The 57,025-nt window shown below is 72.3% G+C and carries 53 protein-coding genes (1 of these 53 running past the window's edge); 31 read left to right on the top strand and 22 right to left on the bottom strand.

From position 1 onward, the window contains the following. Positions 1 to 84: 84 nt before the first annotated feature. Positions 85 to 1,710, bottom strand: a complete 1,626-nt coding sequence (locus tag O7625_RS23880) for a glycoside hydrolase family 43 protein (protein WP_282341702.1) — start codon at positions 1,708 to 1,710, stop codon at positions 85 to 87. Positions 1,711 to 1,955: 245 nt separating this feature from the next. Between O7625_RS23880 and O7625_RS23875 the strand changes: the two genes are divergently transcribed. From O7625_RS23875 to O7625_RS23855, 5 genes are all read left to right on the top strand, one after another. After that, positions 1,956 to 3,248, top strand: a complete 1,293-nt coding sequence (locus tag O7625_RS23875; protein WP_282341700.1) for an extracellular solute-binding protein — start codon at positions 1,956 to 1,958, stop codon at positions 3,246 to 3,248. A 55-nt stretch (positions 3,249 to 3,303) separates the two neighbouring features. Beyond that, on the top strand, positions 3,304 to 4,302 hold the full coding sequence (locus O7625_RS23870; protein ID WP_282341698.1) for a sugar ABC transporter permease: 999 nt from the start codon (positions 3,304 to 3,306) through the stop codon (positions 4,300 to 4,302). Continuing rightward, positions 4,299 to 5,138 carry a carbohydrate ABC transporter permease gene (locus O7625_RS23865; protein ID WP_282341696.1) on the top strand — a complete coding sequence of 280 codons (840 nt, stop codon included), beginning with the start codon at positions 4,299 to 4,301 and terminating at the stop codon, positions 5,136 to 5,138. The genes O7625_RS23870 and O7625_RS23865 overlap by 4 nt, the downstream gene beginning before the upstream one ends. A gap of 59 nt (positions 5,139 to 5,197) precedes the next feature. Then, the gene (locus O7625_RS23860) at positions 5,198 to 6,220 is read left to right on the top strand and encodes a LacI family DNA-binding transcriptional regulator (protein ID WP_282347070.1); all 1,023 of its coding nucleotides are present in this window, start codon (positions 5,198 to 5,200) and stop codon (positions 6,218 to 6,220) included. A 440-nt stretch (positions 6,221 to 6,660) separates the two neighbouring features. Further along, positions 6,661 to 7,407 (top strand): cellulose binding domain-containing protein, encoded by a 747-nt coding sequence (locus O7625_RS23855; RefSeq protein WP_067306839.1) that lies wholly within the window; start codon positions 6,661 to 6,663, stop codon positions 7,405 to 7,407. Positions 7,408 to 7,536: 129 nt separating this feature from the next. Here O7625_RS23855 and O7625_RS23850 read toward each other — a convergent pair whose 3' ends face one another. From O7625_RS23850 to O7625_RS23835, 4 genes are all read right to left on the bottom strand, one after another. Then, on the bottom strand, positions 7,537 to 8,001 hold the full coding sequence (locus tag O7625_RS23850; protein ID WP_282341694.1) for a hypothetical protein: 465 nt from the start codon (positions 7,999 to 8,001) through the stop codon (positions 7,537 to 7,539). A gap of 148 nt (positions 8,002 to 8,149) precedes the next feature. Beyond that, positions 8,150 to 9,277, bottom strand: a complete 1,128-nt coding sequence (locus O7625_RS23845; protein WP_282265455.1) for a glycosyl hydrolase 53 family protein — start codon at positions 9,275 to 9,277, stop codon at positions 8,150 to 8,152. A gap of 164 nt (positions 9,278 to 9,441) precedes the next feature. Next, positions 9,442 to 11,685 carry a M4 family metallopeptidase gene (locus O7625_RS23840; protein ID WP_282341692.1) on the bottom strand — a complete coding sequence of 748 codons (2,244 nt, stop codon included), beginning with the start codon at positions 11,683 to 11,685 and terminating at the stop codon, positions 9,442 to 9,444. Between the two features lie 196 nt (positions 11,686 to 11,881). Further along, a complete protein-coding gene (locus tag O7625_RS23835; protein WP_282341690.1) occupies positions 11,882 to 12,712 on the bottom strand; it encodes a PIG-L family deacetylase in 831 nt (276 codons plus the stop codon). 71 nt (positions 12,713 to 12,783) lie between these two features. Here O7625_RS23835 and O7625_RS23830 point away from each other — a divergent pair, with 71 nt between their 5' ends. From O7625_RS23830 to O7625_RS23800, 7 genes are all read left to right on the top strand, one after another. After that, positions 12,784 to 13,410: a DUF1349 domain-containing protein gene (locus O7625_RS23830; RefSeq protein ID WP_282341688.1), complete on the top strand. Its 627-nt coding sequence runs from the start codon at positions 12,784 to 12,786 to the stop codon at positions 13,408 to 13,410. 132 nt (positions 13,411 to 13,542) lie between these two features. Continuing rightward, positions 13,543 to 14,508, top strand: coding sequence for a helix-turn-helix domain-containing protein (locus O7625_RS23825; RefSeq protein ID WP_282341687.1), 966 nt, complete (start codon positions 13,543 to 13,545; stop codon positions 14,506 to 14,508). A gap of 96 nt (positions 14,509 to 14,604) precedes the next feature. Beyond that, positions 14,605 to 15,618 carry a helix-turn-helix domain-containing protein gene (locus tag O7625_RS23820; RefSeq protein WP_282341684.1) on the top strand — a complete coding sequence of 338 codons (1,014 nt, stop codon included), beginning with the start codon at positions 14,605 to 14,607 and terminating at the stop codon, positions 15,616 to 15,618. 108 nt (positions 15,619 to 15,726) lie between these two features. After that, positions 15,727 to 16,533 (top strand): alpha/beta hydrolase, encoded by an 807-nt coding sequence (locus O7625_RS23815; RefSeq protein ID WP_282341683.1) that lies wholly within the window; start codon positions 15,727 to 15,729, stop codon positions 16,531 to 16,533. After that, positions 16,533 to 17,366, top strand: coding sequence for an alpha/beta hydrolase (locus tag O7625_RS23810; protein WP_282341682.1), 834 nt, complete (start codon positions 16,533 to 16,535; stop codon positions 17,364 to 17,366). The genes O7625_RS23815 and O7625_RS23810 overlap by 1 nt, the downstream gene beginning before the upstream one ends. Before the next feature lies 1 nt (position 17,367). Further along, positions 17,368 to 18,162, top strand: a complete 795-nt coding sequence (locus O7625_RS23805) for an alpha/beta hydrolase (protein WP_282341680.1) — start codon at positions 17,368 to 17,370, stop codon at positions 18,160 to 18,162. Beyond that, positions 18,159 to 18,950 (top strand): MBL fold metallo-hydrolase, encoded by a 792-nt coding sequence (locus O7625_RS23800; protein WP_282341678.1) that lies wholly within the window; start codon positions 18,159 to 18,161, stop codon positions 18,948 to 18,950. The genes O7625_RS23805 and O7625_RS23800 overlap by 4 nt, the downstream gene beginning before the upstream one ends. Positions 18,951 to 19,004: 54 nt before the next feature. Here the strand turns inward: O7625_RS23800 and O7625_RS23795 are convergent, their stop codons facing one another. Together O7625_RS23795 and sthA are read right to left on the bottom strand one after the other, a co-directional pair. After that, on the bottom strand, positions 19,005 to 20,216 hold the full coding sequence (locus O7625_RS23795; protein ID WP_282341677.1) for an ROK family protein: 1,212 nt from the start codon (positions 20,214 to 20,216) through the stop codon (positions 19,005 to 19,007). 133 nt (positions 20,217 to 20,349) lie between these two features. Then, positions 20,350 to 21,753: a Si-specific NAD(P)(+) transhydrogenase gene (gene sthA / locus O7625_RS23790; protein ID WP_282265434.1), complete on the bottom strand. Its 1,404-nt coding sequence runs from the start codon at positions 21,751 to 21,753 to the stop codon at positions 20,350 to 20,352. A gap of 198 nt (positions 21,754 to 21,951) precedes the next feature. Here sthA and O7625_RS23785 point away from each other — a divergent pair, with 198 nt between their 5' ends. Both O7625_RS23785 and O7625_RS23780 read left to right on the top strand, forming a co-directional pair. Then, positions 21,952 to 23,613, top strand: coding sequence for an LLM class flavin-dependent oxidoreductase (locus O7625_RS23785; protein WP_282341674.1), 1,662 nt, complete (start codon positions 21,952 to 21,954; stop codon positions 23,611 to 23,613). A 185-nt stretch (positions 23,614 to 23,798) separates the two neighbouring features. Continuing rightward, positions 23,799 to 23,924: a hypothetical protein gene (locus O7625_RS23780; protein WP_269458971.1), complete on the top strand. Its 126-nt coding sequence runs from the start codon at positions 23,799 to 23,801 to the stop codon at positions 23,922 to 23,924. A gap of 92 nt (positions 23,925 to 24,016) precedes the next feature. Here O7625_RS23780 and O7625_RS23775 read toward each other — a convergent pair whose 3' ends face one another. Then, positions 24,017 to 25,039, bottom strand: coding sequence for a glycoside hydrolase family 43 protein (locus O7625_RS23775; RefSeq protein ID WP_282341672.1), 1,023 nt, complete (start codon positions 25,037 to 25,039; stop codon positions 24,017 to 24,019). Between the two features lie 218 nt (positions 25,040 to 25,257). On the opposite strand from O7625_RS23775, the gene O7625_RS23770 reads away from it, so the two are divergent. After that, on the top strand, positions 25,258 to 26,130 hold the full coding sequence (locus O7625_RS23770; RefSeq protein WP_282341671.1) for an endonuclease/exonuclease/phosphatase family protein: 873 nt from the start codon (positions 25,258 to 25,260) through the stop codon (positions 26,128 to 26,130). 113 nt (positions 26,131 to 26,243) lie between these two features. Continuing rightward, complete coding sequence (locus tag O7625_RS23765; protein WP_282341670.1) at positions 26,244 to 27,776, top strand: NAD(P)-binding domain-containing protein; 1,533 nt, start codon at positions 26,244 to 26,246, stop codon at positions 27,774 to 27,776. 34 nt (positions 27,777 to 27,810) lie between these two features. On the opposite strand, the gene O7625_RS23760 is transcribed toward O7625_RS23765, so the two are convergent. Then, positions 27,811 to 29,085: a DUF6596 domain-containing protein gene (locus O7625_RS23760; RefSeq protein ID WP_282341669.1), complete on the bottom strand. Its 1,275-nt coding sequence runs from the start codon at positions 29,083 to 29,085 to the stop codon at positions 27,811 to 27,813. Between the two features lie 9 nt (positions 29,086 to 29,094). Further along, a complete protein-coding gene (locus O7625_RS23755) occupies positions 29,095 to 29,496 on the bottom strand; it encodes a YciI family protein (protein WP_067305695.1) in 402 nt (133 codons plus the stop codon). Positions 29,497 to 29,637: 141 nt separating this feature from the next. On the opposite strand from O7625_RS23755, the gene O7625_RS23750 reads away from it, so the two are divergent. The 3 genes from O7625_RS23750 (at position 29,638) to O7625_RS23740 (ending at position 31,493) form a co-directional block, all read left to right on the top strand. Beyond that, a complete protein-coding gene (locus tag O7625_RS23750) occupies positions 29,638 to 29,844 on the top strand; it encodes a hypothetical protein (protein WP_282341666.1) in 207 nt (68 codons plus the stop codon). Positions 29,845 to 29,959: 115 nt separating this feature from the next. Then, positions 29,960 to 30,727, top strand: a complete 768-nt coding sequence (locus O7625_RS23745; protein ID WP_282341664.1) for a neutral zinc metallopeptidase — start codon at positions 29,960 to 29,962, stop codon at positions 30,725 to 30,727. Positions 30,728 to 30,845: 118 nt separating this feature from the next. Further along, entirely contained in the window at positions 30,846 to 31,493 is a 648-nt protein-coding gene (locus O7625_RS23740) for an HAD family phosphatase (protein ID WP_282341663.1), read from the top strand. A 160-nt stretch (positions 31,494 to 31,653) separates the two neighbouring features. Here O7625_RS23740 and O7625_RS23735 read toward each other — a convergent pair whose 3' ends face one another. The 5 genes from O7625_RS23735 to O7625_RS23715 form a co-directional block, all read right to left on the bottom strand. Then, entirely contained in the window at positions 31,654 to 34,206 is a 2,553-nt protein-coding gene (locus O7625_RS23735) for an ABC transporter permease (protein ID WP_282341661.1), read from the bottom strand. Next, complete coding sequence (locus O7625_RS23730; protein ID WP_282341659.1) at positions 34,206 to 34,973, bottom strand: ABC transporter ATP-binding protein; 768 nt, start codon at positions 34,971 to 34,973, stop codon at positions 34,206 to 34,208. Before O7625_RS23730 ends, O7625_RS23735 begins: the two co-directional genes overlap by 1 nt. 355 nt (positions 34,974 to 35,328) lie before the next feature. Continuing rightward, complete coding sequence (locus O7625_RS23725; RefSeq protein ID WP_269749287.1) at positions 35,329 to 36,078, bottom strand: response regulator transcription factor; 750 nt, start codon at positions 36,076 to 36,078, stop codon at positions 35,329 to 35,331. After that, positions 36,075 to 37,268: a sensor histidine kinase gene (locus O7625_RS23720; RefSeq protein ID WP_282341656.1), complete on the bottom strand. Its 1,194-nt coding sequence runs from the start codon at positions 37,266 to 37,268 to the stop codon at positions 36,075 to 36,077. Before O7625_RS23720 ends, O7625_RS23725 begins: the two co-directional genes overlap by 4 nt. Before the next feature lie 183 nt (positions 37,269 to 37,451). After that, a complete protein-coding gene (locus O7625_RS23715; RefSeq protein ID WP_282341655.1) occupies positions 37,452 to 38,363 on the bottom strand; it encodes a PD-(D/E)XK nuclease family protein in 912 nt (303 codons plus the stop codon). 81 nt (positions 38,364 to 38,444) lie between these two features. Between O7625_RS23715 and O7625_RS23710 the strand changes: the two genes are divergently transcribed. The 3 genes from O7625_RS23710 (at position 38,445) to O7625_RS23700 (ending at position 41,314) form a co-directional block, all read left to right on the top strand. Beyond that, entirely contained in the window at positions 38,445 to 39,590 is a 1,146-nt protein-coding gene (locus O7625_RS23710) for a site-2 protease family protein (RefSeq protein WP_282341654.1), read from the top strand. A gap of 65 nt (positions 39,591 to 39,655) precedes the next feature. Continuing rightward, a complete protein-coding gene (locus tag O7625_RS23705; protein ID WP_282347069.1) occupies positions 39,656 to 40,660 on the top strand; it encodes a tRNA (adenine-N1)-methyltransferase in 1,005 nt (334 codons plus the stop codon). An 81-nt stretch (positions 40,661 to 40,741) separates the two neighbouring features. Further along, positions 40,742 to 41,314: a hypothetical protein gene (locus O7625_RS23700; RefSeq protein WP_067305666.1), complete on the top strand. Its 573-nt coding sequence runs from the start codon at positions 40,742 to 40,744 to the stop codon at positions 41,312 to 41,314. Positions 41,315 to 41,460: 146 nt separating this feature from the next. On the opposite strand, the gene O7625_RS23695 is transcribed toward O7625_RS23700, so the two are convergent. Next, positions 41,461 to 41,757, bottom strand: a complete 297-nt coding sequence (locus tag O7625_RS23695; protein WP_282341651.1) for a ferredoxin — start codon at positions 41,755 to 41,757, stop codon at positions 41,461 to 41,463. Between the two features lie 177 nt (positions 41,758 to 41,934). Here O7625_RS23695 and arc point away from each other — a divergent pair, with 177 nt between their 5' ends. The 7 genes from arc to prcA all read left to right on the top strand — a co-directional run bounded on the left by arc (position 41,935) and on the right by prcA (position 50,198). Further along, complete coding sequence (gene arc / locus O7625_RS23690; protein WP_067305659.1) at positions 41,935 to 43,716, top strand: proteasome ATPase; 1,782 nt, start codon at positions 41,935 to 41,937, stop codon at positions 43,714 to 43,716. Positions 43,717 to 43,867: 151 nt separating this feature from the next. Continuing rightward, on the top strand, positions 43,868 to 45,937 hold the full coding sequence (locus O7625_RS23685; protein WP_282341649.1) for a hypothetical protein: 2,070 nt from the start codon (positions 43,868 to 43,870) through the stop codon (positions 45,935 to 45,937). 58 nt (positions 45,938 to 45,995) lie between these two features. Continuing rightward, on the top strand, positions 45,996 to 47,513 hold the full coding sequence (dop, locus tag O7625_RS23680; RefSeq protein WP_348773965.1) for a depupylase/deamidase Dop: 1,518 nt from the start codon (positions 45,996 to 45,998) through the stop codon (positions 47,511 to 47,513). Between the two features lie 110 nt (positions 47,514 to 47,623). Further along, positions 47,624 to 47,836 (top strand): ubiquitin-like protein Pup, encoded by a 213-nt coding sequence (locus tag O7625_RS23675; RefSeq protein ID WP_067305652.1) that lies wholly within the window; start codon positions 47,624 to 47,626, stop codon positions 47,834 to 47,836. A 210-nt stretch (positions 47,837 to 48,046) separates the two neighbouring features. Further along, entirely contained in the window at positions 48,047 to 48,544 is a 498-nt protein-coding gene (locus O7625_RS23670; protein ID WP_282341647.1) for an endonuclease VII domain-containing protein, read from the top strand. Continuing rightward, positions 48,463 to 49,302, top strand: a complete 840-nt coding sequence (prcB, locus tag O7625_RS23665; protein ID WP_172898361.1) for a proteasome subunit beta — start codon at positions 48,463 to 48,465, stop codon at positions 49,300 to 49,302. Before O7625_RS23670 ends, prcB begins: the two co-directional genes overlap by 82 nt. Before the next feature lie 59 nt (positions 49,303 to 49,361). Further along, positions 49,362 to 50,198 carry a proteasome subunit alpha gene (prcA, locus tag O7625_RS23660; protein ID WP_282341644.1) on the top strand — a complete coding sequence of 279 codons (837 nt, stop codon included), beginning with the start codon at positions 49,362 to 49,364 and terminating at the stop codon, positions 50,196 to 50,198. Between the two features lie 112 nt (positions 50,199 to 50,310). Here prcA and O7625_RS23655 read toward each other — a convergent pair whose 3' ends face one another. Genes O7625_RS23655 through rfbB form a run of 6 tightly spaced genes read right to left on the bottom strand, consistent with a single transcriptional unit; the run spans position 50,311 to position 55,632 of the window. Next, complete coding sequence (locus O7625_RS23655) at positions 50,311 to 51,339, bottom strand: glycosyltransferase family 2 protein (protein WP_282341642.1); 1,029 nt, start codon at positions 51,337 to 51,339, stop codon at positions 50,311 to 50,313. Continuing rightward, positions 51,336 to 52,649 (bottom strand): polysaccharide biosynthesis protein, encoded by a 1,314-nt coding sequence (locus tag O7625_RS23650; RefSeq protein ID WP_231932628.1) that lies wholly within the window; start codon positions 52,647 to 52,649, stop codon positions 51,336 to 51,338. Before O7625_RS23650 ends, O7625_RS23655 begins: the two co-directional genes overlap by 4 nt. Next, on the bottom strand, positions 52,649 to 53,350 hold the full coding sequence (locus O7625_RS23645; RefSeq protein WP_204960151.1) for a glycosyltransferase family 2 protein: 702 nt from the start codon (positions 53,348 to 53,350) through the stop codon (positions 52,649 to 52,651). Before O7625_RS23645 ends, O7625_RS23650 begins: the two co-directional genes overlap by 1 nt. Next, positions 53,343 to 53,750, bottom strand: coding sequence for a DUF2304 family protein (locus tag O7625_RS23640; protein WP_282341639.1), 408 nt, complete (start codon positions 53,748 to 53,750; stop codon positions 53,343 to 53,345). The genes O7625_RS23645 and O7625_RS23640 overlap by 8 nt, the downstream gene beginning before the upstream one ends. After that, positions 53,747 to 54,634, bottom strand: coding sequence for a dTDP-4-dehydrorhamnose reductase (gene rfbD, locus O7625_RS23635; RefSeq protein WP_282341637.1), 888 nt, complete (start codon positions 54,632 to 54,634; stop codon positions 53,747 to 53,749). The genes O7625_RS23640 and rfbD overlap by 4 nt, the downstream gene beginning before the upstream one ends. Next, a complete protein-coding gene (rfbB, locus tag O7625_RS23630) occupies positions 54,631 to 55,632 on the bottom strand; it encodes a dTDP-glucose 4,6-dehydratase (protein WP_282341635.1) in 1,002 nt (333 codons plus the stop codon). Before rfbB ends, rfbD begins: the two co-directional genes overlap by 4 nt. Positions 55,633 to 55,720: 88 nt before the next feature. Here rfbB and rfbA point away from each other — a divergent pair, with 88 nt between their 5' ends. Together rfbA and rfbC are read left to right on the top strand one after the other, a co-directional pair. Then, positions 55,721 to 56,638: a glucose-1-phosphate thymidylyltransferase RfbA gene (gene rfbA / locus O7625_RS23625; protein ID WP_282341633.1), complete on the top strand. Its 918-nt coding sequence runs from the start codon at positions 55,721 to 55,723 to the stop codon at positions 56,636 to 56,638. Beyond that, positions 56,635 to 57,025, top strand: the 5' portion of a protein-coding gene (gene rfbC, locus O7625_RS23620; protein WP_282341631.1) for a dTDP-4-dehydrorhamnose 3,5-epimerase. 233 nt of this gene lie beyond the right edge of the window; only the first 391 of its 624 coding nucleotides appear in the window; it begins with the start codon at positions 56,635 to 56,637; the stop codon falls past the right edge of the window. The genes rfbA and rfbC overlap by 4 nt, the downstream gene beginning before the upstream one ends.

Here is a 57,025-nt window from a genome sequence, read left to right as displayed (position 1 = left end):
TAGCGGTCGATGGGGCGGTGGGTCGGTCGCCCCCGGGCACGCCCACGACCGGCTCCACCCGGAGCCGGTCGTGGGCGCGGTCGGTCAGTGCTCCCGGTAGGCGGCCAGGTCGAAGTCGGCGTACGCCCCGTCGCCGCCGAGGTCCTGGACCCAGAGCCCGAGGAACGCCCCGGTGAACCCCCAGGCCGCCGGCTCGCCGTCGATGATCAGGGCGGCGTGCTCGTCGGACAGGATGGTCGCGTCCAGCTCGATCGGCAGCGGCTGCCAACCGGCGCCCAGGTCGTAACCGAAGCGCACCACCGGGCCGTCGAACTCCGCGCGCAGGCCGACCCGGGTCGCGTCACCGGTGTCGACGGTCAGCTCCGGGTGGGCGGTGCGCCGGCCGTTGTCGGAGCTGAGCAGCTCCAGCACGGTCCGCCCGTCGTCCGCCCGGGTCAGGTAGAGGTGGTGCCAGTTGAGGGTGTTGTAGTAGGCGGTGATGCCGGCCAGCTGGCGGTGGTCGACCGGGTCGAACTCGACCACCGTCTCCAGCGCGCAGCGGCTCGCGCCGACCCGTCGGGCGACCAGGCTGGGGGCCTGTCGGCCCACCGGGGACTGCCCACCGTGCACCCGTAGGTGCGAGGGGCGGCTCCGCAGGTCGATCCAGTCCGCGGTGGCCGGTCGGCGCAGCGTCGACCAGGCCGGACCCAGCTCGGCGGTGTCGAAGTGGTCGGTGGCGGGCTCCGCCGGCCACGGGTGCGCCGGCAGGTCGGGTGCGGTGATCTCGTCCGCCGGTACCCCGCCGGGGATCCGGGGCCAGCCGCCCGCGGGCCACTCGACGTACTGGATCGCCGTCTCCCGGCCCAGCACGCAGCTGCCCAGCGGGGAGTAGGGGCGGCCGACCAGGTGGGCCAGGTACCACCCGCCGTCCGGGGTGCGGACCAGGCTGCCGTGGCCGGCCTTCTGCAGCCGCAGGTCGGGGCGGCCGACCGAGGTGAGCAGCGGGCCGTCCGGGTCCACCTCGTACGGCCCGAACAGCTCCCGGGAGCGGGCCACCGTGACCTGGTGCTCCCAGCTGGTGCCGCCCTCCGCGGTGATCAGCCAGTACCAGCCGTCGTGGCGGTAGAGGTGCGGACCCTCGGTCACCCCGACCGGGGTGCCGGTGAACAGGATGCGGGGCCGGCCGACGAGGCGGCGGGCGGCCCGGTCGTACTGCTGGATCTCGATCCCGCCGAAGCGGTCCCGGCCGGGCCGCCAGTCGGCGCTCATGGCCAGCAGCCAGCTCGTGCCGTCGTCGTCGTGGAACAGCGCGGCGTCGAAGCCGCGCCCGTGCAGCTTGACCGGGTCCGACCAGGGGCCGGTGATGTCGGGCGCGGTGATCAGGAAGTTCTGCGGATCCCAGTAGCCGCTGGCGAAGCTGGCCACGTCGCTGTAGACGAGGTGGAACTCGCCGTCGTGGTAGGTCAGGTCGGGCGCCCACACCCCGTTGGAGTCGCCGCAGCCGCGCAGGTCGAGCAGGCGGCGGTCGGTGATGATCCCGCCCAGCGCCCGCCAGTGCACCAGGTCGCGCGAGTGGTGCAGGCGGACCCCCGGGTACCACTCGAAGGTCGAGGTGGCCAGGTAGTAGTCGTCGCCGACGCGCAGGATCGACGGATCCGGGTGGAACCCGGAGAGCACGGGATTGCGGATCGACCGGGCAGCGGTCGCCACGTCAGCGGTGTCGGTCGACACGGGCACTCCTCTGGGCAGCTTACGAAACTTTCGGGATCAGACCCACGTTCTGTGCGGCCCTGCACACGCTAGCCGTTTTCGCCGCGATAGGACAGAGGGCTTGACCCGCGTGGAAACAGCTCGTAGCGTGCCCGCCATCGATCGGTAATACCGGCGACGCACTGGAAGTTCCGGAGAAACACATTTCGAAACCGCCGGCCCGGCCGGCCGCCCGAGCACCTCGTGAGTCCCTGAAGGGATGGATCATGTCAGCGCACCTCTCCCGCAGATCGCTGCTCGGCCTCGTTGGCGCCGGTGCCGGCGCCTATCTGCTCAGCGGTTGTAGTGACGACGCGTCCGACGACCCGGACGCCCCGCAGACCATCAACTGGTGGCACATCCAGAACACCGAGCCGATGCTGCCGGTGTGGGCGGCCGTCGCCCAGGAGTACCAGGCCGCGCACAGCAACGTGAAGATCGAGATCCAGCCGCTGGAGAACGAGGCGTTCAAGGCCAAGCTGACCACCGCGACCCAGGCCGGGTCGCCGCCGGACCTCTTCCAGTCCTGGGGCGGTGGCGTGCTCAAGCAGCAGGTCGACGCCGGGCTGGTCAAGGACCTGACCGAGACCGTGGCCCCCTGGAAGGACGGCCTGCTGCCGCTCTCGCTGGAGCCCTACACGGTCGACGGCAAGATCTACGGTGTGCCGTTCGACATCGGCATGGTCGGGTTCTGGTACAACAAGGATCTCTTCGCCAAGGCGCAGATCACCGCGCCGCCGGCCACCTGGGCCGAGCTCCTCGACGTGGTCCGCAAGCTCAAGGCCGCCGGGGTCACCCCGGTCGCGTTGGCCGGCAAGGACAAGTGGCCGGCGCACTTCTACTGGGCCTACCTGTCCATGCGTATCGGTGGGCTCGGTGCCCTCCAGCAGGCCGCCAAGGACAAGAACTTCGAGACCCCCGACTTCGTGGCCGCCGGCGAGCGGTTCAAGGAGCTGATCGACCTCCAGCCGTTCCAGAAGGGTTTCCTCGGTGCCGAGTACGGCTCGCCGGACGGCCAGGCCGCCACGATGGGCAACGGCGGCGCCGCGCTGGAGCTGATGGGCCAGTGGGCGCCGTCGGTGCAGGCGTCCAGCTCCACCAGCAAGAAGGGCCTCGGCGACAAGCTCGGCTTCTTCCCGTTCCCGGCCGTCGACGGCGGCAAGGGCACCGCCACCGAGGTGTTCGGCGGCGGCAACGGCTTCGCCGTCGGCAAGGACGCCCCGCCGGCCACCATGGACTTCCTCAAGACCCTGCTCAGCGCCGACGTCCAGCGCCGCAGCACGAAGACCGGCGCGGTGCTGCCGACGGTCAAGGAAGCCACCGACGCCATCACCGACCCCAACAACAAGGTCGTCGCGCAGACCCTGGCCGCCGCCACCGGCTTCCAGCTCTACCTCGACCAGGCGTACCCGCCGGCCGTCGGCCAGCAGGTCAACGACAGCGTCGCCGCCCTGGTCGCCGGCAGCAAGTCGCCCGCGCAGATCCTCAAGGACATCACCCAGGTGGCGAAGACCCAGTAGGGACGTCCCACCCCCATCGATCACCAGCCGCTGGCGCGAACTGAGTGGAGCAGGCATGACCACGCCATCGATCCTGTCGGGTGCCGGACCCGGCGGCCGCGTGACCGAACCGTCGGGGCCGGGGCCGGGCGGCGTCCGCCGTACCGGCCGCCGGCCCCGGCCGGGACGCCGCCGAGCCCTGGCCGTCTTCCTGGCCCCGTCGCTGCTGCTGTTCCTGCTGCTGGTGCTCGCCCCCATCCTGGTGGCCAGCTACGCCAGCATGTACAAGTGGAACGGCTTCGGCCTGCCGGAGAACTTCATCGGGCTGGACAACTACACCCGGGCCTTCGGCGACCCGGTGTTCCGGGGCGACCTGTGGCACGGGCTCATCCTGATCGTGCTCTCCCTGGTGGTGCAGCTCCCGGTGGCGATGGGCCTGGCCATGCTGCTCAACCAGCCGCTGCGCGGGCGGGCCTTCTACCGGGTGATCTTCTTCGCCCCGTACGTGCTCTCCGAGGTCACCACCGCTGTCCTGTTCAACCTGGTGTTCTCGCCGAACCGGGGCTTCGGTGACGCGATCTCCCGTTTCCTCGGGGCCGACGCCGGTGCCGTCTTCGCCGACCCGGACACCGTGCTGTACGCCGTCTTCCTGGTGGTCTCCTGGAAGTACTTCGGCCTCTACATGATCCTCTTCCTGGCCGCCCGGCAGAACATCCCCAAGGAGCTGAACGAGGCGGCGGTCACCGACGGCGCCAGCGCCTGGCAGGCGTTCCGCCTGGTCACCTTGCCGCTGCTCGGCCCGACCATCCGGATCAGCGTGTTCCTGTCGGTCATCGGCACCATCCAGCTGTTCGACATGGTCTGGGTGCTCACCGGCGGCGGTCCGATCCACGCCTCGGAGACCATGGCCGTGACGATGTTCCAGTTCGGCTTCCGCCGCTTCGAGGTCGGCTACGCCAGCGCGATCAGCATCATCATGTTCCTCCTGAGCCTCGTCTTCGCCCTCGTCTACCAGCGCATCGTGCTGCGCCGGGACACCGAGGGCGCCCTCACCGTCCAAGGAGACCAGCGATGACCAGCCCGGCGAACCCTGCCCAGCGGGCCCGCCGCCTCGTGCTGCACCTCGTCTGCATCGCCGTCGGCACGCTCATCGTGGTGCCGGTGTGGTTCGGGGTGATCGGCGGGTTCAAGGACAACGGGCAGCTCTCCACCAACCCGCTCGGTCTGCCCGACCCGTGGGTGCCGGGCAACTACCTCGACATCGTCACCGCCGGGGTGTTCTGGCGCAACGTGGGCAACAGCGTCTTCATCGCCCTGGCCAGCACGTTCGTCGTCGTCGCCGCGGCGGCGATGGCCGCGTACGTCTTCGCGCGGTTCGCCTTCCGGGGGCGGGAGTTCCTGGTCACCCTCTTCGCGATCGGGCTGATGTTCCCCTTCGCGGTGGCGATCCTGCCGCTGTTCATCCTGCTGCGCGGGATGGGGCTGCTGGACAACCCGCTCGGGGTGATCCTGCCGCAGGCCGCCTTCGGCCTGCCGATCACCATCATCATCCTGCGCCAGTTCTTCCGGACCATTCCCGGTGAGGTCGAGGAGGCGGCGACCCTGGACGGCTGTGGCCCGTTCGGGTTCTTCTGGCGGGTGCTGCTGCCGATGGCCCGTCCCGCCCTGGCCACCGTCTCGGTGCTGGCGCTGGTGAGCAGCTGGAACAACTTCATGCTCCCGCTGGTGGTGTTCACCGACCAGAGCTGGTGGACGCTGCCCCTCGGGGTCCAGGCGTTCCAGGGCCAGTACTCCGACGACACCGCCAAGGTGCTCGCCTACGTCGTGCTGTCGATGGTCCCGGCGCTGGGCTTCTACGCCATCGCCGAACGTCAGCTCATCGGTGGGCTGTCCGGCAGCGTCAAGGGATGACTCCGACCTGCTGCGATAGCCTTCTGCGACCGTAGTTCCCACCAGACGAAAGGGTGACCGTGGGCTCCGAGAACGGCAGGAACGTCACCATCGCGATGATCGCGCGGTTGGCGGGAGTCTCGGTGCCCACGGTCTCCCGGGTGATCAACGGCCGGTCGGACGTCGCCCCGCAGACCCGGGAACGGGTGGAGGAGTTGCTCACCCGGCACGGCTACCGTCCCCGCTCGGCCGCGCGACGTACCCAGTCCGCCCTGATCGACCTGGTCTTCAACGACCTGGACAGCCCCTGGGCGGTGGAGATCATCCGGGGGGTGGAGGACGTCGCACAGGCCGGCGGGGCCGGCACCGTCGTCTCGGCCATCCACCGGCGCACCTCGTCGGCCAAGCAGTGGCTGGACAACCTCCGCACCCGGTCCACCGAGGGCGTCATCTTCGTCACCTCGATGGTGGAACCGCCGTTGCAGGCCGAGCTGCGCCGGCTGCGCCTACCGGTGGTCATCGTCGATCCCGCCGGGGTCGCCCCCCAGGAGGCTCCCACCATCGGCGCCACCAACTGGGCGGGCAGTCTGCGCGCCAGCCAGTACCTGCTCGGCCTCGGCCACCGGCGGATCGGCTTCATCGCCGGCCCGCCGCAGCTGATGTGCAGCCGTGCCCGGATGGACGGCTACCGGGCCGCGCTCGACGCCGCCGGCCTCGCCATCGACGACCGCCTGGTCCGGCCGGGCAACTTCTACCACGAGTCCGGCTACACGGCCGGCATGCACCTGCTGGGCCTGCCCGAACCGCCCACCGCGATCTTCGCCTCCAGCGACCAGATGGCGCTCGGTGTCTACGAGGCGGTCCGCAAGCGCGGCCTGCGGGTGCCCGACGACGTCAGCGTGGTCGGCTTCGACGACCTGCCGGAGGTCAGGTGGTGTTCCCCGCCGCTGACCACGATCCGCCAACCGTTGGCCGAGATGGGCATGCTGGCCGCCCGCACCGTGCTCCGGCTGGCCCGGGGCGAGACGATCGAGAGCCCGCGCGTCGAACTCGCCACCGACCTGGTCGTCCGGGACAGCGCCGCCGCGCCCCGCGGTCGCTGACCGCCCCATCCGGGACAGCGCCGCCGCGCCGCGCGGTCGCTGACCCCGGCCCGTCGGGGGGTCGACCGGCGTCCCGGGTGCCCCCCCGCGGGCGGATCCGTCGACCGGTCGGACGGATTGCATCGACGGCTGTCGAATGCCAGACTGTTCTGGCGTTGTCACGCTCAGGAGCCGGCGTGACCACTCGTGCGCTGGTCCGTCGGACATGCGAGGTGGCCGTGCCACCCCGCGCCGGGCAGTCCGTGACGGCGAATGCTCGGCGGCCTTCGACCCGCCGTCCCGTGGCACGCGGTCGGCCGGTCCTCCGGCAGCCGCCCGTCCATGGTGACCGGCGATGACACGTAGCGACCACCCCATCCATCCCCGCCCGCTGGGCGACACCATCCGGCATCGTCGGCCCGTCCCGGCCGTCGGTGCCCCGCAACCCTTCGGAGGTTCGGATGCTCCGCACGTTCGGCGTGGTGCTGGCGACCGCGACGCTGACCCTGGCCGGCTGGGCCGGCACCCTCACCGGTGCCCAGGCGCAGCCGGTGCTGTCGGCCACACCCACACCCGTGCCCACCCCCACCTACGCGTGCCCCCCGGCGCTGCCGGTCTCCGGTCAGTTCGTGTCGGCCAGCGCCACCAGCATCACCGTCCGGTACTCGATGATCATGACCCCGCCGTGCGGCTACAACCCGCCGATGACCCTGGTCCTCTTCGCCAGTCGGGAGGACGCGACGGCGTGGCTGAACCCGGTGGCCTCGGCGGTGTCCGGCCCGGAACGGCAGGGGGACATCACGGTCACCGGGCTGACCCCGGACAGCGAGTACTGGTACCGGTTCAGCGCCGGGGAGAAGCACGACCCGTACATCATCAACGGTCCGGTCCGGACGCTGCCGGCCGGGTCGGCGTCGTGCCGGGCGACGATCACCATCGACAACCGCTGGACCGGCGGGTACGCCGCCACGGTCACCGTGCGCAACACCGCCGAGGAGACGCTCAACGGCTGGCAGGTCACCTGGCGGTGGCTGGGCGACGAGCGCATCTCGGCCCTCTGGAACGGCGTGCTCGTCATCTCCGGTTCCGACGTCACGGTGCGCAACGCCTCGTGGAACGGGACGCTGGCCCCGGGCGGCAGCACGACGTTCGGCATGCTCGTCTGGACCAACTCGCCGGGTGCGCTGACGCTGAACTGCGGCCGGTGACCGTCGGCCGGTAGGCGACGGCCGTGCCGGCGCGCGGGCACACCGCACCGGACCGAGATCCGCAGCGGCGTGCCGCCGCCCACCCGGGTGGCGGCACGCCGTCGGTCCGGCCCGCCGCAGCGCGATCCGTCAGGCGGTCAGCGCCTGCGTGATCCGCGCGTACTCGGCGGCCATCTCCGGCTCGGCGAGGAAGTCGTCGAGCGCGGCCGAGACCCGGTGGTCGACCTCCTCCAGGGAGCGGATGGCGAGTTCGTACAGCTCGCCGCGCCGGTGCTCCTCCAGGTAGCTGGTCCAGTGTTCGAGGGCCGACAGGGCGACCACCAGGCCCGGGTCCATGTCGCCGTCGGCGAGGATGCCCTCGTCGATGCGGTCGAGGTGGCCCCGCAGCTCGGTCGCGTCGGCCGTGGCGATGCTCTCCCGCGCGGCGGTCAGCGCCGCCCGGGCATCCTCGTCCAGGTCGTCCTCGTCGGCCTCGTCGGCCAGGCCGGACGCCAGCACCCGGGTGACGGTCGCCTGTCCGAAGGCGTGCAGGGCGTCCTCGTCGGCCGCGTCGACCAGCTGACGGATGGCCGCTTCGCACTCGTCGTATCGCATCGCGCCAGGGTAGTGCCCGGCCGGCGGGGCGCCGACGGTGGCTGGTGCTGGCCGGCGGGGCGCCGACGGTGGCGGGTGCTGGCCGGCGGGGCGCCGACGGTGGCGGGTGCCGGCCGGGGGCGGTGAGCCCGGCCGGCATCGGCGACGCCTACGGCCGCCAGCGGATGTTCGGGTTCACCTGACCGGTCCAGTTGAAGATGGCCATGTTGTCCCACTGGTTGCCGGTGCCGTTGATGTTCGCCGGATCCCAGCCGTTGCCGGGCACCGCGTACCAGGTCGGCTCCCAGTAGAAGACCCCGATCGCACCGGCGTTGCGGGCGGTGTCCTGGACCCAGGAGAACTCGGTGGCCTGGCCGGTCCAGCTCGCCTGGTGACCCGCGCAGGGCTCGCCGCCGTTGATCGCGTTCGCCTCGTTGTCGGCGTTCGCGGCGGTGAACGGGTACGCCGTCTCGGTGAGCACCACCGGCTTGCCGTACCGGGAACGGACGTCGGTGATGACGTTGTAGAGGTTGGCCAGCGAGCCGTGCCACATGCAGTAGTACGACAGCGCGGTCAGGTCCCACTGCACGCCCTTGGCCCGGATGCCGTCGTAGAACCAGCGGGCGTGGTCCATGCTGTCCGCGTTCGCGGTGTGGATGATCACCTGGGTGCCGCCGTTGCACTGCTTCGTCGCCTGGTAGCCGGCCTTGAGCAGCAGGCTGAGGTTGGTGAAGTCGTTGTTGACGACCTTGCCGTCGTTCCAGAGCATGCCGACGTTGATCTCGTTGCCGATCTGCACGCTGTCCGGCGTGGTGCCCTGGTTGCGCAGGCTGGTGCAGACGTCGGAGGTGTAGTTGTAGACGTCGGTCTGCAGCTGGCCGATGCCGTGGTTGGCCCAGGCCGCCGGCTTGTACTGCTTGCCCGGGTCGGCCCAGGTGTCGGAGTAGTGGAAGTCGATCATCAGCTTGAGGCCCTTGGCCTTCACCGTCCTGGCGTACGCCAGCACCTTCTCCTTGTTGTTCCACCCGCTGGCCGGGTTGTTCCAGACCCGGAGCCGGACGTAGTTGACGCCGAGGCCCTTGAGGATGTCGAGCGGATCCCGGGCGGTGCCGCCGGCGTCGTAGTACCGCGCGCCGAGGTCCAGGCTGCGCTGCACGGAGGAGACGTCCGCGCCGAGCATGGTCAGGGTGTTCGCGGCCGAGGCCGGTGCCGGTGGGCCGAGCAGGGCGGCGGGCAGGGCGACCGCCGCGAGGAACGCGACGGCCCAGGCCCGCAGGCGGGCACGGTACGGAGTCATCCGGACCTCCTCGGTGGTGGGGTGGTGGTGGGGTGCCGCGCCGGTACGGTCGACCCGGCGACATAAATCGATGTTTGTGCATGACTATAGCGGGCTGTGCGTGGACCCGACGCGAAAGCGGGCCACCCGGGGACGCCCCGGATGACCCGCCCGCAGAGCCGCTGTCAGAGGTTCAGGCTCCAACTGTTGAGGTAGCCGGTGTCCAGGCTCGCCGCGTCCTGGACCCGCAGCTGCCAGCTCCCGTTCGCCGTCTCCGAGGAGAGGTTCACAGTGTACGTCTGGTCGATGTTGTCGGTGCTGCCCCCGGAGCGGTTCTGCAGCGTGTACACGCTGCCGTCCGGGGCGATCAGACTGACCACCAGGTCACCGATGTAGGTGTGCACGATGTGCACCTCGACCTTGCTCGCGGTCGACGGGGTCGCCGCGCAGCCGCTGATCACGATGGTGCTCTGCACCGTCGAGTTGTCGGCGATCGGCACGTCGGTGCCGTTGCTGCCGGAGCAGCCCGGCAGCCCGTTCACCGTCACGTTCAGCGTGGCCGTCCGGGCCACCGAGGGGGCGGTGCCCACCACCGTGATCGGCACCGTGCCGCTCCCGGCGGTCGCGGCGGCGGTGACCGTGACGGTGGTCGACCCACCGGCGGTGACCGACGACGGGCTGAACGACACGCTCACCCCGGCCGGCAGCGGCCCGGTCGAGAAGGTCACCGTCTCGGCGGTGCCCCGGATCACCGTGGTGGAGACCGTGGCGGTGCCCGAGCTGCCCGGGTCGAGGGTCAGCGTCGCCGGGGTGACCGCGACGGTGAAGTCGTTGGCGGCGCACGACTCGGTGCCGTTCACGTTCACCGCGGTCCAGGCGGCCATCACCGCCTTGTACTCGGTGCTGCACAGGCCGTACAGGTCGGTGGCGGCCGACAGGGTGTGCAGCCGCGCGGTGTTGGTCGGCTGGGCGGTGTTCACGTAACGGGTGTTCGAGACGAAGTACGCGTCCAGCGCCCGGAACCAGATCTTCTCCGCCTTCTCCCGGCCGATCCCGGTCACCGGCGGGGCCGACCCGCACAGCGGCGAGGTGCCGTACGGGGTCACCCCGGAGCCCTCGGCCAGGTTGAAGAAGAAGTGGTTGGCCACACCCGACGAGTAGTGCACGTCGAGGCTGTTGGTGCTGGTCGACCAGCAGCCGTGCGACGAGCCGTCCAGCGTCGGGTTGTACATGTACCGCAGCGGCGCGCCGGTGCCCCGGATGTCGATCTTCTCGCCGACCTCGTAGTCGCCGGGGTCGACCGGGGTGTCCGCGTAGAACTCCACCATGTTGCCGAAGATGTCGCTGGTGGCCTCGTTCAGGCCGCCGGACTCGCCGGAGTAGGTCAGGCCGCCGGGGACCACGTTCTCGGTGACGCCGTGGGACATCTCGTGCCCGGCCACGTCGAGGGCGACCAGCGGCTTGGCGTTGCCCGCGCCGTCGCCGTAGGTCATCTGCGCGCCGTCCCAGAAGGCGTTGACGTAGGCGTTGCCGTAGTGCACCCGGCTCGGCACGCCGGTCCCGTTGCCGAAGATGCCGTTGCGGCCGTGCACCTCGGTGAAGTAGTCGAAGGTGGTGGCCGCGCCGAAGTGCGCGTCGACCGCGGCGGACTGCCGGTTGGACGCCGCGCCGGTGCCCCACACGTTGTCGGCGTCGGTGAAGGTGGTGCAGGTCGAGGTGCCGTTGTTCATGTCGCAGGTGCGGCCGTTGCCCCGGGTCGGGTCGATCAGGCTGTAGGTCGCCCCGGACTGGGTGGTGTCGATCGAGACCGGGCCGGCGTAGATGCTGTTGCCGGTGCCGACGACGGACTCGATCTCGTCGTACGCGCCGATCCGCGCGCCGGTCAGGGCGTCGCTGATCACGTGCAGCCGGGAGGGGGTCTGCCCGTCCGGCGCCCACCCGGTGACCACGGTCTCCCAGGCGAGCCGCCCGGTGCCGCTGCTGGCGTCGACGAACAGCTCCGCCGCGCCGGTGCCGGTGACCCGGCCGGAGAACCCGGCGGTCGCCGCCTTGCGGGCCTCGGCGGCGCTGACCTTGGGAGTGGTGGCGAGGGTCAGCGGAGCGGCCAGGCCGACCGAGCTGCCGGCGTAGTCGCCGTCGGTCTCGGTGCGGATGACGAAGTCCCCGCCGTAGACGCGGAGCCCGTCGTACGTGCGGGTGTAGCGGACCGCGCCGCGGCCCTGGGCGTCCCGCCTGCTGCTGTGCACGGCGTAGCGGTCCTTCGCCGAGGCCCTGACGGCCCGGGTGTGCTCCTTCAGGGCGGCGTCGGCGGCGGCGACCAACGCCGGTGCGGGGTTGGTGGGCGGGGCGGCGGACGCGCTCGTGGTGCTGACCACGAGCCCGCTGCCGACCAGCACGGTGACGCCGGCCAGCGCTAGGGCTGATCTCAAACTGACCTCCCCAATCCGAGATGCTTTCGCATCCTTCGATAGGGGGATCATCGTCGGCCGGGGAGAGCCTGGGAAGACGGTTGTCGATGGATATTCATACCGAGTCGTCCATCCCGATGATGCTATGACCGAAGAGTTGTGCCGGGGGTGTTCCGTTCCGGTTAAGGATGGAACACCCCGGCAACGGTCCGGGCCGTCAGCGCAGGCCGGCGAACAGGTCGTCCTCGGGCAGTGCCGCCCCGGTGGTGTCGCGGACCCGCACGAAGGTCTCCAGCCCCATCAGCTCGACGAACCGCTCCTGGCCCATCCGCAGGAAGAAGATGTTCTCGGTCTGGCTGGCATGGGCGGCCAGCGCGTCGAACTTCTGCGCGCCGTGGCTGCTGGTGTCCACCCAGGTGGTGATCTCCTCGTCGGGCAGACCGAGCTGCGGTCCCGGCTCGTCCGCCGCGTCCGGCTCGGCCCAGTCGATGCCGAGCTCCTTCATCACCCGGCCGAACTCCGCGAACGCCTTCCGCGGGACGGTCGTCCAGTACACCTTCGCCGGGACGTCGGTCATCGCCACCGCGGCCATGGTGATCCGGTGGGCCTGGATGTGGTCCGGGTGGCCGTAGAAGCCGTTCTCGTCATAGGTGACCACCACGTCCGGCCGGTAACGGCGGATCAGCTCCGCCAGCCGGTCCGCCGCCTCCGCCACCGGCGTGGTCCAGAACGCGCCGGGCAGCTCGTTGGTCGGCCAGCCCATCATCCCGGAGTCGGCGTAACCGAGGGTCTCCAGGTGGGTGATCTTCAACGCCGCGCAGCTGGCCTCCAGCTCGCGCTGCCGCATGGCCACCACGGCGGCCGGATCGTGCCCCGCCTCGCCCGGCTTCACCCCGCCGGGTCCGTCGCCGCACCGGCCGTCGGTGCAGGTCACGAGCACTGTGGTGATGCCCTCCGCCGCATACCTGGCCAGCACGCCACCGGTGCTCGTCGCCTCGTCGTCGGGGTGCGCGTGTACCGCCATCAGGGTCAGACCTCGCTCAGCCATGCCCTCACCCTAGGCGTCCTGAGCGTCACCGGGGCGACGCGGGCGGGGAGCGCCGGCAGACAATGGACCCCATGACCACCACCTGGAATGTGCCGGGCCTTCCGTTCGCCGTGTCGCCGTCCCCCGAGACGGCGTGGACGGTCGCCGAGACCAGCGGCACGGTGACCGCCATGGCGACCCCGCACAGCGACATCTTCATCGATCCGGGCCCGGGCACCCCGCCCGACGTCGGGGCGACCCTCGACGCGCCGACCCTGCTCGGCCTCCCCCCGGACGGCGACTTCCAGGTCAGCGCGCGGGTCACCGTCGACTTCACCGCCACCTACGACGCGGGGGTGCTGCTGCTCTGGGTCGACGAGCGGCACTGGGGAAAGCTCTGCTTCGAGTTCTCCCCCGACGGCGAACCCATGATCGTCTCGGTGGTCGCCCGGGGGGTCGCCGACGACGCCAACGCCTTCGTCGTCGACACCCGGACGGTCTGGCTGCGGGTGTCCCGGGTCGACCACGCCTTCGCCTACCATGCCTCGGTCGACGGGCGGACCTGGCGGATGGTCCGGTACTTCACCGTGGACGGCGCGGCCACCGCGGCCACGATCGGCCTCGAGGCGCAGTCGCCGACCGGGGACGGCTGCCGGGTCACCTTCGACGACATCCGGTTCACCCGCGACCGGCTGGCCGACCTGCGCGACGGCTCCTGAGCCACCGCCCCGGCGGGCACCCGGTGGCGCGGGGCGGTGGGCGGGGCCTGCCCACCGCCGACCACACCGACCGGTTGCCCGCCACCTGAACTATCCTCTGTGGTGCGACGCCCGGACGGGGGAGCGGAACTCATGGCGTACGTTCTCGACACCGCCGACCTCCCACCCGGGGACCGGATCGAGGCCGTCTACACCGCGATGATGTACGCGTCCGCGCCCTGCCACGTCATCCACGAGGACCCCGACGGCGACATCTTCTGCCGGATGGAGCTGTGGGACCTGGGCGGCGCCAACATCTTCACCAGTCGCTCCTCGGGGATCCGGTTGTTGCGGACGGCTAAACTCGCCCGGCAGGACGCGATGCCGGTCGTCGCGCTGTCGGTTCAGCAGCACGCCCACGGCCACCTCGAACAGCACCGGCACCTCCAGGTGGTCCCGCCGGGCGAACTCCTCGCCGTCGACCTGTCCGGCCCCTACGACTACTCGTGGTCCGGCGCCGGGGCGGCCCGGTGCGTCCAGATCCCCAGCGACCAGCTCGGCCTGCCGATCGACGTCGTCCGGCAGGCCATCCACCGGTTGCGGGCCAGCCCGCTCTACCGGATGGTCACCGACCACATCGCGAACCTCACCCGGGAGCCGGCGCGGATCACGGCCGATCCGGCGGCGGCGATCGTCACCACCGCCACCATCGACCTGTCGCGGGCGCTGCTGGCCTCCGCCGGCCACGTCGAGCGGCTCACCAGCCAGGTGCTCGCCGAGACCCTGCTCACCCGGGTCCGTACCTATGTCCGGCAGCACCTGGCCGATCCCGACCTCACACCGGGCCGTATCGCGGCCGCACACAACGTGTCCCTGCGCCAGCTGTACAAGGTGTGCGCGGAGGCCGACATCAGCCTCGAACAGTGGATCATCAGCGAGCGGCTCCAGCGCGCGTGGCACGACCTCCGGCAGCCGCACCACCGGCGGCTGCCGGTCGCCGTGATCGCCCGTCGCTGGGGGTTCCGGGATCCGACCCACTTCGCCCGCCGGTTCAAGGCTCGGTACGGCGTCTCACCGGGCCAGTGGCGGCGGCTGCCCGAGCAGGATCCGACCCGCTGATCGTGCACGGTGGGAAACAGCCGTGCACGCAGGGCCGGTCCCACCCCGAGCGGTGGGCGCTACGTTTTCCATCGCCAGCTGCGGATGGGGAAAACCATGCTCGTTCTCGACACCCGGTCACTGCCGGCCGGCGACCGCGCCGAGGCGTTCCAGGCCACGGTCAGCGCCAACTGCTCGTCCAGCATGGCGTCGTTCGAGAATCCGGACACGATCCGGGCCCGGATGACCGTCTCGGACTTCGGCCCGGCGAAGGTCTTCAACATCGACGCCTCGGGTGTCACGCTGCGCCGTACGCCGCGCATCTCGCGGTCCTCCACCGAGTCGTCCATCGTGTTGGCCCTGCCGGTACGCACCGAGAACCAACTCACCTGGGCGCGGGAGGAACGACTGTTCGGTCCCCGGGACCTGATGCTGGTCGACCTGTCCCTACCCTACGTCTACGGATGGCGGGGCGGCGGGGCCTCCTACGCGCTGCACGTCGACGTGGACCACCTGGGTCTTCCCCGGGACATGATCCACGCCGCGGCCCGGGAACCCCGCCGTAGCCCGCTCTACGAGCTGGTGCGTGACCACGTGGCCCGGGTGACGACCCAGGCCGAGCAGTTGGCCGCCACCGCCGCCGCGCCCGAACTCGGGGTCGCCTCCGCCGAGCTGATGCGGGCGCTGGTGGTCTCCGCCGCCGGCGGGAGCCGGCGGCTGCGCGACACGATGCACTCCTCGATGCAGGCCCGCGTCGAGGCGTACATCCGGGCCAACCTGCGCGATCCCGATCTCAGCCCGGCCCGGATCGCCGCCGCCAACGCCATGTCCCTGCGCGCCCTCTACACGTTGTACGAGAGCATGGGGCAGAGCCTGGAACAGTCGATCATCGAGCAGCGGCTACGCGGTGCCCGTGCCGACCTGACCGCCTCGCACCGGCGGTTCACCTCCATCGCCGCGGTCGCCCGGGCCTGGGGCTTCGCCAACCCGAGCTTCTTCTCCAGCAGGTTCCGCCGGGCCTTCGGCGTCTCACCCCGGCAACTGGTCGCGGCGACCGCCGCGGCCGCGGAGCCCACCGCCGTCCGACCGGGACGCGACCGCGGGCCGGCCGGCGCCGACGGTGTGCGCTGACACGACAGAGCCGTGCGTCGTCAGCACACTGTGGACAGCGCGCCGGTGCGACATTGCTCACCTGGCCGGCCGGACGGTGGCCGGCATGGTGAGGAGCAAGGAGTTCCGATGTTCAGATCCACGTGGAGACGATCGTGGGCGGCCCTGGTCGCGGTGGTCGTGCTGGTGCTCGGCGCGGCCGGTTCCGCCGCTGCGGGCCGCGGCGGCGACAGCGGCCCGAAGCCCACGGTCGTGCTCGTGCACGGCGCGTTCGCCGACGCCTCCGGCTGGTCCGGCGTCGCGGGCAACCTGACGCGCCGGGGCTACCCGGTGCTCGCGCCGGCGAACCCGCTGCGCGGTGTCGACACCGACACCGCCTACCTGCGCAGCGTCCTGGCCACCGTGGACGGCCCGGTGGTGCTGGTCGGCCACTCCTACGGCGGGTTCGTGCTCACCAACGCGGCCTCCGGCAACCCGAACGTGAAAGCTCTGGTCTACGTCGCCGCGTTCGCGCCGGACGCCGGTGACACGGTCGGCGGCCTGTCCAGCCGCTTCCCCGGCAGTCTGCTCGGCCCGGAGGCGCTCGACGTCCGCCCCTACCCCGGCGGCAACGACGGATACCTCAAGGCCTCCCTGTTCCGGGAGGTGTTCGCCGCCGACGTGTCGGCCCGCACCACGGCGGTCATGGCCGCCACCCAGCGGCCGTCCGAACTGGCCACCCTCGGCCAGCCCGCCGGTGAGCCGGCCTGGCGGACCATCCCGACCTGGACCCTGGTCGCCCGGGACGACCGGGTCATCCCGGCCGCCGCCCAGCGGTTCATGGCGCAGCGGGCGCACGCCCGGACGACCGAGGTGACGGCCTCCCACGTCGTCATGGTCTCCCAACCCGACCGCACCACCGACGTCATCCTCGCCGCGATCCGGGGGGTCTCCTGATGCCGTACGTGACCACCGCCGACGACGCCCTGATCTTCTACAAGGACTGGGGGGCCGGACGTCCGGTCGTGCTCAGCCACGGCTGGCCGCTGAACGCCGACAGTTGGGAGGCCCAGGCGCTCTTCCTGGCCGGCAACGGCTTCCGGGTCGTCGCCCACGACCGCCGCGGGCACGGCCGGTCCACCCAGACCTGGCACGGCAACGAGATGGACACCTACGCCGACGACCTGGCCACCCTGCTCGACGCGCTGGACCTGCGGGACGTCACCCTCGTCGGCTTCTCCACCGGCGGCGGTGAGGTGGCCCGGTACGTCGGCCGGCACGGCACCGCCCGGGTCGCGCAGGTCGTGCTCGTCTCGGCCGTGCCCCCGTTCATGCTGCGGACGCCGGACAACCCGCAGGGCGTACCGGCGGACGTGTTCGACGCCATCCGGGCCGGTTCGCTCGCCGACCGCTCGCAGCTCTACCGCGACCTGGCCGACGGGCCGTTCTTCGGCAACAACCGGCCCGGCGCGGACGTCTCGGCCGGTATCCGGGACGCGTTCTGGTTGCAGTCGATGGCCGCCGGGCACCGCAACGCCTACGAGTGCATCGCCGCGTTCTCGGCCACCGACTTCCGGACCGACCTCGACGCGATCGACGTGCCGACCCTGGTCATCCACGGCGACGACGACCAGATCGTGCCGTTCCCGGTGGGCGGCCGGGCCTCCGCCGCGCGGATTCCCCATGCCCGGTTGCTGGTCTATCCGGGTGCGCCGCACGGGATCACCGACACCCACCGCGAACAGCTCGGCCGCGACCTGCTCGACTTCCTGTCCGGAAAGGACGCCTGACATGGCACCCGACACCATCGTGCTCGTGCACGGCTTCTGGGTCACCCCGCGCAGCTGGGAGCACTGGATCCGCCACTACGAGGCCCGCGGCTTCCGGGTCCTCGCCCCCGCGTACCCCGGCTACGAGGTGGAGGTCGAGGCGCTCAACGCGGATCCGACGCCGATCCTGCGCTCCACCGTGCCGCAGATCATCGACCACTACGAGAGCATCATCCGGGAGCTGCCCACCCGGCCGATCATCATCGGGCACTCCGCCGGTGGCGCGTTCACCCAGATCCTGCTCGACCACGGCTTCGGCGCGGCCGGGGTGGCGATGAACTCGGCACCCACCGAGGGTGTCCGGGTGGTGCCCCTGTCCCAGGTGAAGTCGACGTTCCCGGTGCTCAAGAGCCCGGCGAACCGGCACCGGGCGGTGCCGCTGACGTTCGAGCAGTGGCAGTACGCCTTCACCAACACCTTCAGCGAGGAGGAGGGCCGGGCGCTGTGGCGGCGGTACGCCATCCCGGCCAACGGCGGCATCCTCTGGGGCAGCGTGCTGGCCAACTTCCAGCCCGGTCACCAGGACACCTGGGTCGACTACCACAACGACGACCGCGCGCCGCTGCTGTTCGTCTCCGGCTCGGAGGACCACATCATGCCGCCGGCGGTCCAGGAGTCGAACGCCCGGCACTACCGGTCGCAGACCGTCACCGAACGCCGGGAGTACGAGGGTTACGCCCACCTGCTGCCGGCGCAGCAGGGCTGGGAGAAGATCGCCGACGAGGTGCTCGACTGGGCGCTGCGGCACGCCCGGTGACCGAACTGCGGATCACCCATGTCGGCGGGCCGACGACGCTGGTCGAGGTGGCCGGCTGGCGGATCCTGACCGACCCGACGTTCGACGTCCCCGGCCGGACCTACCGGTTCGGCTGGGGCACCGCGTCCCGCAAGCTGACCGGCCCGGCCGTCCCGGTGGACTCCCTGGGCCACCTCGACGCGGTGCTGCTGACCCACGACCACCACGGCGACAACCTCGACGACGCCGGGCGGGCGCTGCTGCCCTCGGTCGGCCGGGTCGTCACCACCGTCGCCGGTGCCCGCCGCCTCGGCGGACCGGCCAGCGGACTACGGGCGTGGGACAGCACCGAACTCGCCGCGCCAGGCCGGCCGACCATCGAGGTGACCGCGACCCCGTGCCGGCACGGGCCGCCGCTGAGCCGCCCGGTGGCCGGTGAGGTGACCGGTTTCGTGCTGCGGTGGCCGGGGCAGCGGCACGGTGCCCTCTGGTTCACCGGGGACACGGTGCTGTACCGGGGGGTACGGCAGGTGGCCGAGCGGTTCACCGTCGGCACCATGGTGCTGCACCTGGGCGCGGTGCGGTTCGGGCTGACCGGGCCGCTGCGTTACACCATGAGCGCCACCGAGGGCGTCGAACTGTGCACCCTGGTGGGGGCGCACACGGTGCTGCCGGTGCACTACGAGGGCTGGGGCCATTTCACCGAGGGACGACCGGCCGTCGAGGCCGCGTTCGACGCCGCACCGGAGGCGGTCCGGCGCAGCCTGCGCTGGTTGACCCCGGGCGAGGCCACCAGCCTGCGGGTCTGATCGGAACCCCGGCGCCGGCACCCCGGCCGGCGCCGGGCCGAGCGGCCGGGGTGTTCAGCCGACCCGGACGCCCAGCGGGTCGGCGAGCAGCCGGGCGAAGCCGAGTTCCGCCGCGCCGACCAGGGTGGCGTCGTCGCCGAGGGCGCAGACCCGTAGTTGGGCCCGGGTCCGGGAGACCGGCAGGACGTTGGCGGCGATCCTCCGCTGGACGTGGGGGGCCGCGCCCCGGTACACCTCGCGCAGCACGCCGCCGAAGACCACCATGCCGGGGTTGAACAGGTTGATCACGTTCGCCACCCCGATGCCCAGCCAGTCGCCGACGGTCCGCAGCGCGTCGCGGGCCGCCGGCTCGCCGCGACCGGCCGCCTCGACCACCTCGCGGACCGCGTCCCGGCCGATCAGGTCGGCGGGCCGACCGGCGGCGTCGAGCAGCGCCCGCTCGCCGACCTCCGCCTCCATGCAGCCGCGTGAGCCGCACCCGCAGGGCCTGCCGTCGTACGGGTTGACCAGCATGTGGCCCACCTCGGAGCCGTACCCGCCGTCACCGCCGAGCAGTTCGCCGCCCACGATGATCCCGCCACCGACCCCGACGTCGCCGTGCAGGTAGACCAGGTTCCGCACCCCGACGCCCACGCCGCGCTGGTGCTCGGCCAGCGCGCCCAGGTGCGCCTCGTTGCCGACCAGCACCGGCAGGCCGAGATCGAGCCGACGCTCCAGTTCCGCGCCGAACGCCTGGTCCACCCAGCCCAGGTCCGGGCCGAACCGCACCATCCCGTCGCCGGGCCGGATCATCCCGCAGTACGACGCGCCGACCCCCGCGCAGACCGCCCCCTCGGCCGCCGACCGGTGCAGCTGACGCCCCAGGTCGGCCAGCACCCCCACCACGGTCTCCAGGTCGACCCCCGCCCGGGTCCGGTGCGCCTCCCGGCGGTCCTGGATCTCCCCGCCCAACCCCACCCGGGCGGCCACCAGCCGGTCCACCGCGATGTCGAAGGCGAGCACGTACACCCGGTCGGACGCCGGCCGGACCACCAGGGACGGTCGCCCGGCCCGGCCGGTCAGCTCGGGGAAGCCCTCGCGCACCAGCCCGGCCGCGACCAGCTCCGAGGTGAGCGCCAGGACGGTGCTGCGGTTGACGCCCAGCCACTCGGCCAGCCCGGCGCGGGACACCGGCCCGCCGAGGTGCACCCGCCGCAGCAGCGCCCCCAGGCTCCGGCGGCGGCTGTCCCCCGGCGGCTGCCCGTCCACGGTCGGACTCTTCGGCATCACGAGACGGACCCTGTCGATCGGTGGCTGACGGCCCGTCGAGCGTAGTTGCCGGTGCCCCGGTGGGTCACCTCGCGCCCCGGCCCGGGGCCGCGTGCCGGTCGCGGCGCGCGGCCTCGGGCCGGGGGAGCGGTCAGCCGTCGATCCGGGTGATGTTGCGGATCTTGTTGGCCGCGTCCAGGGCGGCGACCTTGTACGCCTCGGACAGCGTCGGGTAGTTGAACACCGTGTCGATCAGGTAGTCGACCGTCCCACCGCAGCCCATCACCGTCTGCCCGATGTGGACGATCTCGGTCGCGCCGGTGCCGAACACGTGTACGCCGAGCAGCCGACCGTCCTGCGGGGAGACGAGCAGCTTCAACATGCCGTACGAGTCGCCGACGATCTGCCCCCGGGCCAGTTCGCGGTAGCGGGCGATGCCGACCTCGAACGGGGTCGCGCTGTTGGTCAGCTCGTCCTCGGTCTTCCCGACGAAGCTGATCTCCGGGATCGTGTAGATGCCAATCGGCTGCAGCTCCTGGAGTTCGCGTACCGGCTCCCCGCACGCGTGTAGCGCCGCCATCCGGCCTTGCTCCATCGAGGTGGACGCCAGCGCCGGGAAGCCGATCACGTCACCCACCGCGTAGATGTGCTCCACGCTGGTGCGGTAGTGCTCGTCCACCGCGATCCGGCCGCGCTTGTCGGCCTCCAGCCCGGCCGCGTCGAGGGCGAGGTTGTCGGTCTGTCCCTGCCGGCCGGCGGAGTACATGACCGTGTCGGCGACGATCTTCTTACCGCTCTTGAGGATGCACAGCGCCGCCGTCTGGTGCTTCTCCACCGCGGCGACCTCCTCGCCGAAGCGGAACGTCACCGACAGGTCACGCAGGTGGTACTTGAGTGACTCGACGATCTCCTCGTCACAGAAGTCGAGCATCGCGTCACGGCGTTCCACCACTGTCACCTTGGTGCCGAGCGCGGCGAACATGGAGGCGTACTCCATGCCGATCACGCCCGCGCCGACCACCACCATGCTGCGCGGCACCGCCTGGAGGTTGATCACCCCGTCGGAGTCGACGATCGTGCGGTCGTCGAAGTCGACGCTGTCCGGCCGGGCCGGACGGGTGCCCGCCGCGATGACGATCTTGTCGAAAGTGATCTTCGACTCGTGCCCGGAGCCGCCGTCCACCCAGATCGAGTGCGGGTCGGCGAACCGGCCGGTGCCGGTGATCAGCGCGACCCGGTTACGGGCCAGCTGGTTGCGGATGACGTCGGTCTGCCGGTTGATCACGTGTTGCGTCCGGGCGGCCAGGTCGCCGACCGTGATCTCCTCCTTGACCCGGTAGCTGCTGCCGTACAGGTCCCGCTGACTGAGGCCGGTCAGGTAGAGCACGGCCTCGCGGAGCGTCTTGGAGGGGACGGTGCCGGTGTTGATGCACACCCCACCGATCATGTCGCGGCGGTCCACGATGCCGACCCGCCTACCGAGCTTCGCGGCGGCGATGGCCGCCTTCTGACCGCTGGGCCCGGAGCCCAGCACCAACAGGTCGTAGTCATACACGGCTCCTAGCCTCGCAAGCAGGCGCAAGATCCGCCAGTCGTGGTCGTCCCGCCGGGACCGCCGTTGCCCGGTGCGGTGCCGCCGGCCGGCGCTACGTTGGCAGGGTCGCCCCGGCCCACCCGGCCGTGGTCGCGCCCCGGGTGGGACGCGCCGACGGGCGACCCGGGACGCGACGAGGGGACAGGTGACGGCAGCGTCATGACCGACTACGGACACGAGTTGCTGTTCGGCGCCTTCCTCACCCCCGACGCCCGGCAGCCGGAGCAGGTCGTCGCCCGGGCCAGGTTCTGCGAGCAGGTGGGTCTGGATCTGGTCACCTTCCAGGACCACCCCTACCAGCCGGGTTTCCTCGACACCTGGACGCTGATGTCCTACCTGGCGGCGGCGACCAGCCGGATCCGGCTGGCCGGCAACGTGCTCAACCTGCCGCTGCGGCAGCCGGTGGTGCTGGCCCGCAGCGTCGCCAGCCTGGACCTGCTCAGCGGCGGCCGGGTCGAACTCGGCCTCGGTACGGGCGCGTTCTGGGACGCCATCGAGGCCAACGGGGGCCGACGGCTCACCCCCGGCCAGTCGGTGGACGCCCTCGACGAGGCGATCCGGATCGTCCGGGAGGTGTGGGCCGCCGACCGGCGGGGCGGGGTGCGGGTCGACGGCGAGCACTACCGGGTGCTGGGCGCGAAGCGCGGTCCCGCCCCGGCGCACCCGGTCGGGATCTGGATCGGCGCGTACAAGCCGAGGTTGTTGCGGCTGGTCGGGCGGACGGCGGACGGCTGGTTGCCGTCGCTGTCGTACCTGCCCCAGGGGCCGGCGGGGCTGGCCGGCCTCACCGCGCTGGTCGACGAGGGCGCGGCGGCGGCCGGACGGGATCCCGCCGAGGTGCGGCGGTTGCTGAACGTCTCCGGCCGGTTCACCCGTACCGGCGCGGGTTTCCTCGACGGGCCGCCGCAGCAGTGGGTGCGGGAGCTGACCGACCTGGTGCTGGCCCACGGCACCTCCGGGTTCGTCCTCGGCGCCGACGACCCGACCAGCCTCCAGGTGTTCGCCCAGGAGGTCGCCCCCGCCGTCCGCGAGCTGGTCGCCGCCGAGCGGAGCGCGACGGCCGGTCCCGGTCCGGCGGGGTCCGGGTCGACCGCCCGGGTCGGCCCGGACGGGGGCGTCCGGGCCGGGTCGGGCACGGGTTCGCCGGTGGTGCGCTCCGACGGGCCGGCGGGTGGGCGGGCACGGGAGGTCGTCCGGGCCGGGGGCGCGACCGGACTGGCGGTCACCCCCACCCCCGCCCCGCAGGTACGGCACAGCGACCATCGGCTCTGGGACGAGTCGACCCGGCCGGTCGCCCCGCCCGCCCCGGCCGGGCACGTCTACTCCCCGCGGGCCCAGGCCGTCGGCGGGCACCTGGTCGACGTGCACGACAACCTGCGTCGGGAGCTGAGTGAGATCCGCGACCTGCTCGACCAGGTCCGCCGGGGGGTGGTCTCCGCCGGGGACGCCCGGGGCGTGCTCAACCAGCTGACCCTGCGGCAGAACAACTGGACGCTGGGGGCGTACTGCGCCGCCTACTGCACGCTGGTCACCCAGCACCACGGGCTGGAGGACGACGCGATCTTCCCGCACCTGCGGCGGGCCGATCCGGGGCTGGTCCCGGTGATCGACCGGCTGGAGCAGGAACACGTCGTCATCCACGAGGTCGTCGAGGGCGTCGACCGGGCGCTGGTCGCGCTGATCGGCGACCCGGCGCGGCTGGCCGGCCTCCAGCAGGCGGTGGACGTGCTCACCGACACTATGCTGTCCCACCTGTCCTACGAGGAACAGAGCATCGTGGAACCCCTGGCCCGGTACGGCTTCTACCCCGGCCAGCTCTGACCGGCCCGGCTGGTCGAACCCGGCCCGGCCCGGTCCACGGGTGACGAGCCGGAGCGGTCGGAGTGTGCCGGCGTTCGGCGTACCGTGCCATAATTGCGGTGGCGCCCGTGGAGTTCATCACCGGGCCCGGGGGGCCGCCTCCGCACCGCGCGGACGGCGGGGGACACCGACCCCCGGAGGCCACAGTGGATTCCACCTCTCTCGCCGATCTCGTCGACCTGCTCGACGGCCTGCTGCAACTGGGCGCGGCGGCACTCAGCCTCACCACCGCCGTGGTGGTGGCCCGGGCCGACCGCCGGCGCGACGACTGACCCGACCACGACGACCGGTGGGCACCGTGCATCCCCGCCGGCAGCGCGACCCTGCGCACCGGCGGGGCGGGGAGGCCCGCCACCCGGGCAGGTCAGAGGAGCGCGCCGACGCGGGGCGTCGCGCCGTCCCAGCGGAAGATCGCCGCGTACAGCGCCCGGCGGGCGTCGGCCGGCAGTGAACCGTCGGCCCGCTGCCGGCAGGGGGTGGTGCCGGCGCAGACCCATCCGTGCAGGAAGAGCCGCTGCTCGTCGTCGACCAGGGCCGGGACGAGATCCGCACCTCCCGGGCCGCAGATCCCGGTGCCGGCGGTGGTGAGCAGGGAGTGCTCGGTCTTGCCCTGGAAGTTCCACCGGTCGGTGGAGGTGAGGTAGACGGTGGCGTAGCTGCAGTTGTCGTAGCCGTACCGGGAGGCGAACAGCACGTACGTGGAACCCCGCTGGCGCAGCACCGGGTTCTCGATGATGCCGCTGTTGCGGACCAGTTCGCCGCTGGCGTTGCCGACCCAGCGGGTGCCCGTGTCGTCGAGCCGCAGCATCCGGATCGACGACGGGGTCTGCTGCGTCTTGTAGAGCACGAACCGCTTGCCGTCGGCGTCCTCGAACGGGGACGGGTCGATCACGCCGGCGGCGGCGACCGGCCGCCCCGCCACCACGTCGTCCGCGCCGTGCGCGCCACCCGGGCAGATCAGCGGCGCGGCGCCCACCGGCGCGTACGGCCCGTCGACGGTGTCGGAGGTGGCGGCCCCGATGCACCGCTGCCCGTTCTTGCCCTTGGCGGGCAACGAGTAGTAGAGCACCCAGCCGGTGGCGGTACGGACCGCGTCGGGTGCCCACACCGCGCCGTTCTCGGCCCAGTCCGGGACGGAACCGAGGGTCGTGTCGAGGGCGGTCCACGGACCGGAGGCGGTCTCACCCCGGTGGGCCGGGGCGCGGGTGCCGGTGGCGAACACGACGAAGGTGTCGTTGTGCCGCACCACGCCGGGATCGGCGATCCCGCCCGAGGGGGCGTACACCGGTTGCGGGGTGGCCGCGGCGGCGGGCGCGGCGGCGGTGCCGGCGGCGAGCGCCACCGCGACGGCGACCAGCGCCGGTCGCCAGGTCCTTCGTGGATGCATGGGGCCTCCCTGGCGTGACAGGCGGACGGGCAGGCCGGCGAGGTCGCCGCCGACCGTGCCCGCCGGACGTCGCCGAACATGATCAGCAATTGGTTACCGACAATGTGGTGCCGTTGTTCAGGGGTTGAAAGTAAGCTACCGTGCCTCCCTTGAGCAAGATAAAATTCTTCACGGCCGGGTCGTGCCGCGCCGTCGTCGGTGATCGGGAGAGGGCTGCCATGTCACGCGGAAAACTCTGGTCGGCGCGCAGGGTGGGTGCCCTCGTCGGCGCGGCGGTGCTGCTGGTGAGCCTGGTGCCGGCCACTCCGGCCGCCGCGAACTCCACCTTCCAGGCGGCGACCCTGAACATCCTCAACGAGCTGAACCAGGCCGACTTCGTCCACGACCTGGAGCTGATCACCGCGAAGGCGGACCTGGTCGGGCTCAACGAGGTCGGCAACCGCAAGGCGTACCTGAAGGACTGGGCGGCGGAGAACGGCTGGTGGCTGTACGCGCCCGAGCCGACGCAGGCGGCCAACGAGGCGCTGCTGGCCAAGAAGAGCATGTTCGACGTGCTGGACAAGGGGTCGAACTTCGTCTGCGACACCAACGGGCCGGGCGAGGTGCCGCCGGCCCGCTACAACAACTGGGTCCGCTACCGGCACAAGGCGACCGGGCGCAGCGTCTACCACCTCAACGCGCACGCCAACGCGAGCATCGAGAACAACGGGCGGCCCGAGGACCTGCCCCGCACCGCCTGCGCCGAGGAGCAGTTCCAGGCCCTGAAGAACCTGGCGGCGGCCAAGAAGGACTCCGGCCAGGTCATCGTCAGCGGCGACCTGAACGTCGACTTCAGCGCCGACCGGGCGTACGGGTACCAGAAGTTCCCCTGGAAGGTCTTCGAGGCCAACGAGCTGCCGAACCTGCGGTCCTGTTACAACCTCTACGGCGAGAAGGGGAACGGGACGCACGGCAACCGGCACATCGACTACATCTACTTCTGGAAGCGCGTCGAGGAACACCGCGAGATGTGGATGACCGACTACAGCATCGTCGGCGGCACCAACTCCGACCACAACGGCGTGGTGGCGGCGTTCACCATCTCGTCGTAGCCACCCGCCCCGCGGCCTCCCCGGCGGCTCCTTTGTCGACCGTCGACCATTGACACCTATCGTGATCGACTTCATCGTCGGGGGAACCGTCCCCGCGTCGAAGGGTTCGCCTGATGGTCGACACCGCGCACACGTACGTCATCGTCGGAGCCGGGCCCGCCGGCCTGCAGCTGAGCTACCACCTCCAGCAGCAGGGCGCCGACTACGTGACGTTCGAACGTGGGGCCGAGCCGGGGGGCTTCTTCCGGCGGTTCCCGCGCCACCGCCGCCTGAACTCGACCAACACGGTGCACACCGCCAGCGCCGATCCGGAGACCCGGCTGCGGTGGGACGGCAACTCGCTGCTCAACGACTCCCCGGACCTGCTGTTCGCGAACTTCAGCCGGGACTACCAGCCGTCCGCCGACGACCTGGTGCGCTACCTCGCCGAGTTCCAGCGGGTCCACCAGCTCCGGGTCCGCTACGGCACCACTGTCGAACGGATCACCCGGGAGGACGACGGGTTCAGCGTCCGCACCGACCGGGGCGGCGTCCGGGCGCGCTGCCTCGTGGTGGCCACCGGATGGGGCCGACCGTTCGTGCCGGACATCCCGGGCGTCGAGCACGCCACCGGGTACGAGGAGATGGAGGTCGACCCCGACCGGTACGCCGGCCGGCGGGTGCTGATCATCGGTAAGGGCAACGCGGCGTTCGAGACCGCCTCGGCCCTCCTCGGCAGCGCGGCCACGGTGCACCTGGCCAGCCGGCGGCCGGTACGGCTGGCCTGGCAGACCGGGCACCCCGGTGACGTCCGGGGCCGGCACGGGGCGATCCTCGACAGCCACCGGTCCGGCACCCCGCACACCGTGCTCGACGGCACCGTCGACCGGATCCGGCCGGTCGACGGGGGTTTCCGGGTCCGGGTCACCCACGCCGGCGGTGGGACCGCCGAACTGGACTACCACGTGGTGCTGCGCTGCACCGGCTTCCGGATGGACACCACCGTGTTCGACGCCGGGTGCCGACCCGAGCTGGTGGACGACGGCCGGATCCCCGCGCTGCGCCCCGACTGGCAGTCGAGCAACGTCGACGACCTGTACTTCGCCGGCACCGTCGCCCAGGCGCGGGACCTGCGGCACGCCTCCTCGCCCTTCATCGACGGGTTCCGCTACAACCTGCGCACCCTCACCCGGATCCTGCGGGAACGCTACGACGACGTGCCGATGCCCGTCGCGACGACGCCGGGCGAGCCGGCGTCGCTGGCGAAGCTGATGCTCGACCGGGTGAACGGGAGCTCGGCGCTGTGGACCCAGTTCGAGTACCTCGGCGACGTCCTCGTCCGCGACGGGGCCACCGGTGACTTCCGGCACTACGAGGACCTCCCCGAGGACTACGCGCTCGCCCGGTTCGCCGACGCCGCCCACTGCTACACCCTCACCCTGCGCTGGGGCCGCGACGACCACGGCGACGCCCCCGCCGTCGACCGGCCCCCGGCCCCGGGCCGGGTGACCGCCGCCCTGCACCCGGTGCTCCGGCGGTACCGCCACGGGGAGCTGCTGGCCGAACAGCACCTGCCGGAGGACCTGTCGGCCGAGTGGCGGCGACCGGACCGCCACGTCCAGCCGCTGGTGGAGTTCCTGATGGCGGAGCTCAACGGCGGATCGTGACGGGTCGGGCGGTCCGGCCGCGCCGCACCCGCGCTCAGCCGCCGCCCGGGTCGGGTGCGGCACCGGCGGTCGACGGCTCGGGCAGGCGGGCCGCCCGGCCGTACAGGTAACGCTGGCGGGGGAGGTTCATCGACCGTCGGGCCGCGTGTTCGTACGCCTCCCGCGCACCGACCGGATCCCCGGACCGCTCCAGCAGGTGGGCGCGGGCGGCGTACCACCTCGGGTCGTCGGCGATCCGCTGGTCGGCCGCCAGGGCGTCGAGCAGGCGCAGCCCGGCCCCGGGGCCCCGGGCCATCGCCACCGCCACCGCGTGGTTGAGGGCCACCACCGGGTTGTCCGCGATCCGCATCAGCACCTCGTAGAGGGCGACGATCTGCGCCCAGTCGGTCTCCCCGGCGCTCGGTGCCTCGTCGTGCACCGCCGCGATGGCCGCCTGGAGCTGGTACGGCCCGACGTCGCCGCGGGGCAGCACCGCGCTGACCAGGGCCAACCCCTCGGCGATCTGGTCGGCCCGCCACCGGCGGCGGTCCTGCTCGGCCATCGGCACCAGCTCGCCGGCCGGGCCGACCCGGGCCGGCCCCCGGGCGTCGGTGAGCAGCATCAACGCCAGCAGCCCGGTGACCTCCGGGTCGGCCGGGAGCAGCCGGTGCAGCATCCGGGTCAGCCGGATCGCCTCGGTGGACAGGTCCACCCGGCGCAGATGCGTGCCGGCGGTGCTGGCGTACCCCTCGTTGAAGATCAGGTAGAGCACCTGCCGGACGGCGTCGAGCCGGGCCTCGCGGGTGGCGGCGTCGGGCAGCGCGAACGGCAACCCGCTGTCCCGGACGCGCTGCTTGGCGCGGGTGATCCGGCGGGCCATCGTGCTCTCGGGCACCAGGAACGCCCGGGCCACCTCGCCGGTGGTCAACCCGCCGACGGCCCGCAGGGTCAACGCGATCTGGGCGGCCGGCGGCAGCGCCGGATGACAGCACAGGAACAGCAGGACCAGGCTGTCGTCGCCCGGCTCCGGATGGTCGGCCGCCGGGGCGAGCCACCGCCCGGCCGGCACCGCCCGCCCCGCGTCGTCCTCCCGTCGGCGGCGGGCCTGCTCACTGCGGAGCAGGTCGGTCAGCCGGCGGGCGGCCACGGTGACCAGCCAGCCCCGGGGGCTCTCCGGCAGGCCGTCGACCGGCCAGCGCGTCGCGGCGGCCAGCAGCGCCTCCTGGACGGCGTCCTCGGCGGTGTCGAAGTGGCCGTACCGGCGGACGAGCGCGCCGAGGACCTGCGGCGCGAGCACGCGCAGCAGGTCCTCGACGGCGGGTGGGCGCACGGTGCCGGCTCAGCCGTCCAGGTCGTCGATGCCGTCGGCGACCGGTCGTACGTCCACGTACCCGCCCTCGGCGTCCGGGTCGACGAACCGGGCGGCGATCTGGGTCGCCCGGTCGAAGCTGGCGCAGTCGACGATGGTGAAGCCGGCCAGCACCTCCTGCGTCTCCGGGTACGGCCCGTCGGTGACCACCGGGGAGCCCTGCCGCAGCCGCACCCGACGGGCGTGCACCGGCGCGGTCAGTCCCTGCCCGTCGACCAGCTCGCCGGACTCGGCCAGCTCCTGGTGCACCGCCGCCATGTGGGCGTGCATCGCGGCGACCTGCTCCGGCGACATCGGCGGCTGCGCGCCGGGCCGCCCGGCCATCGCGTCGTAGTCGCGCTGCGAGCCGTACAACATGATCATGTATTTCATGGTCTCTCCTCTCGACCGGCCGTGGCCCGGCCGGACATCAGAGACGTCGGTGCCGCCGGACCGATCCGGACACCGTCCCCGAGGCTAACCGTCGACCAGCCGGGGACGCCGGGGTCGGCGGCGACTACGTATCGTGTCCGTATGATGACGATGTGGCTGGTGCTCGGGGTGGCGGCACTGGTGACGGTGGGCACTGTCGGCTGGGTCGCCTGGCGCGACCGCGCCCGCGCCACCGGGGCCGGGGGCCGCGCCGCCGGGCAGGAAGCCCAGGCCCGACAGCAGCGGTACGAGGCGGAGCGGCACCTCGCCCAGGGCGGGACGATCCAGCGTGGTCGGCCGCACCACTGACGGCCGGGCCGGGTCGATCCGGGTCGCCCATGGTCAACCGGACGCCGGCCGGGCATGATCGTCTGACGGTCGGGGTACCACCGACCACAGGACCGGGACGCCTGGGAGGCACACGGTGACGGCAGGCTCGGGACGCCGATCGCACGGACCGCTCGTCGCCGCGCTGACGGCGCTGGTGGTGGCGGTCGGCTGCGCGGCCGGCGGGGTGGGGGAGAGCGGCCCGGAGGCACCCCGGGAACCAGCCCCCCGGCAGTCCTCCCGCCCGGCGGCACCGCCGTCGCCCGAGGCGCAGACCACCCGCGCCGACGGCACCACCAGCGTCGCCGAGTTCAAGAGCGACATCGAGGACGCGGTCACCATCGCCGAACGTTACTGGGCCGCCCGGTTCCGGACCACCGGCGAGCAGTTCCGGCCGATCCGCCGGATCGTGCCCTACCAGCGGGAGGGCGAGGTCTCCTGCGCCGGGCAGCCGCTGCCCCGCAACAACGCGGTCTACTGCTCCCGGGGCGACTTCATCGCCTACGACGTCAACTGGTCGGTCTCGGCGTTCCGGCAGGTCGGGGACGCGTTCGTGTTCTACCTGCTGGGCCACGAGTACGCCCACGGCATCCAGGTCCGGCTCGGCCTGCGCGCCGACTTCACCATCCAGCAGGAGTTGCAGGCCGACTGCATGGCCGGGGCGTACCTCGGCGACTCGGTCCGCGACGGCACCCTGAAACTGGACGCCGGTGACCTGGACGAGTTCCGTGAGGGGCTGCTCGCCGTCGGCGACGACCCCGACCAGCCGTGGTTCGCCGAGGGGTCGCACGGCACCGCCGAACAGCGCACCGACTGGTTCTTCCGCGGCTACGAGAGGTCGCTGGACGCCTGCAACCTCGGCTGAGGAGCAGGTCACGTCCGGGTGGCACGGCGGCGGGCGGTCCGGGCCGGGCTGGCAGGATCGCCCGGAGACCACCACCTGACGCCAGGAGGATCCGCTGAGCAGCCCACCCCCCGCCGCCGTGCTCTTCGACATGGACGGCACCCTGGTCGACAGCGAAAAGCTCTGGGACATCGCCCTGTACGAGCTGGCCACCGCGTACGGCGGCACGCTCACCGCAGCGGCCCGGCAGGCGATGGTCGGCACCAGCATGGCCGCGTCGATGCGCCTGCTCCACGACGACCTCGGCCAGCCCGAGCGGGATCCCCGGGTCAGCGCGGAGTGGATCCACGCCCGGATCCTGGAGCTGTTCCGCACCGGGCTGCGCTGGCGGCCGGGCGCGTTGACCCTGCTGCGGGCGGTCCGCGCCGCCGGCATCCCCACCGCGCTGGTCACCTCCAGCGGCCGGGCGCTGGTCGAGGTGGCGCTGGACACCCTCGGCCGGGGCAGCTTCGACGCCGTGGTCTGCGGTGACGAGGTCGACTCGGCCAAGCCGCACCCGGAGCCCTACCTGACCGCCGCCCGGTTGCTGGGCGTGCCGATCGGCCGGTGCGTGGCGATCGAGGACTCACCGGCCGGGGTGGCCAGCGCGCTCGCCGCCGGCGCGGCGGTGCTGGCGGTACCGGCGGAGGTGCCGTTGCCGCCGACCGACGGCGTGCACCAGGTGGAGAGCCTCACCGCGGCGGACCTGGAGCTGCTGGCGGCGCTGCTCGGCGAACCGCCCGGCTGAGCCGCCTGCCCGGGTGTCGCCTCCCGGCCGGGTGGGTCGCCTGCCCGGGTGTCGCCGCCCGGCTGAGCCGCCCGCCCGGGCGCCGCCGCCCGAACGGTCGGCGCGGTGACGACGAGGGGGATCCCGCCGACCGGCGGAACCCCCCTCGTGGCGTAGCGGGTCAGTCGTGCGCGATCGCGCCCAGCACGTTGATCCGGGCGGCCCGGATCGCCGGCAGCACCGCCGCCACCACCCCGATGACGGCCGCCAGCAGCAGGAACAGCCCCATCTGACCCCACGGGAGGATCAGGTCGGTGATGCCGTCGTCCTTGAGCGCCCGGACCACCGCGGCCCCGAGGCCGACGCCCACCACGATCCCGAGCAGCGCCCCGAAGACCGAGATCACCACCGCCTCCACGGTGATCATCCGCATGGTCTGTGCCCGGCGCAGCCCGATCGCCCGCAGCAGACCCAGCTCACGGGTCCGCTCCAGCACCGACAGGGCCAGGGTGTTGACGATGCCGAGCACCGCGATCACGATCGCCAGCGCCAGCAGGATCTGGATCATGGTGAGCAGGCTGTCCAGGGAACCCGTCTGCTGCGCGATGAACGCGTCCCGGTCGGCCACCGACACCTCCGGGCTGTCGGCGAGCAGGGCCTCCACCTGCGGCTGCACCTCCGCCACCGGGGTGCCCGGAGCCAGCTGGATGAACCCCTGGTTGGGCTTCGGGATGGCGAAGTCCTGCACCGCCTGCGGCGGCAGCTGCACCGGGCTGGTCAGCTCGGAGCTCTCGTAGATGCCGCTGACCGTGTAGGTGCGCGGCTCACCCCGGGAGGCCTGCACGGTCACCCGCGACCCGACGGAGATGTTGCGGGACTCCGCGGCGTCCGAGCTGAACAGCATCTGGTCCGGGCCGAGCCGGCTGATGTCACCGGCGGTCGTCTTGGCCCCGAAGATCCGCTGCAAGGCGGTCACGTCGCTGGACGCGGCCAGCCAGGTGACCTTCCCGTCGACCATGCCCATGTCGCCGTACTCGCCGTCGGCCAGCTGCACCCCGGGCAGCGCGGCGACCTTCGTCAGCACCGCCGGGTCGAAGCTCGCCGGACGCGGACCGGTCGACGCCCCGGAGATCACCAGCTCGGCCTTGATGGTGTCCTGGGCCAGCGCGCCGATGCTGCCCTTCGCCGAGTCCAGGATCACCGTCACCCCGGTCACCAGGGCGATGCCGACCATCAGCGCCGCCGCGGTGATCGCCGTCCGGCGCGGGTTGCGGCCGGAGTTGAGCCGGCCCAGCTTGCCCGGCACCGACCAGGCGAAGACCGCCCCCAGCAGGGACACCACCGGGCGGCTGATCAGCGGGGTCAGCAGCGCCACCCCGATGAAGGCGAACAGCACCCCGCCCAGGATGACCGGCAGCGTGTTGTCCCCGGCGTTGCCGCTGAGCCCGAGGAACAACAGCACCGCCCCGATCCCGGTGACCACCCCGCCGGTCACGGTCACCCGGGTCAACGGCCGGTCCGGGTTGGCCACGTCCTGCATCGCCGCGATCGGCGGGATGCGCGCCGCCCGCAGCGCCGGCAACAGCGCCGCCACCACCGTGATCACCAGGCCGACCGCGAACGAGCCGACCACCGCCGAGGCCGGCACCCCGATCCCGGCCAGCGTCAACCCACCGGCCAGGTTGCCGAAGACGTACGCCAGCAGCGCGCCGATGCCGATGCCGGCGCCCAGCCCCAGCACCGAGGCGATCAGTCCGATCGCCACCGCCTCCAGCACCACCGAACCGATGATCTGCCGGCCGCTGGCCCCGATCGCCCGCATCAACGCCAGCTCCCGGGTCCGCTGGGCCACGATGATCGAGAAGGTGTTGAGGATGAGGAACGTGCCCACCAGCAGCGCGACGGCGGCGAACCCGAGCAGGATCTTGTTGAAGAAGGACAGCCCCTCCTTCAGGCTCGCCGAGGCGTCCGCCGACAACTGCGCGCCGGTCTTGACCTCGAAGCCGTCGCCGAGCGTGCGGGCCAGGTCGTCGCGCAACGCGGCGTCGCTGACCCCGTCGGCCGCCCGGACCGTGACGTTGGTGAAGACGTCCCGCTCGCCGAGCAGCAGCCGCTGCGCCACCGGCGTGGTGAAGGCGACCTCGTTGACCCCGCCGATCGAGTCCCGGTCACCGCTGTAACCGAAGATCCCGACCAGGGTGAAGGTCTGCTTCGGCGCCAGCGGGGTCAGCACCCCGACCCGGTCGCCGACCTTCACCTTGCCCGCCTTGGCCAGCGCCGCGTTGACGACGATCTCGCCGTCCGCCCGGGGCTCGTGCCCCTCGCGCAGCTTCACCAGGTCGCTCTCGCCCTGCCAGTTCGACCCGAGCTGCGGCGGCCCGAACGAGGTGACCACCTTGCCGTTGCTGCCGATCAGCTGGGCGCCGTCGGTGGTGACCACGCCGGTGGCCCCGGCGACCCCGGCGACCGCGTCGATCCGCTGCACCGTCGCCGCCGGCACGGTCGCGGGCACCTGCTCACCCTGCATCTCGCTGAGCGCCACCTTGGGCTTGCCGGCGACGTTGACGTCGACACCCTCGTACGCGTCGGCGAAGACCGCGTCGAACGAGCGGCCCAGCGTGTCGGTGAGCACGAACGCCCCCGAGACGAACATGACGCCCAGCACCACGGCAAGGCCGGACAGCAGCAGGCGCACCTTGCGCGCCAGCAGACTCTTGAGGGTGGCCCGCAACATCAGCCGGCCACCTCGACCGGGGTGTCCAGCTTCTTCATGGTGTCCAGCACCGTGTCGGCGGTCGGCTCGATCAGCTCCGAGACGATCTGCCCGTCGGCCAGGAAGACCACCCGGTCGGCGTAGGCGGCGGCGGTCGGGTCGTGGGTGACCATCACGATGGTCTGGCCGTGCTCGCGTACCGAGTTGCGCAGGAAGTGGAGCACCTCCGCGCCGGAGCGGGAGTCCAGGTTGCCGGTCGGCTCGTCGGCGAAGATCACCTCAGGGCGGGCGACCAGCGCCCGCGCGCAGGCGACCCGCTGCTGCTGGCCGCCGGAGAGCTGCGAGGGCCGGTGTCCCAGCCGGTCCCGCAGGCCCACCGTGTCGATCACCGTGTCGAACCAGGCCGGATCGGGCTTGCGGCCGGCGATCGACATCGGCAGCAGGATGTTCTCCTGGGCGGTGAGCGTGGGCAGCAGGTTGAACTGCTGGAAGATGAAACCCACCTTGTCCCGACGCAGCTTCGTCAGGCCCGAGTCGCCCAGCCCGGTCACCGTGGTGTCGCCGATCTGCACGGTGCCCTTGCTCACCGAGTCCAGCCCGGCCAGGCAGTGCATCAACGTCGACTTGCCCGAGCCCGACGGGCCCATGATCGCGGTGAACCTGCCCCGCTCGAACTCGACGCTGACCCCGCGCAGCGCGGCGACCTGCGCCTCGCCGCTGCCGTAGACCTTCCACACGTCGTTCGCCCGGGCCGCGGCCGGCGATTGCCGGCCTACCGTCACGGTCACGTCATCTACCTCTTCCGTCTGGCTGTGTCGTCCCCACCGCCCCCGCTGGCCGGTGGGGTTGGTCCCATCCTCGGTGCCGGTCGGCGGGTATCCGTCCGACCACGGGCGGACCCGAGGCGGATTTACCGCTGCGGGTCGGCCCGGAGACCGCCTCAGGGTTGCCCCTGAGTCGACGGTCGACCGCGCTACGCCCCACCGGCCGGCGGGACGTCGGCGTCGACGCTAGGACCTGACGTTCCGTCATGGTCAACCGCGCCGCGCCGTCTTTCGTCACGGTAGGTGAGCACGGCAACGCCGTCGTCGCCCCGCCGTCCCTACTCCGGGTACGCCCTGCGGTGGACCCGGCACCACCCGGCTACGCCTTGGGGCGGACCAGCCCCGACTCGTACGCCAGCACCACCGCCTGCACCCGGTCGCGCAGCCGCAGCTTGGTCAGCACGTGCCCGACGTGGGTCTTGATGGTCGTCTCGCTGACCGACAGCGCGGCGGCGATCTCCGCGTTGGACAGCCCCCGGGCCACCTGGACGAGGACCTCCCGTTCCCGCTCGGTCAACGTGCCCAGCGCCTTCGGCGGGGTCGCCGCCGGGTCGGGCAGTGCGGTGGCGAACCGGTCGAGCAGCCGTCTGAGGATGCGCGGCGCCACCACCGCCTCCCCGGCGGCCACCGTCCGGATGGCGGTGACCAGGTCCTCGGCCGGGACGTCCTTGGCCAGGAAGCCGCTCGCCCCGGCCCGCAGCGCCCCCACCACGTACTCGTCGAGGTCGAAGGTGGTGAGGATGAGCACCCGCACCGGCAGTCGGGCGTCGACGATCGCCCGGGTCGCGGCCACCCCGTCCATCCGGGGCATCCGGATGTCCATCAGCACCACGTCGGGTAGCAGCCGGCGGGACAGCTCCACCGCCTCCTGGCCGTCCCCGGCCTCGGCCACGATGTCCAGGTCGTCCTCGGTGCCCAGCACCATCCGGAACCCGGTACGCAGCAACGGCTGGTCGTCGGCGAGCAGAACCCGCACCGGCCGTCCCGACGAGGGCCGCCCCTCGTCCCGCGGGAAGGGCGGGGCACCGCCGTGCGTCTCGCCCATCTGCTGTCCCCGTTCCGCCGTCATGCCGGGACCGTCCCGACCGGTTCCACCGGAATTCTCGCGTACACCCGGAAGCCGCCGCCGGGCCGTGGCCCGATCCGCAGGGTTCCACCGTAGAGGGCGACCCGTTCCCGCATGCCGACCAGTCCGTGCCCGATCCGCTCGGGCCCCGGGGCCGGACCCCGGCCCGTGTCGGTGACCTCCACGACCAGGCCGCCCGCGTCGACCTCCAGCCGGACCGTGGCGACGGCCGTCCCGGCGTGCTTGAGCGCGTTGGTCAGCGCCTCCTGCACGATCCGGTAGACGGTCAGCGACACGCCCTCCTCGACCACCGGCACCGGGTCCGCGACCTTCAGGACGACCGGCAGCCCCGCTTCGCGTACCTGGTCCACCAGCATGGCGATGCCGGCCAGACCGGGCTGCGGGGTGAGGTCGGCGGCCGGCTCCGCGTCGGTGCGCAGCACGTCGAGCAACCGGCGCAGCTCCCGCAGCGTGGCCCGGCTGGTGTCCTCGATGGTGGTGATCGCCTCGTCGGCGGCGGCCAGGTCCCGGCGCAGCACCCGCCGCGCCCCGGTGGCCAGCACCCCCATCACGCTGACGTGGTGGGCCACCACGTCGTGCAGCTCGCGGGCGATCCGCCGCCGTTCGTCGGCCACCGCCTGCTCGGCCAGCGAGCGCTGGTTCTCCTCGGCCACCCGGGCCCGCTCCCGCAACGCCCGCAGCGAGATGCGTCGGGACCGCACCGCCCGCCCCACCGCGTAGGCGAGCAACGCGGTGAGCAGGTTGTTGAGCACCAGGTACGCCGGGCCGACGTCGAGCCCGGTCTCCAGCGGAGCGAGCACGTTGAGCGCCGCCACCGGCGTCCAGAGCAGGACCGTGGCGACGACCGCCGCCGACACCGTCCGCCCGACCGCCATCGTGTATGTCAGCACCAGGAACGTCAGGCTCTGGGTGGTCGGAGCGGTCCCGAGCAGCGCCGGCACCGTCAGGGTGGCCAGCGCGGCGGCCACCGCCGGCCACGGGGCGACCCGGCGCAGTGCCACCGGTGCCGCGCACAGCACGCTCCACACCAGCATGGACGGCAGCTGCCGGGGCCAGAACTCGCGCGGGGTGAGCAGGACGAAGAGGGCGTCCAGCACCACCAGCGCGACGGCGAAGAGGGTGTCACCGGCCAGCGGCCGGCGTACCCACCACCGCCCCGGTTCCTCGGTCATACCGCGACGCTAGCCGCCCGCCGGGCCGTGAGGTCGTCGCCGACGACGAACCTGGTCTCCTCCTCGCGGACGAGCCCGCCTCCGCCCCGCGGCGCGGCCGCCGCCGTCACCCGTCGGGGCCTGGAGTGACCGCCACCCGTCGGGCACGGGCGGCCCGTCAGCCGTCGGCACCCCTGGTGACCGTCACTCGTCGGCGCCCGGGGCGGCCGGTCGGGACCGGGCGTCGCGCAGTGGGTCGGCCGCCGCGGCCCGCTGCGGGAACGGCGGCGGGGTGCCGCCGAAGGCCGGGCAGTGCGCCTGGTGGCTGCACCAGTCGCAGAGCCGGCTCGGCCGGGGCCGGAAATCCTGCCGGGCGGTGGCCTGCTCGATGGCCTGCCAGAGCGCCACCACGGTGCGCTCGAAGCGGAGCAGCTCCTCGGCGTCGGGTGAGTAGTCGCAGACCTCGGCGTCCTTGAGGTAGAGCAGGCGCAGCACCCGGGGCACCACACCCCGGGTGCGCCACAGCACCAGGGCGTAGAACTTCAACTGGAACAGCGCCCGTGCCTCGAACGCCTCCCTCGGGGCGCCGCCGGTCTTGTAGTCGACCACCCGCAGCGCCCCGTCCGGGGCCACGTCGAGCCGGTCGAGATAGCCCCGGATGAGCAGCTCGTCGTCGACCACCGCGGAGATCAGGCTCTCCCGCTCGGCGGGCTCCAGCCGGCGCGGATCCTCCACCGCGAAGTAGCCCTCCAGCAGCGCCGCCGCCGACCGGAGGAACCCGGCGGTGCCCGCCTCGTCGGCCGGGTCGAACAGACCGGCCAGCTCGGGCTGCCCGGCGACCAGCCGGTCCCACTGGGGGCCGACCAGGTCACCGGCCGCGTCCGGGGTACGACCGCCCGCCGGCAGGTCGAACAACCGCTCCAGCACCGCGTGCACCAGGGTGCCCCGGGCCTGCTCGACGCTGGGCCGCTCGGGCAGCCGGTCGATGCTGCGGAACCGGTAGAGCAGCGGGCAGGTCTTGAAGTCGGCGGCCCGTGACGGCGACAGCGAGGCCCGGACCGTGGCGGGCAGCGCCGTCGGAGGATGCTGCTGGTCGATCACCGGGTCCGCCGTCATGCCCCGAAGGTTAGGTCACCGGTCCGACAGGTCCGCGCTCGCCGCACCGGGCATGATCGCGTGGCGCGTAGCATCGGGCCGGTGGAGTCCCGTCCCCCCGCGCCCCGCCGGCGTACCGGCCTGACCGTCGGCCGGGTGTTCGGGGTGCCGCTGCACCTCAACGTGTCGATGCTGCTGCTGACCCTGCTGGTGACGGTCACCTACGCCGAGTTCGCCCGGGACCGGCTCGGGCTGTCCCCGGTCGGCGGATACCTGATCGGCCTGGGCTTCGTGGTGTCACTGCTCGGCTCGGTCCTGCTGCACGAGCTGGGGCACGCGCTGACCGCCCGCCGGTTCGGCATCGGTGTGCGCGGGATCACCCTGGAACTGCTCGGCGGCTACACCGAGATGGAGCGGGACGCCCCCACCCCCCGGGTGGAGCTGCTGGTCGCCCTGGCCGGGCCGGCCGTGTCGGCGGTGCTCGGCGGGATCGCCGTGGCCGCCACGCTGGCCACCCCCGACCACACCCTGGCCCGCCAGCTCGCCCTGCAACTGGCGCTGAGCAACGTGATCGTGGCGGTCTTCAACGTGCTGCCCGGCCTGCCCCTGGACGGCGGCCGGGCGCTGCGCGCCGTGCTGTGGCGGATCACCCGGGACCGGCACCGGGCCACCGAGGCCGCCGGCTGGGTCGGCCGGGCCGTCGCGGTCGGCACCGCCGCCCTGGTCGTGCTGCTCACCGTGCAGCGGATCCTGGCCCCGCTGGCGTTGCCGCTGATGCTGCTGGTGGCGGTCACCCTCTGGCGCGGCGCCGGCCAGTCGATCCGGTACGCCCGGATCAGCCGCCGGGTTCCGCTGATCGACCTGCCCCGGCTGACCCGACCGGTCTTCGCCGTACCCACCGGCACGCCGCTGGCCGAGGCGCAGCGCCGGCACGCCGTCGACGGCCCGCCCGACTCGGCCGTCCTCGTGGTCGACGGCACCGGCCGGCCGGTCGCCCTGGTCGACCCGGCGGCGGCGGACGCCGTACCGCCGGATCGTCGGCCGTGGCTGGCGGTGGACGCGGTGGCCCGGTCGCTGGCCGCCCTGCCGACCCTGCCGCACGATCTCGACGGCGAGCGGGTGCTGGCGACCGTCCAGGCCCACCCGGGCGCGCGGTTCCTGGTGACGGCAGGCGAAGATGTCGTCGGCGTTCTGCACATCGCGGATCTCGCCCAGGTCCTCGAACCCACACGGAAGATGAACAGGTGACCGCAGCACATCCCCCCACCCTTCCGGCCCGCGACGGCACACCGACGTCCGCCACCACCGCCGAGCTGCCCCCGGTGCACCGGGGGCCGTTCCGTCCCGGCGACCGGGTACAGCTGACCGACCCCAAGGGGAGGATGCACACCGTCACCCTGGAGCCCGGCAAGGAGTTCCACACCCACCGGGGCATCCTGGCCCACGACGCGCTGATCGGGCAGCCCGACGGCAGCGTGGTCAGCACCGCCGGTGGCGGGACGGCGTTCCTGGCGCTGCGCCCGCTGCTGTCGGACTACGTGCTGTCCATGCCGCGCGGCGCGCAGGTGATCTACCCGAAGGACTCGGCGCAGATCGTCGCCATGGGTGACGTCTTCCCCGGGGCCAAGGTGCTGGAGGCCGGCGCCGGTTCCGGAGCGCTGAGCTGTTCGCTGCTGCGCGCCGTCGGCACCGGTGGCGAGCTGCACTCCTACGAGGTGCGCGACGACTTCGCCCAGATCGCCCGGCGCAACGTGGAGGCGTTCTTCGGCGCGCCGCACCCCGCCTGGCGGCTGCACGTCGGCGACGTCGCCGACTGCCCGGAGACCGGGTTCGACCGGATCATCCTGGACATGCTCACCCCGTGGGAGACCCTCGACATGGTCGAGCGGGCGCTGCTGCCCGGTGGCGTGTTCATCGGCTACGTGGCGACCACCCCGCAGCTGTCCGAGCTGGTGGAGGCGTTGCGCGAGCGTGGTGGCTGGACCGAGCCGCGGGCCTGGGAGTCGCTGGTACGGGACTGGCACGCCGAGGGTCTCGCGGTCCGGCCCGACCACCGGATGATCGCCCACACCGCGTTCCTGGTCTCCGCGCGTAAGCTCGCGCCGGGGGTCACCGCGCCGCCGCGTCGCCGCAAGCCGAGCAAGGGCGCCGAGGCGTACGCCGAGCGGAAGCAGGCGCTGCGCGAGGCCGCGGCGGCCCGGGAGGCGGCGGCCCAGGCGGCCGCTGCCGGCAGGGCCGACGGCGCGGCCGTCGCCGCCGGCGAGGCGGCCGTCGCCGCCGTCGTCACCGGCGGGGCGGACGGGACGGACCGCTCGTGACGGCGGATCGGAGCGGCCGGGCGTGAACGGGCGGATTCCGGCGGCACGGACGGGCCGACGGCACGACCTTGGGGAGAGGGCATGAGTCAGCCGGGTTTCGGCGGCGGCGAGTTGCCGGCCGTGTTCCCGGACTGGTCGCCGTACCAGGATCTGGAGTCGGCCACCCGTGCCTATCTGCGCGACCCGGACATCGCCCTGGAGGCGCTCGGCGGAGTGCTGCGCGGGGCGTCGGTGCTCGGGTTCACCCTGGAGCGCTTCGTCAACGAGGTCAACGGGGTGTGGCAGGAGGTCGTGGTCTGCGACGGCAGCCGGTTGGTGCTCTGGCACGGTGAGGACGTACCGCCGGGGGAGGGGCCACCCGGGTCGATGACCTCCTCGCTGCGGGTGGTGCCGATCTCCACCGTCACCGAGGTCGGTTGCCGTCGCCGGCTGACCAGGGCCGACAACGGCGAGGTACGGGTCGACAGCATCGACGTCTACCTGCTGCTCACCTCGCTGGACGAGGCCCCGCCCGGTGACGAGATGGTGGGTGCGCCCCGGCACGACGCGCTGCGCTTCGGGAAGACCCTCGACGACGGCGGAGCCGGTCAGATCGCCCGGCTGGAGGAGTTTGCCCGGTTGGTCGCCTCGGTGGTCGGCCGTCCGCTGCTGTAGCCGGCCGGTCGGGTCGTGAGTGACAGTCGTCACGTTGCGGCCCGGCCGCCGCTGCCCGGCGGAGTCGTCTTTCCGACGATCGACCCCCGGGCGGTCGCCGCGCCGAGGTGCTTGGTCGGCCCCGGGGCGCGGCCCGTCCGGCCCGGTCAGCCCTCCTCGGCCTCGGGGCCGGCCACCTCCACGCCGTCGTCGCCGCGCACCACGTGGATGCACTCGCCCGGGCACTCCTTCGCGGAGTCGATCACTTCCAGCCGCAGGTGTTCCGGCACGTCGACCCGGCTACCAGGGGCGAGCCGCAGCTCACCGTCGGTGCCCTTGACGTACGCCAGGCCGTCGACGTCGAACTCGAAGACCTCCGGCGCGTACTGCACGCAGAGCCCGTCGCCCGTGCAGAGATCCTGGTCCACCCAGACCTGCAACTGGTCGGTCGCGACGTCGGTCACCCGGCACCCCCCATGTTCTCCCGTCCCACCCCCCGACGGTACCCGAACGGCCGGACCTGCCCCTCGGGCGTCCCTTGGCGATCAAGGTTCGGTGACGAGGGCGTTGCGTGGGACCGAATCGGCCTCATAGCGGCTAGTGTTAGGGCAGAACGTTCAAGCCCCCCGGGGAGGTGGGACGTGGCACGCAGTGACGACGCGGACTCGCGCGCCGCACGGTGGGAGAAGGAGGCCCACGATCTCTCCACGCAGGTCGCGTTCCTTCAGGAGGAACTCGCTCTGGTGCGGCGCAAGTTGACCGAAAGCCCCCGACACGTCCGGCAGCTCGAAGAGCGGCTGGCGGCCACCCAGGCACAGTTGGCGCGGCTCACCGAGAACAACGACCGGCTCGTGAGCACCCTCAAGGAGGCTCGCGCGCAGATCGTGACGCTCAAGGAGGAGATCGACCGGCTGGCACAGCCGCCGTCCGGCTACGGCGTCTTCCTCGCGCGGCACGACGACGGCACGGTGGACATCTTCACCGGCGGACGCAAGCTCCGGGTCGCCGTCTCACCCTCGCTGGACGCCGAGGAGTTGCGGCGTGGCCAGGAGGTCCTGCTCAACGACGCGCTCAACATCGTCGACGCGTTCGGCTACGAGCGGGTCGGCGAGGTGGTGATGCTCAAGGAGATCCTCGCTGGTCCCGAGGGCAGCCCGGGTGACCGGGCACTGGTGGTCTCGCACTCCGACGAGGAGCGCATCGTCCACCTGGCCGACACCCTGATCGGCTCGGCGATCAGGGCCGGCGACTCGCTCATGATCGAGCCCCGCTCGGCGTACGCCTACGAGCGGATCCCGAAGAGCGAGGTCGAGGAGCTGGTGCTGGAGGAGGTGCCCGACGTCGACTACACCGACATCGGCGGCCTCCAGTCGCAGATCGAGCAGATCCGGGACGCGGTGGAGCTGCCCTTCCTGCACGCCGACCTGTTCCGCGAGCACCAGCTCCGGCCGCCGAAGGGCATCCTGCTCTACGGTCCGCCGGGCTGTGGCAAGACGCTGATCGCCAAGGCGGTGGCCAACTCGTTGGCCAAGAAGATCGCCGAGCGGCTGGGCAAGGACCGGCACACCAGCTTCTTCCTCAACATCAAGGGTCCTGAGCTGCTCAACAAGTACGTCGGCGAGACCGAGCGGCACATCCGGCTGATCTTCCAGCGGGCCCGGGAGAAGGCCGGGGAGGGCACGCCGGTCATCGTGTTCTTCGACGAGATGGACTCGATCTTCCGGACCCGTGGCTCCGGTGTCTCCTCCGACGTGGAGAACACCATCGTCCCGCAGCTGCTCAGCGAGATCGATGGCGTCGAGGGGCTGGAGAACGTCATCGTGATCGGCGCCTCCAACCGGGAGGACATGATCGATCCGGCCATCCTGCGCCCCGGCCGGCTCGACGTGAAGATCAAGATCGAGCGTCCGGACGCCGAGGCGGCCAAGGACATCTTCTCCAAGTACATCCTCGCCGGGCTGCCGTTGCACGCCGACGACCTGGCCGAGCACGGCGGCGAGCCCCAGGCCACCGTGGCGGCCATGATCGACGCGGTGGTCCTGCGGATGTACTCGGAGACCGAGGAGAACCGCTTCCTCGAGGTGACCTACGCCAACGGCGACAAGGAAGTCCTCTACTTCAAGGACTTCAACTCCGGCGCGATGATCCAGAACATCGTCGACCGGGGCAAGAAGATGGCGATCAAGGAGTTCCTCACCTCCGGCCGCAAGGGGCTGCGGTTGCAGCACCTGCTCGACGCCTGCGTCGACGAGTTCCGCGAGAACGAGGACCTGCCCAACACCACCAACCCGGACGACTGGGCCCGGATCTCCGGCAAGAAGGGCGAGCGGATCGTCTACATCCGCACGCTCGTCTCCGGCGGCAAGGGCACCGAGGCCGGCCGTTCCATCGAAACCGCCAGCAACACCGGTCAGTACCTCTGACCGGTCGACCGACCGGGTCCGCGACGCCACGCGTCGCGGGCCCGGTCGTCTGCGTCACCCACTGTTAACCGGGCCGCCCCGCTTCCGTTGGGTGTGCCGCCGGACGCGTCGGTAGACTTCCCCGACCGCGTCGTCAACTCCGAGGAACCGCGTGCCGCCCGAGCTCTCCGTCGTTGATCCGCCGCTGTCCCCGGCGGTGGACCAGACGCCCCCCACCGTCCCGACGCGCCCGCCGGCCCGTCGCTGGCGGTGGATTCCGCTCCTGCTCGTCGCGCTGGTCGCCGCGTGGGCCGTACCCCTGGCCGGGCATGCCCTGCACCGGGAATGGCTGCTCCCCCCGGTCGTCCTGATCGCCACGGCGAGCCTGCTGCGCGGTGGCCGTACCCTGCTCGACCGGCTGATGCTCGCCCTCGGGCTGCTGCTCGGCCTGGCCGCCGTCGGCGGTCTGCTCTTCCCGGTCTGGCCGTGGGGGATGCGACCGGTGCCGGTCACCGGGGTCGCCCTCACCGTGCTGGTCCTGGCCGCCGCCGCGCTACGGCGTACGCCCCGGCTGCCCCGCCCCGGCTGGGCCGACCTGTTCCCGCTGGCCGGTGCCGCCGCCATGGTGGTCTACCTGCGGCAGCCCTGGCAGCGCGCCGGTGACCTCGCCGACCGGCTCACCGTCCTCGGCATGGGCGAGGACAACTGGCGGCACCTCGCCCTGTTCGACGTGATGGGACGCCTCGACGGCTACACCTTCGTCGACCCGGCCGCGGCCCGGGAGCAGATCACCGCGCAGCTCGTCTACTACCCGCAGGGCTGGCACCTGATCACCGCCCTGCTCGACGGCTTCCTGACCCCCGCCGCGCCACGCGTCGACGACCTGGTCGCCCACTACTTCGGCTGGACCATCGCCGGCTTCGGGCTGCTCACCCTCACCCTGATCTGGGCCGCCCAGCGGCTGTCCGGCCCCCTCCACCTGCTGCACCGCACCGTGCTCACCGTGGTCGTCGGCGCGGTGGTGCTGGGCACCCAGCTACCCCGGCTGCTCAACGCCGGCTACCCCACCGAGGTGCTCGGGCTGACGCTGACCGTGCTGGTCGCCACCCTGGTCGCCCGGCCGGTCCCGGGCACCCGGGAGCAGGTCGTGCTGCTGTGCGCCCTGCTCGCCGCCGTCGGGTTCACCTACTACCTGTTCCTGCCGGCCGCCGCCGTGCTGGTGCTGTGCTGGGTGCTCACCCACTGGCGGGAGGCGCTGCGCCGGTGGTTCACCGTGCTCACCGTCGGCCTGGCCGGCGCCGCCCTCGCCCTGATCGCCCCGCTGCTCGGCGTGCTGCGGGCCGGGCAGACCGAAGCGTTGGTCATCGGCTCGTCGCAGGCCGTCGAGGGGTGGCGGGCGCTGATCTGGCTCGGCGGCATCGTCGGGGTGGCCCTGCTCGTCCAGGTCGCCCGCGCCGATCCGGCCTGGCGGCGCTGGCTGCTGGTCTGCGTCGTCGGCGCGGCCCTCCCGCTGACCATCGCCCAGCTCAACGTCAACGACGGGGTGCAGCCCGGCTACTACTTCGTCAAGGCCACCCACCTGGCCACCGCGCTGCTCATCGTCGGCACCGCCGCGGTGGTCCGGCTGCTGCCGGTGCCCCGGCCGGCGCTGACCTGGCGGGGGGCCGGCAGCACCGTGGCGGGGGTGCTCGCCGCCGTGCTCACCATGACGGTCGCGGTGGCGCTCTGCGGGGTCACCGGCTGGCACCGCAGTCTGCTGCTGGTCGACGAGAAGACCTGGGCACAGCAGTGGGTCCACCAGGATCTCACCCTGCCGTCCAGAGTGGCCTGGGTGTGTGCCGACGCCCAGCAGCGCTATCCCGAGGTGCCGGGCACCACCACCCTGGTCATCGACCGCGGGCCGATGCGGTCGTACCTCATCTCGCTGTGCCTGTCGGCGCTGCACGGCACCACGGCGGCCACCGACCCGGGCATCTACAGCCTGCCGTTCCTCGAACCCGACCGCACCGACCTCATCGTCCGGCGGGTGGCCGGCCCGATCCGGTTCATCACCTCCGACCCCAAGGGGGAACGTCGGGTGCACCGGATGCTGCGCGACGAACCGGCGCTGCGGCACCGGCTCAGCTGGGTGCCGCTGACCGTCCCGGACTGCGACGTGGCCCCCTCGGACGAACCGCCCCCGCCGACGCTGGAGACCGCGACACCCGACCCGGGCGAGGCGGCGTGCCCCCTTCCCCGGTGAGGCGGACTACGCTCGACATGACGGCGGACCGGGTGAGGCGAGCGGAGCGGGTAGGTCGATGAGCGTCAGAAGGATCATGGGCACCGAGGTCGAGTACGGGATCTCCGTGCCCGGCCAGGCCGGAGCCAACCCGATGGTCACCTCGTCCCAGGTGGTCAACGCGTACGGCGCGCGCCCGGAACTCAACCGGGGCGGCCGGGCCCGGTGGGACTACGAGGAGGAGTCGCCGCTGCGCGACGCCCGGGGGTTCACCTACTCCGGGGCCGCCTACGATCCGGCGGAGGCGCTCGCCGACGAGGATCTCGGCCTGGCCAACGTGATACTCACCAACGGTGCCCGGCTCTACGTCGACCACGCCCACCCGGAGTACTCCACCCCCGAGGTGACCAACCCCCTCGACGTGGTGCGGTGGGACAAGGCGGGGGAGCGGGTGATGGCCGAGGCGGCCCGGCGGGCGGCCACCATCCCCGGCACCCAGCCGATCCACCTCTACAAGAACAACACCGACAACAAGGGCGCCAGCTACGGCGCGCACGAGAACTACCTGATGCGCCGGCAGACCCCGTTCGCCGACATCGTGGCGTACCTGACGCCGTTCTTCGTGACCCGGCAGATCGTCTGCGGCGCGGGTCGGGTCGGCATCGGGCAGGACGGCGGGCAGAGCGGCTTCCAGATCTCCCAGCGGGCGGACTTCTTCGAGGTCGAGGTCGGCCTGGAGACCACCCTCAAGCGGCCGATCATCAACACCCGGGACGAGCCGCACGCCGACGCCGACAAGTACCGTCGGCTGCACGTCATCATCGGCGACGCCAACCTGTCGGAGATCTCCACCTACCTCAAGGTGGGCACCACGGCGCTGATCCTCACCATGATCGAGGAGAAGGCGCTCGGTGCCGACCTGGGCATCGCCGACCCGGTCGCCGAGTTGCGGGCGGTCAGCCACGACCCGTCGCTGACGCACCGGATGCGGCTGCGCGACGGCCGCCGGTTGACCGCTCTGGACCTCCAGTGGGCCTACTACGAGCGGGTACGGTCCTTCGTGGACGAGCGCTACGGCGCGGACGCCGACGCGCAGACCCTGGACGTGCTGGAGCGCTGGGAGCGGGTGCTGGACCGGCTGGGCCGCGACGTGTTCCTCTGCGCCGACGAGCTGGACTGGGTGGCCAAGCTGCGGCTGCTGGAGGGCTACCGGGAGCGGGAGAAGCTGGGCTGGGGCTCGCACAAGCTCCAACTGGTCGACCTCCAGTACTCCGACGTACGGCCGGAGAAGGGCCTCTACCACCGGCTGGTGACCCGGGGCTCGATGAAGACGCTGCTGGACGACGAGCAGACCCGCCGGGCGATGACCGAGCCCCCGGAGGACACCCGGGCCTACTTCCGGGGCCGCTGCCTGGCGCAGTACGCCTCCGAGGTGGTCGCGGCGAGCTGGGACTCGGTGATCTTCGATGTGGGTCGGGAGTCGCTGGTCCGGGTGCCGATGATGGAGCCGGAGCGGGGCACCCGTAAGCACGTCGGCGCGTTGTTCGACCGGTGCGACACCGCCAAGGACCTGCTGGAGACGCTGACCGGCGGCTGATCCGACCGGGGCCGGTGAGCCCGTCGTGCGTCGGATGCCGGCGTGCGGCGGGCTTTTCGTCGCCTCCGCGAGGTAAGTTCATCGCAGGCGATCGTGGAGGAGGCACCGAGATGGCTTCACAAGAGGGCGGCCAGTCGCAGGCGGGCAAGTCGCACCAGGCCGAGGAGATCGAGGACGTCACCACCGAGGCCAACCCCGAGGTGGCGGAACGGCACGCCGAGATCACCGAGGACGTCGACGACCTGCTCGACGAGATCGACTCGGTCCTGGAGGAGAACGCCGAGGAATTTGTGCGTGGTTACGTGCAAAAAGGAGGTCAGTGAACAAATCGGGCTTAAACGGACATACCGCTCCCGCTGGATGACCAGAACGGCCGCCGTCGTTGTCGCGACTGCGGGGAATGGAAGCCGCTCGTTGAGTTCTGTGCGAGCAGCAAGCGTCCCAGCGGTCGTGGCAGCTACTGCAAGCCCTGCCTCAACACCCGTTCGAAAGCCAGTTACGCCAAACGGGTCAGGGAGCAGCATGGCCGAGAGGTGAGGGCCACCCGGGAAGTTCCGGAAGGTCATCGCTTCTGCGCCGACTGTGGAACCGTCAAGCCGGTGGTCGACTTTCCCCGTAACCGGGCCGACAGTACGGGCTATGCCACGTACTGCAAGCCCTGTCACAACAGCCGGACAAGGGAAGCCAAGCAGCGGCTCTACGGCGGCAGTCGCGAGTACCACCTGCGCCGCCGTTACGGGATCGGGCAGCGGGAGTTCGACGAGCTTCTCGCCGAGCAGGGCGGCGTCTGTGCCGTCTGCGAGGCGGAAGATCCTCAACATGTGGACCACGATCACCGCACCGGATGGGTGCGCGGGATACTCTGCTTCAACTGCAACGGTGGTCTTGGCCAGTTCCGTGACAGTCCCACGAGGCTGGCCAGGGCGATCACGTACCTGAGAGGAACCACGTGGCAGCGGGCTTTGATCCATCCGGGCGTCTACCAGATGTGTTCACCAACGCGGGGACGTCCTCCTTCACGACCTTCCTGAGTCGGGTGGCCCCCGAGATGCTGCCCGGCCGACGGCCGCTGCCGCCGGGCATGGCCGCCGACCTGGCGCCGCACGCCACCACCATCGTGGCCATCTCGGCCGTCGGCGGGGTGGTGCTGGCCGGCGACCGCCGGGCCACCATGGGCAACCTGATCGCGCAGCGGGACATCGAGAAGGTGCACCCCGCCGACGCGTACTCGCTGGTCGGCATCGCCGGCACGGCGGGCATCGGCATCGAGCTGATGCGCCTGTTCCAGGTGGAGCTGGAGCACTACGAGAAGATCGAGGGCGCGATGCTCTCCCTCGACGGCAAGGCCAACCGGCTCGCCTCGATGATCCGGGGCAACCTCGGCGCGGCGATGCAGGGGCTCGCCGTCGTGCCGCTCTTCGCCGGCTTCGACCTGGCCGCCCGGGATCCGGCCCGCGCCGGGCGGATCTTCAGCTTCGACGTCACCGGCGGCCCCTACGAGGAGACCGGCTACGACGCGATCGGCTCCGGTTCGCTCTTCGCCAAGTCGGCGTTGAAGAAGCGGTACCGGACGGGCGTCTCCATCGACGACGCGACCCGGCTCGCCGTCGAGGCGCTCTACGACGCCGCCGACGACGACACGGCCACCGGTGGGCCGGACCTGACCCGGCGGATCTACCCGGTGGTGATGACGGCGACCGCCGAGGGCACCCGCCGGCTCACCGAGGCCGAGACGGCCACCATCGCCGAGGGCGTCGTCGCCGGGCGGATGGAGAACCCGGGCGGCTGACGCCGCTCACCCCGACCAGCCTCAGTCGTCAGCACAGCGCCAGAAGGAGAACCGCCGCCGTGGCCATGCAGTTCTACGCCTCGCCCGAGCAGATCATGCGCGACCGTTCCGAGCTGGCCCGCAAGGGCATCGCCCGGGGGCGCAGCGCGGTGGTCCTGAGTTACACCGGTGGGGTGCTCTTCGTCGCGGAGAACCTCTCCAGCGCCCTGCACAAGGTCAGTGAGATCTACGACCGGATCGGGTTCGCCGCCGTCGGCCGGTACAACGAGTTCGAGAACCTGCGCCGCGCCGGGGTGCGGATGGCCGACCTGAACGGCCTGAGCTACGACCGGCGCGACGTGACCGGCCGGGCGCTGGCCAACGCGTTCGCGCAGACCCTCGGCGCGATCTTCACCGAGCAGTCCAAGCCGTTCGAGGTGGAGATCTGCGTGGCACAGGTCGGCGCCACCGCCGACGAGGACGAGCTGTACCGGCTCACCTACGACGGGTCGGTCAACGACGAGCCGGGCCGGATGGCGATGGGCGGCCAGGCCGAGGCGATCACCGGGGTGCTCAAGTCCGAGCACCGGGCCGACATGTCGCTCAGCGAGGCGGTCACGGTGGCCCGCAAGGCGTTGAGCAGCGTCGGCGGTGAGGGCGGCGCGGCCCGGACGATCGCGCCCAACCAGTTGGAGGTGGCGGTCCTGGATCGCAACCGGGTGGGGCGTACCTTCCGGCGGATCACCGGGGCGGCGCTGACCGCGCTGCTGGAGGGCGACGCGGCGGGTGACGTCGCGCCGCCGGCCGGCGGCCGGGCCGAGACCCCGTCGGTGCCGACCGAGGAGGCGCACAAGCCCACCACCTCGGCCGGCTCGGCCGACCTGGAGGGCCAGCCGCAGGAGAAGCCGGAAGCCTGACGGCGACACGCGCAGGGGCCGGGGTGCACACCCCGGCCCCTGCGCGTGGGTGCCATCCGCAGTCCGTGTCGACCCCCCGCCGCCGGTGCCCTGCGGCACGGCGGCGTGCCGGTCAGGCCCTGCGCAGCAGCGGCTTCGCCAGCGCCCAGTAGCCGGCGGCGATGACGTTGAAGACGCCCATCCCGGGCGGCGATTCGACGTTGGACGGGTCGACCTTGGCGGTCATCAGCTCGGCGATGACGCCGTCGGGGACCATCCGCTCCTGCTGGAGCTGCCGGCGTCGGGCCCGTACCCAGGCCCGGTTGGTCCACAGCCAGCCCCAGCCGCGCGTCTTCTCCCGCGCCCAGCCGCCGAGCAGCGCGGCCACCAGCATCGCCGCCTCGGTGAGCAGCAGCATCGGGGCCAGCACCACGAGCGTCCGCGTCTCGTACGCGGTGAGCAGCGAGATCAGCCGGTTGCGTTCCAGCAGGTAGTGCTTGAGCTTGTTGCGGGAGAACTCGTAGTGGTGCACCACCACGGCGTCCGGGACGTACTCCTGACGCAGCCCGCGCTGCCACAGCCGCAGGCTGATCTCGGTGTCCTCGTGGTAGGCGAAGTACTCGGCGGCGAAGCCGTCCAGCTCCCGCCAGAGCGCCCGGTTGATCACGAAGCAGCAGCCGCTGATCGACGGCACCGTGGTCCGTCGGGCGTGCGCGCTGGCGGGCTGGCCGTTGCCGCCGGCCCAGGAGAGCCCGATGTAGTGCAGCGGATTGCCCGAGGTGTTGATCAGGTCGGGGTTCTCGGCGAGCCGGATCGAGGCCATCACCGCGCCGACGCCGGGCTCGCCGGCCACCGCCACGGTGCGGGCGAGCGCGTCGGGGGCGACGACGGCGTCGGAGTTGACGAAGGCCAGCCACTCGCCGGTGGCCTCGGCGGCGCCGACCCGGCAGCCGCCGGAGTAGCCGGTGTTCTCCTCCGGCCGGACCACCCGTACCCCGGCGAGGCCCTTGACCACGTCGATGCCGTCACCGGTGCAGCCGTTGTCGACCACGATCAGCTCGATCTCGACGCCGGTGCTGTCCAGCACGGCGCGGGCCGCGTCGACCAGGTAGGGCTCGGCGCCGTAGGCGAGCATCACCGCGGACACCTGGGGGCGGGTCATCGGATGCCTCCGGAAACTCCAGGGGCCACCACGTCGTCGAGCGGCCGGATGGGGGTGGGGGTGGCCGGGCGGGTGCCCCGGCGCAGCAGCAGGACGGCCATGGTGGCGGCCACCACCACGGAACCCGCCGCGTAGGCCAGCTCGACGCGGAGCGCGACCGGAGCCGGGACGACCGTGACGGCGAGCAGGGCGGCCACTCCGATCGTCCAGGAGACCGCCTGCGCGCGGTGCCGGTCGAGGGCGAGCAGGGCCTGCCCGAGCACCATCGCCCACAGGTAGGCGAGGGTGCCGACGGCCAGCCAGGCGAAGTCGCCGTGGCCGAGGACGCCGGGGGCGTCGAAGAGCCGGCGGACCAGCCAGGGGCCGAGCGCCACCGCGCCGAGGGCGCCGGCGACGCCGAGGGCGGTGACCACGCCGAGCGCCCGGCGCAGCAGCCCGTGGAAGCCGGCCACGTCGCCGGTGGTGGCGGTGGTGGCCAGGCCCGGCAGCAGCGACGCCTGCATCGAGCCGAAGACGAACAGCGGGATGCGGACCAGCACCAGGGCGGAGAGCAGCGCGCCGGCGGTGGCCACGTCGGCCGGGTCGATCAGCCGCGCGTTGATCACGCCGACGTTGACCACGACCTGGGAGAGCAGGCTGGAGACGGTGAGCAGGCCGAGGCCGCGCAGCAGGGTGCCCCAGGCCACGGGGACGCCGCCGCCGACGGCCCGCAGCACCGGCGGCAGGGTTACCAGCACCGACAACAGGGGGGCGACGACCAGTACCGCGCCGTACCAGACCGGGTCGGTGACGCCGCCGACGCCGAGCCCGGCGACCAGCGCGATGCGCAGCCCGCCGTCGACCCCGAGCTGGGTGCCGTACCAGGGGAAGAGTTGCAGGCCGGACAGCACGCCCCGGGTGGTGTAGGCGACAGCCATCGCGAGCAGCGCGCCGATCAGCACGACGACCATCGTGTCGTCGCCGGCGAAGAGCCGGTCGGTGAGCGCCCGGCGGCCGGCCAGGGTGGCCAGGACCAGCAGCGCCAGCACGACGGTGGCGACGGCCGCGCCCCGGGCCAGCACCGGGCCGGGCGGCAGCCCCTGGCTGCGGCGGGCGGCGACGACCCGGGCCACCTCCTGCTCGACCGGGATGAAGACGCCGATGCCGAGGGTGAACACGATCGACCAGAGCACCGACAGCGAGGAGTAGTCGGCGAGGTCGAGGGCGTGCCCGGCCACCGCGAGGTGCACGTAGGAGGCGAGCCCGAGCAGGGCCAGCCCGCCTCCGACGGCGAGGGTGCCGGGCGGGACGAGGTGGAGCAGTCGCCGCATCACCGGCGGATGAGCGCCAGGGTGAGCACCGCGAAGGCCCGACCCAGGTAGATCATCGCCTTGGCGGGGGAGTGGCTGGGGGTGCCCGCCATCCGCTTGCGCATGGCCACCGGCACCTGACGGATCCGGTAGCCGCGGCGGGCGGTGTGCACCAGCGTCTCCACCGTGTCGCCCAGGTACTCCGCCGGGTACCAGCCGGCGAACATCTCGATGACCCGCCGGTTGGCGGCCCGGAAGCCGGAGGTGGTGTCGGTCAGTCTGGTCCTGGCGACCCGGGAGAGCACCCCGGACAGCATGACCATCGCCCAGCGTCGGGGACCGCGCACGGAGTAGTCGCCCTCGCCGGCGAACCGGGCCCCGATGACCAGGTCGTTGTCGTCGAGCAGGTCGACCAGCTTGGGCACGTAGCGCGGGTCGTGCTGGCCGTCGGCGTCGATCTGGATCGCCACGTCGTAGTCGTTGTCCCGGGCGTAGCGGTAGCCCAGCCGCATCGCCCCGCCCACCCCGAGGTTGTACGGGAGCTTGGCCACCCGGGCGCCGGCGGCGGCGGCCACCGCGGCGGTGCGGTCGGTGGAGCCGTCGTCGACCACGAGCACGTCGACGCCGGGCAACTCGCCACGGACCTCGCCGACCACGTCGGCGATCGACCCGGACTCGTTGAGCGCGGGGATGATGATCAGGACGCGCTTGCCGTTAACCATCGTGGGACACCAGTTCGTCTCGGGCGGCGGTGCCGGTCTGGGCGGTTTCGGCGAGGCGGGCGGCTCGTTCCGCGTCGATCTGCGCGCGGAGCAGGGCGAAATCCTCGGCCAGGGTGCGGGTCTCCTCCTCCAGCGCGCTCACCTCCCAGCTCAGGTGCACGCAGACCAGCAGCAGGAAGACGATGCCGAGGAAGAGCACGAGGCTGACGCCGGAGACCACGCCGAAGAAGCCGGCCACGTTGTCCAGCAGCCGGGGGAACAGCGACAACGGGATCACGATGACCAGGACGCCGAGCCAGAGCATGCCGTACTTCTCGCGGAGCTGGCGGCGGCGCAGCAGCTCGACGATGGTGGCGAGCAGGATCAGGCCGGTCAGACCGGTGACGAGGGTGAGCTTCATGCGACCTTCCACGGGGCGGGTGCACTGGGGGAGTCGAAGGCGTCGGACAGCGCGTCGCGCCAGTCCGGCAGCGGGGGCAGGCCGGCCTCGGCCCACCGGTCGTGCCCTAGCACACTGTACGCCGGCCGCGCGGCCGGACGCGGAAACCGGTCGCTGGTGGTGGGCCGGATCCGGTCCGGGTCGAGCCCGGCGTGCGCGAAGGCGGCGCGGGCCAGGCCGTACCAGGTGGTCCGACCGGTGCAGGTGCCGTGGTAGACCCCGGCCGGGGCCCGCCCGGCCAGCGCCGCGTCGACGAGCGCCACCAGCTGACCGGCCAGCGCGTACGACCAGGTGGGCTGGCCCTGCTGGTCGTCGACCACGTCGAGGTGCTCCCGGGTGGCGGCCAACCCGATCATGGTGGTCACGAAGTTGCGGCCGTGCGCCCCGTAGAGCCAGGCGGTCCGCACCAGGTAGCCGGTTTCGGGGAGGAATCGGACCACGGCCCGCTCCCCGGCGAGCTTGCTGCGGCCGTAGGCGTTGATCGGGTCGGTGGGGGCGTCCTCGGCGTACGGGGTGTCCGCGTCGCCGGCGAAGACGTAGTCGGTGGAGACGTGCACCAGCCGCGCGCCGTGCTCGGCGCAGGCGCGGGCCAGGTGGGCGACCGCGTCGCCGTTGACGGCGGTGGCCGCCGCCTCGTCCCGTTCGGCGCCGTCGACGTCGGTCCACGCGGCGGCGTTGACCACCACCTGGTGACCGGTGACGGCGGCCCGGACCGCCCCGGCGTCGGTGACGTCGAGGTCGCTGCGGGTGGCGGCGGTCACCTGGAGGTCGTCCCGGGTGGCCAGCACGGCCAGCAGGTCCCGGCCGAGCATGCCGCCCGCGCCGGTGACCAGGATCCGGGTCATGCGCCCGGGGCCGTCTTGAGCGGCTCCCACCAGGCCCGGTTGTCCCGGTACCAGGCGACGGTCCGGGCCAGGCCCGTCTCCAGGTCGATGCTCGGGGCGTACCCCAGCTCGGTGTTGATCTTGCTGATGTCGAGCGAGTAGCGGCGGTCGTGGCCCTTGCGGTCGGTGACCGGGACGACCCGGTCCCAGCCGGCGTCGCACGCCTCCAGCAGCCGGCCGGTCAGCTCCTTGTTGCTCAGCTCGGTGCCGCCGCCGATGTGGTAGACCTCGCCCGCGCGGCCGGCGTGCGCCACCATCGCGATGCCCCGGCAGTGGTCGTGCACGTGCAGCCAGTCCCGGACGTTGCCGCCGTCGCCGTAGAGCGGCACGGTCCCGCCGTCGAGCAGGTTGGTGACGAACAGCGGGACGACCTTCTCCGGGTACTGGTACGGCCCGTAGTTGTTGGAGCAGCGGGTGACCACCACGTCCATCCCGTGGGTCCGGTGGTAGGCCAGCGCCAGCAGGTCGGAGCCGGCCTTGGCGGCCGAGTACGGCGAGTTCGGCGCGAGCGGCCAGGTCTCCGTCCAGGACCCCTCGTCGATCGAGCCGTACACCTCGTCGGTGGAGACGTGCACGAACCGGCCGGTGCCGTGCCGCAGCGCGGCGTCCAGCAGGGTCTGGGTGCCGAGCACGTTGGTGGTGACGAACGGCGCGGCGCCGGTGATCGAGCGGTCGACGTGCGACTCGGCGGCGAAGTGCACGATCACGTCGTGCCCGGCCACCACCTCGTCGACCGTCGCCGGGTCGCAGATGTCGCCCCGGACGAACCGCAGCCGGGGGTCGTCGCGCACCGGGAGGAGGTTGTCGAGGTTGCCGGAGTAGGTGAGCTTGTCCAGCACGGTCACCACGGCGGGCTCGACGGCGGGCACCCCGGAGGCGTCGCCACCGGGCACACCCAGCAGCATCCGTACGTATTCCGACCCGATGAATCCGGCTCCGCCGGTGACGAGAATCCTCACGGGGACGGAAGTGTACGCGCATCCGGCGGCCCGGCCGGGGACCGCGACCCCGGTGTCCGGTTCGCGTCGGTCCCGGTAGGCTCCCCCGGTGCGTGGAATCCTTCTCGCTGGTGGCACCGGGTCGCGGCTGTGGCCGCTCACCCGTGCGGTGTCCAAGCAGCTGATGCCGATCTTCGACAAGCCGATGGTCTACTATCCGCTCTCGACGCTGGTGATGTCCGGGATCCGGGAGATCCTGGTGATCACCACGCCGGAGGACCAGGACCAGTTCCGGCGGCTGCTCGGCGACGGCAGCCAGTGGGGGCTGCGGCTGGAGTACGTCGCCCAGGCCCGCCCGGAGGGCATCGCGCAGGCCTTCGTCCTCGGCGCGGACTTCGTCGGCGACGACTCGGTGGCGCTGGTGCTGGGCGACAACATCTTCCACGGCGCCGGCCTCGGCCGGCAGTTGGCCGACAACGGTGACCTGGTCGGCGGGCGGGTCTTCGCGTACCCGGTGGCCAACCCGCAGGCGTACGGCGTGGTCGACTTCGACGCCAGCGGACGGGTGCTGTCGATCGAGGAGAAGCCGGCCCGCCCGAAGTCCCGCTACGCGGTGCCGGGCCTCTACTTCTACGACAACCGGGTGGTCGAAATCGCCGCCGGGCTCACCCCGAGTGCCCGGGGCGAGTTGGAGATCACCGCGGTCAACGAGGCGTACCGGCTGACCGGGGAGCTGTCGGTGTCCGTGCTGGACCGGGGCACCGCCTGGCTGGACACCGGCACCTTCACCTCGATGATGCAGGCCGGCGAGTTCGTCCGGGTGATCGAGGAACGGCAGGGCATGAAGATCGGCTGCGTCGAGGAGGTCTGCTGGCGGGCCGGCCTGATTGACGACGACCAGCTCCGCGCGTTGGCCGAGCCGCTGCTCAAGAGCGGTTACGGTGACTACCTGCTCGAACTGCTGGCCGACAAGCACGACGAGGCGGTGCTGCGCGCCGCGCAGCCGGGAACGGAGAACCCGCGGTGAAGATTCGTCCGCTGAGTATCGAGGGCACCTGGGAGGTCACGCCGCAGCAGCACGGCGACCCGCGGGGCCTGTTCATGGAGTGGTACCGGTTCGACCACCTCGCCGAGGCGGTGGGCCATCCGCTGCGGCTGGCCCAGGCCAATCTGTCGATCTCCGGACGGGGGGTGGTGCGCGGCATCCACTTCGCCGACGTCCCGCCCGGCCAGGCGAAGTACATCACCTGCGTCCGTGGCGCGGTGCTGGACGTGGTGGTGGACCTGCGGATCGGCTCGCCGACCTTCGGCCGGTGGGAGGGTGTCCGGCTCGACGACACCGACCGGCGGGCGGTCTACCTGGCCGAGGGGCTGGGGCACGGCTTCTGCGCGCTGACCGAGGACGCCACCCTGA

The sequence above is a fragment of the Micromonospora sp. WMMD714 genome (genome assembly GCF_029581315.1).
Taxonomy (GTDB): Bacteria; Actinomycetota; Actinomycetes; order Mycobacteriales; family Micromonosporaceae; genus Micromonospora; species Micromonospora rifamycinica.
Note: the sequence above shows the minus strand (reverse complement) of the source record. Positions and strands in the feature narration are given on the sequence as shown.

Bases quoted from the DNA above. Each gene is read 5' to 3' on its own strand.
- O7625_RS23875 (WP_282341700.1), top strand. From the start codon at position 1,956: ATGTCAGCGCACCTCTCCCGCAGATCGCTGCTCGGCCTCGTTGGCGCC.
- O7625_RS23870 (WP_282341698.1), top strand. From the start codon at position 3,304: ATGACCACGCCATCGATCCTGTCGGGTGCCGGACCCGGCGGCCGCGTG.
- O7625_RS23865 (WP_282341696.1), top strand. From the start codon at position 4,299: ATGACCAGCCCGGCGAACCCTGCCCAGCGGGCCCGCCGCCTCGTGCTG.
- O7625_RS23855 (WP_067306839.1), top strand. From the start codon at position 6,661: ATGCTCCGCACGTTCGGCGTGGTGCTGGCGACCGCGACGCTGACCCTG.
- O7625_RS23850 (WP_282341694.1), bottom strand. From the start codon at position 8,001: ATGCGATACGACGAGTGCGAAGCGGCCATCCGTCAGCTGGTCGACGCG.
- O7625_RS23845 (WP_282265455.1), bottom strand. From the start codon at position 9,277: ATGACTCCGTACCGTGCCCGCCTGCGGGCCTGGGCCGTCGCGTTCCTC.
- O7625_RS23835 (WP_282341690.1), bottom strand. From the start codon at position 12,712: ATGGCTGAGCGAGGTCTGACCCTGATGGCGGTACACGCGCACCCCGAC.
- O7625_RS23830 (WP_282341688.1), top strand. From the start codon at position 12,784: ATGACCACCACCTGGAATGTGCCGGGCCTTCCGTTCGCCGTGTCGCCG.
- O7625_RS23825 (WP_282341687.1), top strand. From the start codon at position 13,543: ATGGCGTACGTTCTCGACACCGCCGACCTCCCACCCGGGGACCGGATC.
- O7625_RS23820 (WP_282341684.1), top strand. From the start codon at position 14,605: ATGCTCGTTCTCGACACCCGGTCACTGCCGGCCGGCGACCGCGCCGAG.
- O7625_RS23815 (WP_282341683.1), top strand. From the start codon at position 15,727: ATGTTCAGATCCACGTGGAGACGATCGTGGGCGGCCCTGGTCGCGGTG.
- O7625_RS23810 (WP_282341682.1), top strand. From the start codon at position 16,533: ATGCCGTACGTGACCACCGCCGACGACGCCCTGATCTTCTACAAGGAC.
- O7625_RS23805 (WP_282341680.1), top strand. From the start codon at position 17,368: ATGGCACCCGACACCATCGTGCTCGTGCACGGCTTCTGGGTCACCCCG.
- O7625_RS23795 (WP_282341677.1), bottom strand. From the start codon at position 20,216: ATGCCGAAGAGTCCGACCGTGGACGGGCAGCCGCCGGGGGACAGCCGC.
- O7625_RS23785 (WP_282341674.1), top strand. From the start codon at position 21,952: ATGACCGACTACGGACACGAGTTGCTGTTCGGCGCCTTCCTCACCCCC.
- O7625_RS23775 (WP_282341672.1), bottom strand. From the start codon at position 25,039: ATGCATCCACGAAGGACCTGGCGACCGGCGCTGGTCGCCGTCGCGGTG.
- O7625_RS23770 (WP_282341671.1), top strand. From the start codon at position 25,258: ATGTCACGCGGAAAACTCTGGTCGGCGCGCAGGGTGGGTGCCCTCGTC.
- O7625_RS23765 (WP_282341670.1), top strand. From the start codon at position 26,244: ATGGTCGACACCGCGCACACGTACGTCATCGTCGGAGCCGGGCCCGCC.
- O7625_RS23755 (WP_067305695.1), bottom strand. From the start codon at position 29,496: ATGAAATACATGATCATGTTGTACGGCTCGCAGCGCGACTACGACGCG.
- O7625_RS23750 (WP_282341666.1), top strand. From the start codon at position 29,638: ATGATGACGATGTGGCTGGTGCTCGGGGTGGCGGCACTGGTGACGGTG.
- O7625_RS23735 (WP_282341661.1), bottom strand. From the start codon at position 34,206: ATGTTGCGGGCCACCCTCAAGAGTCTGCTGGCGCGCAAGGTGCGCCTG.
- O7625_RS23725 (WP_269749287.1), bottom strand. From the start codon at position 36,078: ATGACGGCGGAACGGGGACAGCAGATGGGCGAGACGCACGGCGGTGCC.
- O7625_RS23720 (WP_282341656.1), bottom strand. From the start codon at position 37,268: ATGACCGAGGAACCGGGGCGGTGGTGGGTACGCCGGCCGCTGGCCGGT.
- O7625_RS23715 (WP_282341655.1), bottom strand. From the start codon at position 38,363: ATGACGGCGGACCCGGTGATCGACCAGCAGCATCCTCCGACGGCGCTG.
- O7625_RS23700 (WP_067305666.1), top strand. From the start codon at position 40,742: ATGAGTCAGCCGGGTTTCGGCGGCGGCGAGTTGCCGGCCGTGTTCCCG.
- dop (WP_348773965.1), top strand. From the start codon at position 45,996: ATGAGCGTCAGAAGGATCATGGGCACCGAGGTCGAGTACGGGATCTCC.
- O7625_RS23675 (WP_067305652.1), top strand. From the start codon at position 47,624: ATGGCTTCACAAGAGGGCGGCCAGTCGCAGGCGGGCAAGTCGCACCAG.
- O7625_RS23655 (WP_282341642.1), bottom strand. From the start codon at position 51,339: ATGACCCGCCCCCAGGTGTCCGCGGTGATGCTCGCCTACGGCGCCGAG.
- O7625_RS23650 (WP_231932628.1), bottom strand. From the start codon at position 52,649: ATGCGGCGACTGCTCCACCTCGTCCCGCCCGGCACCCTCGCCGTCGGA.
- O7625_RS23645 (WP_204960151.1), bottom strand. From the start codon at position 53,350: ATGGTTAACGGCAAGCGCGTCCTGATCATCATCCCCGCGCTCAACGAG.
- O7625_RS23640 (WP_282341639.1), bottom strand. From the start codon at position 53,750: ATGAAGCTCACCCTCGTCACCGGTCTGACCGGCCTGATCCTGCTCGCC.
- rfbD (WP_282341637.1), bottom strand. From the start codon at position 54,634: ATGACCCGGATCCTGGTCACCGGCGCGGGCGGCATGCTCGGCCGGGAC.